This window comes from Brevibacterium paucivorans (assembly GCF_016907735.1).
In the GTDB taxonomy this organism is placed as follows: domain Bacteria; phylum Actinomycetota; class Actinomycetes; order Actinomycetales; family Brevibacteriaceae; genus Brevibacterium; species Brevibacterium paucivorans.
Window position 1 is genome coordinate 172,449 of record NZ_JAFBCP010000001.1, and the last position, 57,671, is coordinate 230,119.

53 protein-coding genes, 3 tRNA genes and 3 pseudogenes (2 of these 59 cut by a window edge) are annotated in these 57,671 nt (G+C 58.4%); 14 read left to right on the top strand and 45 right to left on the bottom strand.

The window, feature by feature from the left end; genetic code table 11:
- A protein-coding gene (locus JOE56_RS00810) for a cytochrome c biogenesis CcdA family protein (protein WP_204514409.1) crosses the window boundary here: on the bottom strand, nt 1-732 show its 5' portion. It extends 81 nt beyond the left edge of the window; the window shows 732 of its 813 coding nt (coding positions 1-732); its start codon is at nt 730-732; the stop codon falls past the left edge of the window.
- Nucleotides 729-1,508: a DsbA family protein gene (locus JOE56_RS00815; protein WP_204514410.1), complete on the bottom strand. Its 780-nt coding sequence runs from the start codon at nt 1,506-1,508 to the stop codon at nt 729-731. The genes JOE56_RS00810 and JOE56_RS00815 overlap by 4 nt, the downstream gene beginning before the upstream one ends.
- 303 nt (nt 1,509-1,811) lie before the next feature.
- Between JOE56_RS00815 and JOE56_RS00820 the strand changes: the two genes are divergently transcribed.
- On the top strand, nt 1,812-2,204 hold the full coding sequence (locus JOE56_RS00820; RefSeq protein ID WP_204514411.1) for a DUF3224 domain-containing protein: 393 nt from the start codon (nt 1,812-1,814) through the stop codon (nt 2,202-2,204).
- Entirely contained in the window at nt 2,201-2,731 is a 531-nt protein-coding gene (locus tag JOE56_RS00825) for a DUF1697 domain-containing protein (RefSeq protein ID WP_074296847.1), read from the top strand. The genes JOE56_RS00820 and JOE56_RS00825 overlap by 4 nt, the downstream gene beginning before the upstream one ends.
- Nucleotides 2,732-2,886: 155 nt before the next feature.
- Here JOE56_RS00825 and JOE56_RS00830 read toward each other — a convergent pair whose 3' ends face one another.
- Complete coding sequence (locus JOE56_RS00830; RefSeq protein WP_204514412.1) at nt 2,887-3,324, bottom strand: anthrone oxygenase family protein; 438 nt, start codon at nt 3,322-3,324, stop codon at nt 2,887-2,889.
- A 166-nt stretch (nt 3,325-3,490) separates the two neighbouring features.
- Here JOE56_RS00830 and JOE56_RS00835 point away from each other — a divergent pair, with 166 nt between their 5' ends.
- A complete protein-coding gene (locus tag JOE56_RS00835) occupies nt 3,491-4,117 on the top strand; it encodes a MerR family transcriptional regulator (RefSeq protein ID WP_204514413.1) in 627 nt (208 codons plus the stop codon).
- 111 nt (nt 4,118-4,228) lie between these two features.
- Here JOE56_RS00835 and JOE56_RS00840 read toward each other — a convergent pair whose 3' ends face one another.
- The 7 genes and pseudogenes from JOE56_RS00840 to JOE56_RS00870 form a co-directional block, all read right to left on the bottom strand.
- Entirely contained in the window at nt 4,229-4,972 is a 744-nt protein-coding gene (locus tag JOE56_RS00840; RefSeq protein ID WP_204514414.1) for a hypothetical protein, read from the bottom strand.
- A gap of 463 nt (nt 4,973-5,435) precedes the next feature.
- Nucleotides 5,436-6,269, bottom strand: coding sequence for a hypothetical protein (locus tag JOE56_RS00845; RefSeq protein ID WP_204514415.1), 834 nt, complete (start codon nt 6,267-6,269; stop codon nt 5,436-5,438).
- A 335-nt stretch (nt 6,270-6,604) separates the two neighbouring features.
- Entirely contained in the window at nt 6,605-8,305 is a 1,701-nt protein-coding gene (locus tag JOE56_RS00850; RefSeq protein ID WP_204514416.1) for an ABC-three component system protein, read from the bottom strand.
- The gene (locus tag JOE56_RS00855; RefSeq protein WP_204514417.1) at nt 8,292-8,546 is read right to left on the bottom strand and encodes an ABC-three component system middle component 6; all 255 of its coding nucleotides are present in this window, start codon (nt 8,544-8,546) and stop codon (nt 8,292-8,294) included. Before JOE56_RS00855 ends, JOE56_RS00850 begins: the two co-directional genes overlap by 14 nt.
- Entirely contained in the window at nt 8,530-9,483 is a 954-nt protein-coding gene (locus tag JOE56_RS00860; protein WP_204514418.1) for an ABC-three component system protein, read from the bottom strand. The genes JOE56_RS00855 and JOE56_RS00860 overlap by 17 nt, the downstream gene beginning before the upstream one ends.
- 194 nt (nt 9,484-9,677) lie before the next feature.
- Nucleotides 9,678-13,143, bottom strand: a pseudogene (gene mobF, locus JOE56_RS00865) (MobF family relaxase).
- A 277-nt stretch (nt 13,144-13,420) separates the two neighbouring features.
- Nucleotides 13,421-13,732, bottom strand: coding sequence for a hypothetical protein (locus JOE56_RS00870; protein WP_204514419.1), 312 nt, complete (start codon nt 13,730-13,732; stop codon nt 13,421-13,423).
- Between the two features lie 145 nt (nt 13,733-13,877).
- Between JOE56_RS00870 and erm the strand changes: the two are divergent.
- Both erm and JOE56_RS11710 read left to right on the top strand, forming a co-directional pair.
- Nucleotides 13,878-14,705 (top strand): annotated as a pseudogene (erm, locus tag JOE56_RS00875) (23S ribosomal RNA methyltransferase Erm).
- Nucleotides 14,702-15,070 (top strand): annotated as a pseudogene (locus JOE56_RS11710) (helix-turn-helix transcriptional regulator); the annotation flags it as partial. The pseudogenes erm and JOE56_RS11710, both read left to right, overlap by 4 nt.
- A gap of 90 nt (nt 15,071-15,160) precedes the next feature.
- Here JOE56_RS11710 and JOE56_RS00880 read toward each other — a convergent pair.
- A complete protein-coding gene (locus tag JOE56_RS00880) occupies nt 15,161-15,757 on the bottom strand; it encodes a TetR/AcrR family transcriptional regulator (RefSeq protein ID WP_338028589.1) in 597 nt (198 codons plus the stop codon).
- Between the two features lie 59 nt (nt 15,758-15,816).
- Between JOE56_RS00880 and JOE56_RS00885 the strand changes: the two genes are divergently transcribed.
- Entirely contained in the window at nt 15,817-16,917 is a 1,101-nt protein-coding gene (locus JOE56_RS00885; protein WP_204514421.1) for a GNAT family N-acetyltransferase, read from the top strand.
- Between the two features lie 16 nt (nt 16,918-16,933).
- On the opposite strand, the gene JOE56_RS00890 is transcribed toward JOE56_RS00885, so the two are convergent.
- Nucleotides 16,934-17,464 (bottom strand): GNAT family N-acetyltransferase, encoded by a 531-nt coding sequence (locus JOE56_RS00890; protein WP_204514422.1) that lies wholly within the window; start codon nt 17,462-17,464, stop codon nt 16,934-16,936.
- A gap of 573 nt (nt 17,465-18,037) precedes the next feature.
- Nucleotides 18,038-18,110 (bottom strand) — tRNA-Ala (locus tag JOE56_RS00895).
- Nucleotides 18,111-18,202: 92 nt separating this feature from the next.
- On the opposite strand from JOE56_RS00895, the gene JOE56_RS00900 reads away from it, so the two are divergent.
- Both JOE56_RS00900 and JOE56_RS00905 read left to right on the top strand, forming a co-directional pair.
- Nucleotides 18,203-19,150: an alpha/beta fold hydrolase gene (locus tag JOE56_RS00900; protein WP_204514423.1), complete on the top strand. Its 948-nt coding sequence runs from the start codon at nt 18,203-18,205 to the stop codon at nt 19,148-19,150.
- Nucleotides 19,137-19,418, top strand: coding sequence for an antibiotic biosynthesis monooxygenase family protein (locus JOE56_RS00905; protein WP_204514424.1), 282 nt, complete (start codon nt 19,137-19,139; stop codon nt 19,416-19,418). Before JOE56_RS00900 ends, JOE56_RS00905 begins: the two co-directional genes overlap by 14 nt.
- Nucleotides 19,419-19,433: 15 nt before the next feature.
- Here JOE56_RS00905 and JOE56_RS00910 read toward each other — a convergent pair whose 3' ends face one another.
- From JOE56_RS00910 to JOE56_RS01005, 20 genes are all read right to left on the bottom strand, one after another.
- Entirely contained in the window at nt 19,434-19,889 is a 456-nt protein-coding gene (locus JOE56_RS00910) for a cation:proton antiporter (RefSeq protein ID WP_204514425.1), read from the bottom strand.
- Between the two features lie 5 nt (nt 19,890-19,894).
- The gene (locus tag JOE56_RS00915; RefSeq protein WP_204514426.1) at nt 19,895-20,155 is read right to left on the bottom strand and encodes a monovalent cation/H+ antiporter complex subunit F; all 261 of its coding nucleotides are present in this window, start codon (nt 20,153-20,155) and stop codon (nt 19,895-19,897) included.
- Nucleotides 20,152-20,574, bottom strand: a complete 423-nt coding sequence (locus JOE56_RS00920) for a Na+/H+ antiporter subunit E (protein ID WP_338028591.1) — start codon at nt 20,572-20,574, stop codon at nt 20,152-20,154. The genes JOE56_RS00915 and JOE56_RS00920 overlap by 4 nt, the downstream gene beginning before the upstream one ends.
- Complete coding sequence (locus tag JOE56_RS00925) at nt 20,574-22,100, bottom strand: proton-conducting transporter transmembrane domain-containing protein (RefSeq protein ID WP_204514428.1); 1,527 nt, start codon at nt 22,098-22,100, stop codon at nt 20,574-20,576. The genes JOE56_RS00920 and JOE56_RS00925 overlap by 1 nt, the downstream gene beginning before the upstream one ends.
- The gene (locus tag JOE56_RS00930; RefSeq protein ID WP_102237834.1) at nt 22,097-22,429 is read right to left on the bottom strand and encodes a sodium:proton antiporter; all 333 of its coding nucleotides are present in this window, start codon (nt 22,427-22,429) and stop codon (nt 22,097-22,099) included. Before JOE56_RS00930 ends, JOE56_RS00925 begins: the two co-directional genes overlap by 4 nt.
- Nucleotides 22,426-25,503 (bottom strand): DUF4040 family protein, encoded by a 3,078-nt coding sequence (locus JOE56_RS00935; protein WP_204514429.1) that lies wholly within the window; start codon nt 25,501-25,503, stop codon nt 22,426-22,428. Before JOE56_RS00935 ends, JOE56_RS00930 begins: the two co-directional genes overlap by 4 nt.
- 89 nt (nt 25,504-25,592) lie before the next feature.
- Nucleotides 25,593-26,738 (bottom strand): glycosyltransferase, encoded by a 1,146-nt coding sequence (locus tag JOE56_RS00940; protein ID WP_204514430.1) that lies wholly within the window; start codon nt 26,736-26,738, stop codon nt 25,593-25,595.
- Complete coding sequence (locus JOE56_RS00945; protein WP_204514431.1) at nt 26,735-27,346, bottom strand: histidine phosphatase family protein; 612 nt, start codon at nt 27,344-27,346, stop codon at nt 26,735-26,737. Before JOE56_RS00945 ends, JOE56_RS00940 begins: the two co-directional genes overlap by 4 nt.
- 7 nt (nt 27,347-27,353) lie before the next feature.
- A complete protein-coding gene (gene rsfS / locus JOE56_RS00950; protein ID WP_204514432.1) occupies nt 27,354-27,761 on the bottom strand; it encodes a ribosome silencing factor in 408 nt (135 codons plus the stop codon).
- Nucleotides 27,762-27,773: 12 nt separating this feature from the next.
- Nucleotides 27,774-29,030: a hypothetical protein gene (locus JOE56_RS00955; protein WP_204514433.1), complete on the bottom strand. Its 1,257-nt coding sequence runs from the start codon at nt 29,028-29,030 to the stop codon at nt 27,774-27,776.
- Nucleotides 29,023-29,628, bottom strand: a complete 606-nt coding sequence (gene nadD, locus JOE56_RS00960) for a nicotinate-nucleotide adenylyltransferase (protein ID WP_102237828.1) — start codon at nt 29,626-29,628, stop codon at nt 29,023-29,025. Before nadD ends, JOE56_RS00955 begins: the two co-directional genes overlap by 8 nt.
- Before the next feature lies 1 nt (nt 29,629).
- Nucleotides 29,630-29,785, bottom strand: a complete 156-nt coding sequence (locus tag JOE56_RS00965) for a hypothetical protein (protein WP_204514434.1) — start codon at nt 29,783-29,785, stop codon at nt 29,630-29,632.
- Between the two features lie 59 nt (nt 29,786-29,844).
- Entirely contained in the window at nt 29,845-31,128 is a 1,284-nt protein-coding gene (locus JOE56_RS00970; protein WP_204514435.1) for a glutamate-5-semialdehyde dehydrogenase, read from the bottom strand.
- On the bottom strand, nt 31,125-32,270 hold the full coding sequence (gene proB, locus JOE56_RS00975) for a glutamate 5-kinase (protein ID WP_204514436.1): 1,146 nt from the start codon (nt 32,268-32,270) through the stop codon (nt 31,125-31,127). The genes JOE56_RS00970 and proB overlap by 4 nt, the downstream gene beginning before the upstream one ends.
- Nucleotides 32,270-33,799 carry a GTPase ObgE gene (gene obgE, locus JOE56_RS00980; RefSeq protein WP_204514437.1) on the bottom strand — a complete coding sequence of 510 codons (1,530 nt, stop codon included), beginning with the start codon at nt 33,797-33,799 and terminating at the stop codon, nt 32,270-32,272. The genes proB and obgE overlap by 1 nt, the downstream gene beginning before the upstream one ends.
- Before the next feature lie 78 nt (nt 33,800-33,877).
- A complete protein-coding gene (rpmA, locus tag JOE56_RS00985; RefSeq protein ID WP_102237824.1) occupies nt 33,878-34,129 on the bottom strand; it encodes a 50S ribosomal protein L27 in 252 nt (83 codons plus the stop codon).
- An 18-nt stretch (nt 34,130-34,147) separates the two neighbouring features.
- A complete protein-coding gene (gene rplU / locus JOE56_RS00990) occupies nt 34,148-34,456 on the bottom strand; it encodes a 50S ribosomal protein L21 (protein ID WP_102237823.1) in 309 nt (102 codons plus the stop codon).
- Nucleotides 34,457-34,618: 162 nt separating this feature from the next.
- Entirely contained in the window at nt 34,619-34,918 is a 300-nt protein-coding gene (locus JOE56_RS00995) for a chorismate mutase (RefSeq protein ID WP_204514438.1), read from the bottom strand.
- Between the two features lie 74 nt (nt 34,919-34,992).
- Complete coding sequence (locus tag JOE56_RS01000) at nt 34,993-36,543, bottom strand: amino acid carrier protein (protein ID WP_204514439.1); 1,551 nt, start codon at nt 36,541-36,543, stop codon at nt 34,993-34,995.
- A gap of 195 nt (nt 36,544-36,738) precedes the next feature.
- Complete coding sequence (locus tag JOE56_RS01005; RefSeq protein WP_204516035.1) at nt 36,739-39,492, bottom strand: Rne/Rng family ribonuclease; 2,754 nt, start codon at nt 39,490-39,492, stop codon at nt 36,739-36,741.
- A 170-nt stretch (nt 39,493-39,662) separates the two neighbouring features.
- On the opposite strand from JOE56_RS01005, the gene JOE56_RS01010 reads away from it, so the two are divergent.
- Nucleotides 39,663-40,316, top strand: coding sequence for a vitamin K epoxide reductase family protein (locus tag JOE56_RS01010; protein WP_338028594.1), 654 nt, complete (start codon nt 39,663-39,665; stop codon nt 40,314-40,316).
- A 69-nt stretch (nt 40,317-40,385) separates the two neighbouring features.
- Here the strand turns inward: JOE56_RS01010 and ndk are convergent, their stop codons facing one another.
- Genes ndk through ileS form a run of 4 tightly spaced genes read right to left on the bottom strand, consistent with a single transcriptional unit; the run spans nt 40,386 to nt 45,920 of the window.
- Nucleotides 40,386-40,802: a nucleoside-diphosphate kinase gene (gene ndk / locus JOE56_RS01015; protein WP_204514440.1), complete on the bottom strand. Its 417-nt coding sequence runs from the start codon at nt 40,800-40,802 to the stop codon at nt 40,386-40,388.
- A 41-nt stretch (nt 40,803-40,843) separates the two neighbouring features.
- Nucleotides 40,844-41,257 (bottom strand): DUF4233 domain-containing protein, encoded by a 414-nt coding sequence (locus tag JOE56_RS01020; RefSeq protein ID WP_204514441.1) that lies wholly within the window; start codon nt 41,255-41,257, stop codon nt 40,844-40,846.
- Nucleotides 41,254-42,621, bottom strand: a complete 1,368-nt coding sequence (locus JOE56_RS01025) for a bifunctional folylpolyglutamate synthase/dihydrofolate synthase (protein ID WP_204514442.1) — start codon at nt 42,619-42,621, stop codon at nt 41,254-41,256. The genes JOE56_RS01020 and JOE56_RS01025 overlap by 4 nt, the downstream gene beginning before the upstream one ends.
- The gene (gene ileS / locus JOE56_RS01030; RefSeq protein WP_204514443.1) at nt 42,621-45,920 is read right to left on the bottom strand and encodes an isoleucine--tRNA ligase; all 3,300 of its coding nucleotides are present in this window, start codon (nt 45,918-45,920) and stop codon (nt 42,621-42,623) included. The genes JOE56_RS01025 and ileS overlap by 1 nt, the downstream gene beginning before the upstream one ends.
- Before the next feature lie 333 nt (nt 45,921-46,253).
- Between ileS and JOE56_RS01035 the strand changes: the two genes are divergently transcribed.
- From JOE56_RS01035 to JOE56_RS01045, 3 genes are read left to right on the top strand one after another with little or no spacing between them, the layout of a single operon-like run.
- Entirely contained in the window at nt 46,254-47,012 is a 759-nt protein-coding gene (locus tag JOE56_RS01035) for an SDR family oxidoreductase (RefSeq protein WP_204514444.1), read from the top strand.
- Between the two features lie 42 nt (nt 47,013-47,054).
- Nucleotides 47,055-49,700 carry a valine--tRNA ligase gene (gene valS / locus JOE56_RS01040; RefSeq protein ID WP_204514445.1) on the top strand — a complete coding sequence of 882 codons (2,646 nt, stop codon included), beginning with the start codon at nt 47,055-47,057 and terminating at the stop codon, nt 49,698-49,700.
- Nucleotides 49,701-49,714: 14 nt separating this feature from the next.
- Nucleotides 49,715-50,386, top strand: a complete 672-nt coding sequence (locus JOE56_RS01045) for an AIM24 family protein (RefSeq protein WP_204514446.1) — start codon at nt 49,715-49,717, stop codon at nt 50,384-50,386.
- Between the two features lie 18 nt (nt 50,387-50,404).
- Here JOE56_RS01045 and clpX read toward each other — a convergent pair whose 3' ends face one another.
- The 5 genes from clpX to JOE56_RS01070 all read right to left on the bottom strand — a co-directional run bounded on the left by clpX (nt 50,405) and on the right by JOE56_RS01070 (nt 54,982).
- Nucleotides 50,405-51,664, bottom strand: coding sequence for an ATP-dependent Clp protease ATP-binding subunit ClpX (clpX, locus tag JOE56_RS01050; protein WP_338028595.1), 1,260 nt, complete (start codon nt 51,662-51,664; stop codon nt 50,405-50,407).
- A 233-nt stretch (nt 51,665-51,897) separates the two neighbouring features.
- A complete protein-coding gene (locus JOE56_RS01055) occupies nt 51,898-52,545 on the bottom strand; it encodes an ATP-dependent Clp protease proteolytic subunit (protein WP_005882823.1) in 648 nt (215 codons plus the stop codon).
- A 12-nt stretch (nt 52,546-52,557) separates the two neighbouring features.
- Nucleotides 52,558-53,148: an ATP-dependent Clp protease proteolytic subunit gene (locus JOE56_RS01060; protein ID WP_102238335.1), complete on the bottom strand. Its 591-nt coding sequence runs from the start codon at nt 53,146-53,148 to the stop codon at nt 52,558-52,560.
- Between the two features lie 190 nt (nt 53,149-53,338).
- A complete protein-coding gene (gene tig, locus JOE56_RS01065; RefSeq protein ID WP_204514448.1) occupies nt 53,339-54,727 on the bottom strand; it encodes a trigger factor in 1,389 nt (462 codons plus the stop codon).
- A 184-nt stretch (nt 54,728-54,911) separates the two neighbouring features.
- Nucleotides 54,912-54,982, bottom strand: a tRNA-Gly gene (locus tag JOE56_RS01070).
- 188 nt (nt 54,983-55,170) lie between these two features.
- On the opposite strand from JOE56_RS01070, the gene JOE56_RS01075 reads away from it, so the two are divergent.
- Nucleotides 55,171-55,244 (top strand) — tRNA-Pro (locus JOE56_RS01075).
- Between the two features lie 76 nt (nt 55,245-55,320).
- Here JOE56_RS01075 and JOE56_RS01080 read toward each other — a convergent pair.
- Nucleotides 55,321-56,196, bottom strand: a complete 876-nt coding sequence (locus tag JOE56_RS01080) for an SCO6745 family protein (RefSeq protein WP_204514449.1) — start codon at nt 56,194-56,196, stop codon at nt 55,321-55,323.
- Between the two features lie 22 nt (nt 56,197-56,218).
- Here JOE56_RS01080 and JOE56_RS01085 point away from each other — a divergent pair, with 22 nt between their 5' ends.
- Nucleotides 56,219-57,106, top strand: coding sequence for a type II CAAX endopeptidase family protein (locus JOE56_RS01085; RefSeq protein WP_239530314.1), 888 nt, complete (start codon nt 56,219-56,221; stop codon nt 57,104-57,106).
- 68 nt (nt 57,107-57,174) lie between these two features.
- Here the strand turns inward: JOE56_RS01085 and JOE56_RS01090 are convergent, their stop codons facing one another.
- Nucleotides 57,175-57,642: a ribose-5-phosphate isomerase gene (locus tag JOE56_RS01090; RefSeq protein WP_204514450.1), complete on the bottom strand. Its 468-nt coding sequence runs from the start codon at nt 57,640-57,642 to the stop codon at nt 57,175-57,177.
- 19 nt (nt 57,643-57,661) lie between these two features.
- Nucleotides 57,662-57,671, bottom strand: partial view of a mycothiol-dependent nitroreductase Rv2466c family protein gene (locus JOE56_RS01095; RefSeq protein ID WP_204514451.1) — the 3' portion only. Its footprint extends 596 nt past the window's final position; the window shows 10 of its 606 coding nt (coding positions 597-606); the start codon falls outside the window, past its right edge — the gene reads right to left on this strand; its stop codon occupies nt 57,662-57,664.

Here is a 57,671-nt window from a genome sequence, read left to right on the forward strand (position 1 = left end):
CAGCTCAACACCAGCTGAAGATTTTTGAAGCACCCAGCCTTCAATGCGTGCCTGGGTTCCTGCGCCGAGGAAACCAGAAAGTTCAGCCGTACCGCTCGTGAAGAACAAAAGCGCGGCCATCCCGATCATGAGCAGACCGCCCACCAAATTCATCCACGTGGTTGTCACCGGACCAAAAGATACAGCGCGAGGGCGGACAACCTTCTGCACCACGGGCAAACGCTTCCACAGCACCGAGAGCAACACCAGGGGAAAAGCCATACCGGCGGCAAAAAACACCAAGATCAGGCCGCCCCACAAAGCAGATGCGCTTGCCGCGGCGACAGTAAGCACGGCCCCCAAGATGGGCCCGGCGCATACACCCGCAAGCCCGTAGACCGCACCCAGCAGGTAGACCGAGGTGGCTGACCGCCCCGCGCTCTGAACACCGGAAGCCATGAAGGGAAGATTGACATTGAGGGCGGTGAGAACCCCCATAACGCAGATGATGACTGCAGCAACTGCGACCACAACCTCCCGGTTCCCGGCAACGAAGGCACCAACCGATCCTGCCAGAATTCCTAGAGGAACGAGTGTCGTTACCAGCCCCAGATAGAAGATGAAGGTCCGGCCCAAGAGTTCTTTTGGCGATGTGAAGGCATATGAGAAGAACGCAGGTAGGAGCATGGCAGAACAGGGGCTTAAAAGCGTAAGCACTCCCCCGGCGAATGCCCCCAGAAGCCCTAAGCTCATCTAGCGTCAGCCTTAGTCAGCTGTTCGTCTATAAACTTCGAGAAGTTTTCAACCGGCTGAGCACCCCGCATAGCGCTTTCGCCGTCAGACGCCGCGAAGAACGGAACAGCCTGGATTCCGTAGTACTGTTGCGCTTTTGCCGTTGAGCCATTGACTGCGTCAATGAGTGTTTGATCGTTCATGTCTTTGCGGAACTGATCAATGTCACCCACACCCGCTTCTTCGGCGAACTTCACAAGGGTCTTCTCAGGAAGGTCGGGGTGCCCCTTTTCTGGTGCTGCCGCGTACAGAGCATCGGCGTACTCGTGATACTTGCCCTGTTTCCCCGCAGCCTCCATTGCCGCACCGGCGGCAGCGGACTGTTCGCCAAAGAACGCCACGGTGACGAATTCGAAGCGTACTTTGCCGGTGTCAACATATTTCTTCTTTAACTCCGGAAGGATGTCGTTATGGAAGTGAGCACAGAACGGGCAGCGAGGATCAGTCCACTCTGTGATGACAACCGGAGCGTTTACATCACCAATGGCCGCGGAGTCCTTTGTATCTCGGCGAACCCATTCGCCTTCGTGACCGGACGATGACCCGTCGTTTGCGTTCTCATTCGAGGATGATGAACTCCCCTGAGCTGCCCCGTCACTGGAAGGGTTGGTATTTCCCGAGGTGAACTGGGCAACTCCCACCATCGCAAGAAATGCAACAACAGCGACAATTGCGACAACAATATACGCGGTGCGCTTACGCCCCTGTTTGGCTGTGCGCGATGAACCGTCGACCATAATTCACACCCTAACGCTCCAGAACACAAAAATCTCGGGACATCGAGTGAACGTTGACTCGAGGCTACTTTGACCCATCATTCAAGAGTCGACTTCACCTCGGTTGAATTGGTTGATGCTGATGGTCCATACCTTCTAGGGGCGGTCGTCGTAGCAGGGCCACATCAGCATGATCGCACCCATGAGGTGTGCTACCCTGAACGAGAGGCGCGCAATTGATGAGACCTCGGTCCCACTCCGGGACCACAGGCAGATGCCAACTTATCGCCGGCGATCCGCCACCCAAATGGACGAGGAAAAAACATGACCACCCTTCGCGGACCATTTGAGGTCACCACTGACAGTGAGCCCCCTTTCTATGAGCAGCACGGGGTCATAATCAACCACAATGTGGTGCGTAAAACCTTCACCGGTGCGGTCACCGGTACCTCCGAAGCGCATATGATCGCAGCGCGTACCCCGGATCCCGGTTCGGCTGGTTATGTCGCGATCGAACACTTCACCGGCACCGTTGATGGCAAGGAAGGCACCTTCGTCCTGCAACACCATGGAATCGTCGCTCATGGGGAACCAGAGTTGTCCGTGGTTATCGTTCCTGGGACGGGTACTGGTGAGTTGACCGGGATCAGTGGCACCTTGACCATCGACAACGTAGACGGTGACCACACCTATACGTTTGACTACAAACTCGCATGACTCGCTGGCTTGTCATGCCGCGTGGCATCAACGTAGGCAACAACAACCGGGTACCGATGGCTGAACTGCGTTCCGCGCTCACTGACGCGGGGTTCGAGGCTGTCGTCACGATTGGTCAAAGTGGCAACATTATCGCCACTCGGTCAGGGAGTGAGGATCAAGTAATCATTGAGGTGCAGTCGGTAATGGCTGATGCCTTTGGAGTTACGGTCCCCATGGTGGTGCGGCAGGCCGATGAAGTTCGCGAGGTCTTGGCGAGCAATCCTTTAGCAGACGTTGCTACCGACTATTCCAAGTACTTGGCTATCTTCCTGTCTGCAACGCCCGCTATGGCGGAAGTTGCGGCCCTAGAGTCAGAAGATGTCAGTCCTGAAGTAGTACGGCTCATCGGGCGCACCGCGTTCGTGTGGACCCCTGGTGGCGTCAAGGCGATGAAGGTCTCACACACTGCCTTGGAGAAGCGCTTCGGGGGGACGGCGACCGCTCGAAATTGGAACACGCTCATGAAAATCGCTACCAAGCTCTAACCGCAACCCAAGGGGAATCAGCGGATTGCCCCGGGCACGATGGCACCGCCTGACAAGTTTCTCGCTTCCCACTGTCTAACGCGAGACCGACGCGCTTCTCAGGCGAGCGAGTTGTGCATCATCTTCTGCGACTATCTACGACATGCACCGCAGTGTCATGCACCAGCGGTGCCGATGGTAACGAGGATGAAGCCGAGCAATTGAAGTGATCCGCGGGTCAGCTGGAAGACATCCCAGCGACGTCGCATAGCAATAAACCCTTCGGGGGCGACCTCCTGATCGATACGGCCAGTGCGCAGATTGATTGGAACATTGCCGACAATCGTGACCACGAGAGCAAGAGCCAGACTGATAGCGGCAGCGAACAGCCATACCGAGGGAGTCGCAAAGGCGAGGATGATTGCGATGATTGGGGCGAGCGTCATGCCGATCGGCATGATCCTTCCATACGTTCTCAACAGACCCTTTTCGAAAACGAGCTGATCGTCTGGACCAAGTTTGCGAACGACCGGATGCACTAGTGCGACTGAGCCGAACTCGGCAGATCCGACAAATCCGATGACAAGTATGGCAACGATCTCTATCCAGTTCATTATGGTGTCCTCTCGATCGTGGCGCCAGTGACATGCCATAGCACTCGATACTCATCACGATGACCTGCGCCTTGATCATTACCTAGAAATAGGTACCTCCACTATCCACTAATGGATAGTAGTAGTATCTGCTGAGTAGTGCAATCACGATCACAGGAGGACCCTCATGACCGACATGCGGATGGCGGATCTGGCTCGACGCTCACGACTTACTGTGGCCACGATCAAGTACTACATCCGCGAGGGGCTACTTCAGCCCGGGCGACGCACGGGAGTGAATCAAGCCGTTTACGATGAATCGCACCTCGAACGGCTCCACCTCATTCGTGCACTAGCAAAAGTCGCTGGTCTTCCTTTGAATAAGATTCGTGAGGTCGTGCAGGCCGTCAGCAACGAGTCGTCCATGCTCGAAGCAATGGCCGTCACACAGGACGCTCTCGTCGGTGATGTAGAGACCAGGGACACCGATACTGAAGCAGCGGAGCTACTGGCGCAAGTTGTCGAAACGCGCGGATGGCGGTGTCAACCCAACTCACCCGCACACGTGGTAGCCGTGCGAGCAATAGCCGAACTTAATGCTGAAGAACTCACCATGTTCACAGACCGCATCGATGACTACGCGCTAGCAGCAGATAACATTGGTCATACCGACGTCCAAACAGTCAGCACCGCGGAGAGCCTGGATGCCACTATCCGCGGTGTCGTCCTCGGAAGCGCACTCCGACGCCCTCTTCTCGACGCTCTCGTTCTTCTAGCTCAGCAACACTACGCAAACGTTCTTGCTGACGAGTGATAGGCCCAGACAGGTGCTCCTCGGCCCAAAAATAAAGAGCCTCGGGACCCAAAACGTAAGTCGCTACAGTCGCATCCGCCGACTGGTCGTGACTAAATCACCCGGAGTGCCTCACCAGCGGTACGTCGACTTCGGTTCATACCGGCCGTGCCGTGCTCGCTCCTCGTGCATCCACGTAGGCACGTCGCCCGACGGCAGCGCTCGTCGCGGGTCGACCGCCTCCAGGTGCCCGCGGGCCCACGCGACGAATGGGTGCCCCTCCTCGCCGATGGCGCGCTCCACCTCGTCGACGAACGCACTCATCTCTTGGTACCTGGCCCACGCCTCGGCACCTGCGTGGAGCGCCTGCTCCCAAACCTCGTAGCCGCGGCGCAGCTGATCGACCCGGTGTGCTTCCTCGCGGCGAAGCCTCTCCTCTTCTTCGCGGCGGCGGCGCTCCTGTTCCATCCGCACGGCGCGGTCGCTGGCGGCCTCGACAGCGGCGATCACGTCAACCAGCCGCTCCTCGACCTTCACGCGAGCGCCGTCGGTCCACGAGGCCCCGGTCTTCCGCCCGTCACGGTCCGTCAGATGAAGACGCAGCCTCCCGTCTCCGACGTAGTCGTACCTCGGCGCCCCGACGTACTGCCCCTTCGCCCGGCGCGCCGCCTCCTCCTTCGTGTCCTCGTGTGGACGCCGCTTCGTCACCTCGCTGAAGACGATCCCCACCGTCGCGTGCCCTGCATCAAGCAGGAGCAGCGCTTGGTTCGGATAGCGCAGGTAGGTGCCGCGGTAACCATCGGGCTCCCGACGCGCTTCCACGGTCGTGACCGTCCACCCGCGAGCCAACGCCTCGGTGACTAGAAAGTGGGCCACGAGGACGCAGCGCCTGCGCAGGGGCATCGGAAGCCGGCCCGGCCGACCCCTGAGCTCCTTGACGGCCGGGTGGGGACGCCGGACGACCTGGCGCAGCGGAACCTGCTCCTGGGGCTCCTGCGGCACTACGACAGGCTCTCGCGTCTCGGCCGGCGCCGGGGGAGGCTCCGGAGTCCCTGGTCTTGCAGGACTCCCTGCACGGCGTGGTCGTGGAGCCGGTGGCCTCTCGGCTTTCTCGGCCTCACCCGGGTACCTGCCGTGCTCGACGTAGTACCTGCCCGTCTCCGTGAGGTCGGCCGTCCACTTCCCGCCCGGGCGGCGGACCTTGACGAGGCCGCGCGCCGCCAGCGCGGCGGCGCTCAGCTTCATCTCCGGCCGCGGCGGGTCCTGGGAGCCTCCGGCGGCGAGCCAGTCGAGGACCTCACGCTGGGCGTCGTTGACGGGACGGGGAGTCATCCGAGAGTCAGTCGGCCTGCCAGGACAGCGGCGCCGTGGTGTCTAGCGTCTCCCGGGCTCCCGTGGCGAGGTTGACCGCGAACCGCAGCCTGTCCTGCGGCGCCCTGGTCCTATCGGGATGATCCAGGAGAGCGAGGCTCCGCGAAACGTCGAGCTGCACTCCCAAATGCGTCACACCTGCAGTGAGGAGTTCTGCAACGAGCGCAGGAGCGTCCTTGGATGGGAAGCTCTTGTACTGCTTGTTGCGGGTCTCTGGGAAAGACCGAATAAGCATGGCCTCGGCCACGGTCACAAGCTTCGCCTGATCGACCAACGGGCCGTCTGGCTCCGTCATCGCTTGCACTGCTATCCGTGCGATCTCTTCCCAGTTGTCGGGGCCGATGTTTCCGGAGAGTTCTCGGCCCTGCACCGCCGCATCCAAGACGATGAGCGCCACTGCGGAGTTGGGATACAGGTCTCCGACCTGAGCCAGCACACGCTGCACCGTCTCGTGGCCCTCACCGATTCTCTCAGCAGCCGTGCGCTCACCCTGCTTCCCGAACGACTGACCGATGTACTCGACGCGGTACGTGAAGAACTTGCGGAGCGTCCACTCATGCCAGTGGTCCATGTGCTGGCCCGGCCTCCACGCGCGAGCCAGGACGCGGCGGGTCAGGTCCACAGCGTTTGAACGCTGATTCTCTCCCTGCTCGTCCACCCAATTAACCGCGCCGTCGACCAAGCGCGTGCCCTCGCGAGGAAGAAGGTCGAAAGGCACGGGGATGGTGCGCGGCTTGAACTGCGAGCCGTCGTGGAAGCGTGTCTCCATCTTCCAGCCGTCGGGCCGCTGGATAAGGTCCACGATTTCAGTCTTCGGCCCGACGAGCACGAGGTACAAGTAGGCACCGTGGTCGTGAGCCCACTGCACGAACCGGTCGTCGTATACCTCAGACGGCAGAAGGGCTCGTGACCAGTAGTTGGTGACAGCCAGCAGGGATTACGGCTCGGCCAGATCGTCTGCCATGACGTACCTCCCTCGACGGGCGCAACCTCACGCTACGAGCATGCTGTCAAACGGATTTGCCTAGATTCCCGTTCTATGCGGTGCACCAATCGGGACTCATCACCCGCGGCATAAACTCCAGCGCGGCGAAGGGCTTGCTATGCCTCTAGAGGTATCGTGCCACCGGACAGCAGTTAGATGAAGCGGAACCCGAACAGCCCACCTTCTTCCCCCGAGTCGGTGAGCACCGGATCGATAACGTAACTCCGCCGGTCGAATCCTTCGGATTCAGCGGCTGTCAGACGATCCGAGTTAAGAGTCACGACGTACTGGAACCCAACCTCATCTGCCAGCCGAGCGCCAATGTTGAGACAAGAAGAAATTTGGCGATCGTCCATAGAGTCAAACAACTGACTGTCGTGTACCAGAATTCGTGGGGCGCGACCGAGTTGAATTGCCGTGACTGCGCACACCATGTCAAGCAGGAAGGTCTTGACACCTAGAATTCCCGCTGATGCATCACCATCAATCTTCGGCACAACTTTCAGCACGCCCTTGCGTGTAGCTTCAATCAGCAAAGAGACGTTGCGGTCGGCATAGATCTCTTCGCCGAGCTGCTGAAACAAAACGATGGCTGATTCCAGAGGAAGCTCGCGGTCTGCGATCTCAGTTCGAACGCTCGATTCGGCCTCGGACATCATTGTGCGCAGGCGGATCCCGGTGTCGCTGACAGACTGCACAAGTTCGAGTTTCCGCTCCAGATCAGCAACAAGAGCATCCAGATCCGTGAGTTCACGTTCAGCGCTTCGGAATGTTTCCAATGCCATTGAGTCGTTCAATAGATTCATGATGCTCGAGCGTCGCTGATCGAGGGCCTGACGTTCCGAGTTGACCTCCGCCAAGCGCTGAGTGACGGACAGAAGCTCTGCTTGAAGGTACATTTGCCGATTTCGCACTACCGAAGCATGAAACTCAGCACCCTCGGCGAACCGGTGGGTTGCAGCTCCTGGCAAGACGATGCCGACCTCCGCATACATACTCTCCAGTTGCCTGGCTAGGTCCGTCCCTGCAACTGCTGGACGCTCTTCTGTCATTGCAAGTTCAAGGTCACGCTTCCGCCGTTCAAGCGAGAGTCCCTCATCGTTGAGCTCTCTGATTGCGTGGGTCAGGCGGTCTGCATCCGCCTGGTGGTCGGCATACTGCTCGTCGACTCTGAACCCCGAGAGATTGGACTCCAAACGCGACCGCTTCTCACGCGCCTGAGCCAAACGGGCGCGCAGTTCCGGCTCACTGAGCGTGATAGCTCCGATTGCACCTTCGGAGATGGCCTTACTGAGTGCCTTTCGATTCTTCTCCAGCGCGGTTACTGCGCCTGCTTTCGCGAGAATCTCGGGGGAAAATCCGAGGAAGAAACCCATCCGGGTGCCGGACTCCCAATCGGACTCGACACGATGAGTCTTGAGCGGATCACCGAAGTAGTCGCGGGCGAGCTGTCCAAACAACTGGCCCACTGTCGGCCTTCTGACAGAATCGGGAATACCTAAAATTGCAGAGAGTTCACGTTTCCAGTCATCAACGCTAGTCGTGGCACCATCAATATAGACCTTCGTTTGCGGCGAAACAGGCCTTTCCACTCGGCTAATCCCTGCCGACTCTCCGAAGTCAATTTTTGCCCAGAAGGAGTGTTTGGACAATGCCTCAACCTTGAGACTGTCGGCAATACCACCGCCGAGCAGGTAGCGCATTATTTTGACGAAACTGGTCTTACCCGCCCCGTTCCGGCTATCCCCGGACGTGGATTCGTTCGTTTTGTCCGCGAGTAGGATGTTCATCCCCTCGTGAAACCGCAGCCGCTTGAAGCGCGAGTCGGACGAGCCTAGTTCATGCAGAAACATGCCGTCTCACCAACTGCCCAGATTCATTCCAGGAAACTGCATCAATCGCAAACAACATAGACAATGCCAAGGCGAACCAATCGAAGGTGACCTTGGAGTCTCCGCGAACCTCACTTGAGTACTTCAAGAACCGCTCCCAAAGCCCCGACACGGTTGCGGGCGATTCCAAGAGCGAGATCAGGCTTGCCCCAATGGTCAGCAAAGCACGCTGAGGCTCGATACCTTTAGTAGGTAGTAACATGCCGCACCTCGCCTCCAGCATTATCAGCAGGCGGCTCCTCAAAAATGTCGCATGAGTCGAAGAAGTAAGCCGTGACGGCGTATACGGCGTTAGCCCGCTTCGTGGACAGATCGAAGTCCTGCCCACCAAGCGCCCCATAGACTCGACGAACAATCTCGCGCACGTCCCTTGTAGCTTGTCGAGCCTCTTGGTAGATGACACGGAAGCGTTGAGCTTTCTCATCACGCAACGCAGGATCTGCCTGTTCGGAGAACCATTTGTCGATACGTGCCGAAAGCAGCCTTCCCGCATTGAACTCTGCCCTCGTAGTCTCCGGGAGGTTATTGAAGTCCATCTTGGTGGAGGGGACTGGGCGGATGGATTCGATGTGGTCAGGGCCATCTCCGTCTACATCCTCCAGAGAGAGAATGAGCTCCACAAGATCGGCAAGCTCCACGTTTTCGGCATGCGGGACGCCTGGGATTACTTCATCTAGCTGCGCTGGAGTTAGCTTGTCAGCGGCCTTCCACCACAGATCGTCAACCTGCCAGATCTCGATAGTGATGGGACGTTGCGTCCCCGACGCGTGTTGTTGTCGCAGAGCTAGGACACTCTTCGTCGGCAAGGGGCCAAAGAGAGCGTTCGTGACGAACCGCCAAGTTGAGAAGCCGTTCCAACAAGCGAGCCCTCTGGCGAAGTCAGACTCCAACTTGTCCTTGGTCTTCTGGTCAACGCCGGTAGTGGCTCGCTGCCCATAGCAGGCGTATAGGATCGATCCGTTGTCAGCGAGTCCGTCACAGCCCCCGTCGCCGTGCTTGCCCATCGGGGCTGGGTTCAGGTAGTCACTGTGAAGGCGGGCCAAGAGCGCCGTGGCGTAGTCCTCGAAAGCATCGCCGGAAGCGATGCACCGCTGGTCATGTCTTGCTCGATACCAGCTCTTCCATGCCGAGTCGATCATGGGCCGCACCCCCTTCCCGTAGGTGATTTGCGCGTTTGACAGAACGGTGTCGCCCTATGAAGGTTGCGCCACCTTGTCAACCAAGTCTAGCTGTCCACCCTCGGCCACCGTCTTCCCCGTCGGTTCGTGTTGACGCTCGTCAACGGCATCCCCAAGGCGAGCCGATAGAGATCTGAGGTCACAGAGAGTTGGGCTCAGAGTTGACGCGGACGCTCCATGCGCCGTTCAGGCCCCGTCTGGGGGTTCTCGACACGGGCGCGATGCAACGTCCTTAACGCTGTTTCGGCCCGAGCGCGGTCGATCTTCTGCGCCGTACCCTCGGGTTGGGCGCCGAGCGGTGCCGGGTCGGTGATCTGGTAGCGGACGCGGTAAACGGCGACGACCAGGGCGCGGCGGCGCCACTGCTGCCGCGCCCGCCCATTGGCGGGCATCGGACCAAGCGCCGTGGTCCACAGCTCGTGGAACTGGAGAGCGGTGTCGAGGACGGCTTCTGCTCGGGTTTCGATGAGGTGGCGGCGCTCGGTCAGGGCTTGCTGCATATCGGGGGTCATGGGGCCGGTGGCTTCGGGAATCAGCCCGGCGATGAGACGCGGTGCCTGTCGGGTGCGTCCGGCCCCGGGGGTCGGGTGGTGGCGTGGGCGAGGCGGTGGTGGATGGCGGAGGCGATGTCGTCGGCGTCGGCGAACCCGTGCGCTGCGATGAGTCGTGGCAGGAGGGCCTCAACGTTGTGGTGGTTGGCTTCGGCCCGGCGCAGTTCCGCGGTCAGAGCGCCGAAAGCGTCGGAGTCGATGACCGCTTCTGCCTGGTCCGTGGACAGGCCGCTGGATTTGATGAGAGCAGCCCAGCGGTGGTGTTGGGCTGCGGCGGCGATGGTTTCGTACTCGGCAGCAAGTTGGGAGATTGACCCCCACTGATCTTGCTCGGCGGTGATGGTCCCGTGTGCCGACAGCTCAGCACCGCTGTGTTGGAGCACGCCATAGAGGACCGCGCGGGCGGTGGCGTCGGGATTGTCGCCCGGATGCGCCGTGGCGTGGTCATCGGGCCGGTCAAGGATGACGTAGGCACGGTTCGATTCGCGTCCGCGGGTCATGGCGACATACAGGTTCTCGCGCGTGGTGGTCGGCTCTACGAGGACGTGGGCGGTGTCGGTGGTGATGCCTTGGGCGCGGTGGGCGGTGACGGCGTAGCCGAGGTCGACGTGCTCGGCCACGTAGTCTGCGGGCAGGACGATGCTGTTGCCGAGCCGGGTCCCGGGTGGGCGGATCGTGACTGACCCGTCGTCGCGCACGGCGGTGATGGTCCAGGTTTGGCCGTTGCGGACCCAGCCGTGCCGGTTCCGCAGCCGCCGGTCGTTACGGCGGGTGATGATCGTGTCCCCCACGCCCGCTGCCGATCCGTCGGACAGGGTGATTTCGGGGCCGGGCTTCAGCGTGCCGTCGAGGATGAGGTCGGCGCGGGCGCGGACGTTGAGGGCGGTGACGTTCTCGCGGGTTTCGGCGATCAGCACCGACGCCAAACCTGCCTTTCGGTCGTGGCGCCAGGCGGTATAGGCGACATCGGTCATGGCCTCGGCGTCGCCGTCGTGGATGCGATCGCGTGCCAGGTAGGTGTCGATGACTGGGGTGCGGCCGTGTCGTAGCTCCAAGGAGGCGGTCTTCTCCCAGGCGTGGGTGAAGCGGTGGACATCGACCAGCTCTGGGGCATCGTCGCGGTCGTGGATCAACAGACTGAACGCACCACCGGCATCGACGGACTGGAGCTGGGCATAGTCGCCGACCAGCAGCACCTTCGCCCCCGCCTCCTCAGCTGCCTGCGTGATCCGGTCAAAGGACAGGGTGCCGGCGAGGGAGGCTTCGTCAATGATGACCAGCTGCCCGGCCTGGAAGGTGACGCCGGTGTGTTGATGGGTGGTCCACCACTTCGCCGTGTTCTCCGTCTGAATGCCCAGATCGTCGGCCAGCACCTGCGCCGCCACCGCCGACGGGGCCAACCCCACCACCGACCCGGCACCATGCTCGGCTTCCCATGCCCGGCGCAGTGCATTCATCGCAGTCGTCTTCCCCGCTCCCGCCAGCCCCACCAACACATCCACCACCCGGCCCGAGACCGCGACCGACGCCAAGGCTGCGGCCTGGTCCAGGCCGAGCACCCGACCCTCGGCATCGGGCTTGCTCGAGATCGTTTCGACGGTGGCCAGGTCGATACTCGGCCCGGTGGTCGTGCGGGCCCGTTGCAGGAGGCGGTCCTCTGCCGCGAGGAGGGTGTCGGAGGAGAACACGGTCGAGTGCTTCGGCCGAAACACCGAGGGGCCGTCCAGGCGGCGAAACTCCACCGGACTGGTCGCTAGCTCGGGTGGAGTCAGCCGCAGGGACGCGTGTTCGGCGGCGTCGGCGACCATGGCGGTGATGGCTTCGCGGTCCTCGACGGTGGCGAACCGCCACCCCATCGTGTGGCGGGCAACTTCGGCCATCAGGTTCCAGCGCCGCCACGTCGAGCGCTTCTCACCGACCACCTCGACCACCGAGCGCCCCACCTGCTCGATCAGATCCAACGGCACATCATCAGCCCGCAACAGCAACTGCCGCTCCCCACCCGTGACGGCGCGCGCCCACACCGTCGCATCACTGCCGAGGATTCTGCTGGCGCGGGTGCGCCACTGTTCGGTCAGCTCCGCCAAGGATTGGACCTGTTTCTCTGGACGCGTCGCGAGCGTGGCCTGGGCGCGCAATCGGATCACGGTGGCATCGGATGGCTGCCGTCCGTGGGTGGCCACGTACTCGGCCGCCAGCCGGTCCTTCTCCACCTCGATCTGTCGCGCCCGCGTGGAGAACTCCGCCACCAGCTGTTCGGGGACGTCGGTGATTGCCCAGGACGGGTTGCGGTCGCGACCCATCTCCCGTGGCTCCCAGCTCACGCCGAAGGTTCGGGTCATGTGGTCGGCGAACACGGCCTCGTGCAGCTCGGGCAACTCCACGACCGCGGCATGCATCGGACGCCCATCCAGACTCCGCCACTTCCCATCCAACACCGTGCGGGCCTTGTTGCTGATCACCACATGCGTATGCAAGTGCGGGTCCCCGGCACGGGAATCGAATTGATCGAACGCGGTCGCGATGAGCCCGGTGACGTCGACCTGTGCAACCGCGCCATCCCCAGCGGTTGCACCCGTGCGGGTGGCTGCAACCTCGCGCTCCATGAACGCAACCACGGCCGCAACCGCCTCATGATGGGCTTGCGCAATCAATGCCTGCGTCCCCGCGTCCGCAACCGCCCACAACACCGACGCCGACTTCGGCACACTGAACGTGAAATGAAACCCCGCTACCCAGAGCCGAGCGACGGGTCCAGCTGCGCGACACGGTCCGCGACCCGCTCCACCGTCGAGCTGTACACCGGATACGCCCGCCCCAACGGCACACCAGCAATCGGATCCCGCCCCATCCCTACCAGCAACTGAAGCTGCGCCTCCGACACCTGCGCTCCAGGGGCGATTTCACCATTACGCAAAGCAGTGACACCGGAACCAAGCCAGCGTCCAGGTGGGGTGCCAGCCTCGGCGTAGTAGCGGGTCAACGGAGTCGACAGCGACCGGTCACCATCACCAGCCGCCACAGTGCTCAGCAGGTACGTGTAGCCGTCGCCAGCCGACATCACCCGCATCGACACCGTCAAGACGAACCACCTCTCTCACCGAAAGGTGCTCACGTCCTAGATGCGAGAGAGGGGGTGACCTATACGGCCACCCCCTCGGCGGCGTCGCCGCCAACCTCCTGGATCTTTTCGCACTCTGGAGGTTTTGCCGTTCACCGAAGTCTCGGGAACGCCACCCCGTTGCCAGGATGGAATGCGCCACGTGGCTACGCCGCGACGCGCTTCTCGCTTCTCAGGGTTCCAGCCGCGAGGTTATCCACGGACCTACGGCCCCTCCACGAGCGTTTTACGACTCCCACATGCCGCAGGCGTCGTCCAGCAGAGAAAGCGTCGGCATGCCGACCACCTCCTTTTGGGCGCGACGTTCACTACGTCGCACAGTCAGGGTACCAACCCCAAGCAAGCCTCGATCTGCAAGAGGCGTGGCAGATCGGTCGAGGTCTCTCACGGAACGAATCTCGATGATGCCAAGGCTCTGCGGCCGTGGGTTAGCTCGGGATTCGTACTGGCCAGCATTGATACGGATCTCCGCGTCTTTGAGCAGAGACGGGATATTGAGTCGCTGACCGGCAGCGGGGTCACCTACGCTGGTGGGCATGTTGTTCTACGGCACTGCTTCGCTGCGTCTGCGCAGCCGCTAACAGCGGCGGGCACCCTCCACAGGTTGTTGCTCCCGCACCCGGTGATCACGGCCGGGCGGCTCTTTCAGCGTGCCCGGCTCCGCAACAACCACGGAGCAAACAGTGCCTACCTATCGAGGTGGCCGTCATGAGCACGGCCAAAACTTCCTGACTGACCCATCCACCATTGCCACGATGACACGGCTCGTGGCTGCCACCGAAGGCCCGACCATCGAGATCGGCCCCGGTGACGGAGCACTCACCACCCCGCTGGCCCAGCTCGGGCGACTTGTGACAGCCGTCGAGATCGACACCCGGCTCGCCCGACGCTTGACCCAACGACTCCCGTCGCACGTGGAGGTCGTCGCCGACGACTTCCTGACCTACCGGCTTCCAACATCTGCGCATGTGCTCGTCGGCAACCTGCCGTTTCACCAGACCACGGCCATGCTGCGCCGCATCCTGCGCTCCCCGGCATGGACCGATGCAATCGTGCTCGTGCAATGGGAAGTCGCGCGGCGCAGAGCGGGCGTCGGCGGTGCCACGATGATGACGGCGCAATGGGCGCCTTGGTTCGAGTTCACGCTTCACACTCGTGTTCCCACTCGCGCCTTCACCCCGCGTCCGGGAGTCGACGGCGGAATCCTCACCATCCACCGTCGCGAACATCCGCTGCTGTCCCCGATGCGGCGACGCCAGTTCCATGCCCTGGTCCACCGCGTCTACACCGGCCCCGGTCGCGGGCTGGCCCAGATCCTCGCGCGCACCACCTCGCTCGGGTCACCGCAGACCGCACAGGCGTGGCTGAGAGGCCCCGGCGTGACGGCTGCCGGGTTGCCGAAAGACCTGCCCGTCGAGGCATAGGTGGACTTGTTCAAGACCACCGGTTCTTCACCGCCTGCACACCGTGCGCAGACGCAGCAGGTGAAGTCGAGGAGGCGCCGTCGATGACCATCGCAGCGCGGCACCAGGCCTGCCGCTACACGTCAACAGCTAGGAGTGCCACGGAGCACCGTTCCGGTGAAACCTCCACAGAACTGGCAACGCGGCTGCTCGCAGAAGCACCGCAACGGGATTGGCGACTCCGTGACCTTGCCGCGCTAGTTCACCTTTCGGTGTCACAGCTGGGCAGAGCGTTCACACAACGATTCGGGATGCCACCCATGCGGTACCTGGCTCACATTCGGGCCCATCGGCTGGCTCACCTTCTGGTCGAGACTGATCTTCCCATCGGCGTCGCCATGACAAAAGTCGGGTGGCGCAGCCGTGGACATGCCGCACGGCAGTTCACCGACGTCATCGGGATCAGCCCGTCCGAATATCGGCGCACTGCGATTGGGCGCACTCTCACGGAGACCAGCCCGTGGCCATCAGCCACGCAGGGCAGCCCCGAATCAAAGGGCCCCTCACGACAGGAGTGCCGTGATGCCGTCGGAGAGAATCTCTTGCGGACTGATCTGGTGCGTCGCATGGAGTCGCGCGTAGGTGGGGGCTTGGTCAGGGTCGATGGCGACGCGCTTCTCGTCAGACGCCATGGGAGCAGTCAGAGAGGCACCAATCACCATATTGGACAATCGGTAGGCCGTTCCAAGCGGATCCGGGGCATCCGCTTGTTCGAGCAGGACGCACATCCGCTCAGATAGGGCTAGGTACGCGGGGCCTCTAGGAGGGCGCATGCCGATGACTTGTCCAGCCCACCGGTGGGTCGTGAGGTGCGCGAAGAATGCTTGCATCAGTGAGGGAAGGTCAGCAGTGCGGATAGATTCGGACATCACGGGATCATCCGCAAGCGCCGTGTCTAGGGCAAGATCGAATAGATCGTCAACTGATTCCACGCGGGAGTACAGGCTAGTTGGCGCGACGCCCACCTGCTCCGCTACGGCTCGCAAGGTGAGTGCCTTCAACCCACCGCCGTCCAGCAGTCTCACCGCCACCCTCGCAACCTCGACGATATCTACAGCACGGAGGCGTTGCACAGGTTTGCGATGTTCCCAGTAACTCACCCGACTAGCCTAACCAAACACGCTTCAGTTAGCTATCCGCACTATGTTAGGTTTAGTACATGCTTGATGCCACCGCCCTTCCGATGGTCTTGGGGAACACTCGTTTACGCACCTTGTCCGATCGGGACGCAGAAGCATTTGCGACAGGCACCAGACATGTATCTGTTCGGCGCTTCGGCCACCTTCCCGAGCCGAGCTACACCCCCGACTCCGTGCGGCGGATGATCCGCGAAGAGGTCGCCGCAGGCCTATCGTCCGGCACGTTGGCAGTCCTCGCGCTTGCGGATACCGAGACAAACCGGTTTGTGGGCTCATTGGTGCTCTTCGACGTCAGTTCCGAGACTGCCGAGGTCGGGTTCTGGATTCATTCCAATGCTCGCGGAGAAGGGCACGCCCGTCGGGGGTTGGATCTGGCGTCGCGTTTCGCACGGAGCAGTGGGCTTCGAACCTTGACGGCGCGCACACTCCCGGAGAACAAGGCCTCCCAGCAATGCTTGACGACCGCAGGGTTCCGTGAGGTCGAGCGATCCGCAGGGACCACGCCCGCAGGACAGCAAGAGGAACTGTTTCATTACCGGCGCGATCTCATACCAAGCACCCAGTGGCCGTTGGTGACGGAACGGCTCCAACTTCGTCTGCATAATGCTGACGATGCCGAATGGCTTCACGAGCTGTATTCGCAACCCGACGTTGCTCGCTACCTGTTGGACGAGCCATGGACCGCAGAAGTCACCCGCGAAAAACTCGCCGAGCGGCTAGCGAAGACCAGCATCGATGGCGAGACTGGTGCACTTGCGCTGGTCATCGAACATGCCGACGCCCCGATCGGGGACGTCGCATTGTGGCTCACAGATCACGAACACCGCCAGGGCGAGATCGGGTGGGTCCTTGACCCGGCACACGGTGGGCAAGGTTTCGCCAGCGAAGCCGTCCGAGCGGTACTCGCCCTCGGGTTTGACCACTACAAGCTCCACCGCATCACCGCGCAGATAGATGCCCGCAACAATGCCTCCGCAGCCCTCGCTCGCCGCGTCGGGCTCCGGCTAGAAGCACATCACATCCAGGACTGGTTCAGCAAGGGCGAATGGACCGACACCCTCGTTTACGCGCCACTTGCCTCCGAAGAATGGGCGAGGCGTGAACTACGCGGAAGATTCTAATCAGCATTCATGAGCGTCACGCCCTCGATGAATCGCGGTCAGCACCAAGACTAAGGCGCAGGACGACCTCATTGTGATCGCCTTCTCGACGCACCTCGGCATCAACGAAACCCAAACGACGGGCAAGGTTCAGCGACCTCACATTATGTTCGTGAATCTCGACTTGAGCCTCAGTGACCCCGTAATCATCATGCAAACAGCCTAAAAGCCACTCTGTCGACCTCGAGGCGATCCCTTTGCCCCACATCTTGGGCAACAACACGTAGGCGATGGAAGCACGATGAGCCTCCTCGTCGATCGTTGCCTGAAGTGTGCCCAGTGGTTCATCGTCTCTGTCGTTCAAGATGATCCAGTTGAGCCATCTCACACCAAGACCCTGCGGTGCTCCCCCACAGAGGACCCTATAACGCTCTTGCAACTGTTCGAGGTTCTCAGGCGGTCGCTCATCAATAAAGGTATAGATGCGCATGTCTTGGAGCTCTTCAAACATCGACCGAGCATCAGATACCGCGAGGGGCCTGATCTTAATCTCGAACTCGTCAGTCATCAGACCATCCTAAAGCCAAATCAAGCGACTTCTATCGGAGCCCAGGCAACACCCAAGCCAACCGGGCGACAACCCTTATGAGCATCGATATACCTGCCCATGTCACCGAAACCCACTTGGACCCACCGAAACCACACACACCACCGCAGCCCGGAGAGGGAACACCTTGTCCGCAATAGGTCCTTAAAAGGTTCTATAGATCGGCGCAAAGCGAGCGAAACTACGCAATATAAAGCGCCGTATTGTTCGCTTTGCGCTGTCTGTCCTTGGGCCATCGCCTCCGCGCCGCTCAGCTTTGCGCCACCTAAGGTCGGCTACATCACCACACGCTCCGACCTCATTTACCCACCACAGCTCGATCCAATGTGTTGAGTAAACACCACTTTTGATCGTTTTGTTCACGTTTTTGGGTGAAAAATGGGCCTTTACCCAACACAGCAAGTCCAAAACTACTCACGTGTGGTGGGTAACTAGGTTACGGACCAAAAAGGGGGAACGATGACCCGACCCAGCAACGCACCAAGCAAAAAGTCTCGGGACATCGAGTGAACGATGTCCCGAGACTTCACACTGTGGAGGTAAGGGGATTCGAACCCCTGACCTTCTCCATGCCATGGAGACGCGCTACCAACTGCGCCATACCCCCGAGCACTCGACCTATCTTAAAGTTTCAGCTCCCGGAATGCAAAACCGCTCTCAAACCAAACGCCCAGCTTGACCAAATAAGCTGATCTCATCATGGACTTTATTGACTCAGTCGCCACGACTTTCGACATCCCCGTGGAAGCGGGAACGCTTACCACCTCGGCGTGGCTGTACCCTCCCACCCACGTAGAAACCGCCTCGGCGACTTCTTCACACCGCCCCATCCTTTTCATTCACGGATTCCGCGGCGACCACCACGGCATGGCCCTCATCGCACACAACCTGCGCACGCACGAAGCGCTGGTCCCTGACCTTCCCGGCTTCGGCCAGACTCCCCCACTGCCAACCACGACCCTCGATTCTTACACCAAGTTCATCGACGAACTGTACGCACAAGCCACGACCCACTTCGGCACAGAACCGGTGCTGGCCGGTCACTCGTTCGGCTCGATCCTCGCGGCACACTGGGCAGCCAACAATCCCACCATTCCCGGGCTCGTGCTCATGAACCCCATCACCATCTCCCCTCGCGACAGCGCCGGCAAGATCGCAACCAAAATCACAGAGCTGTACTACCACCTCGGCCGGGACCTGCCCACACACCTGGGCCGTAGCCTGCTCTCCAACTGGCTAATCGTCCGTGCCATGAGCATGACCATGGCCACTACCGACGACCCTGGCCTGCGCAAATACATCCACGAGCAGCACCACCGCTACTTCTCCACCTTCTCTGACCCCCACACGCTCAGTGACGCTTTCGACGTGTCCATGACCGCTAGCGTCGCCGAGGTGTCAGGCCGGCTGACAATGCCCGTGTTAGTGATTGCCGGGCAGCGCGACTTGATTGTGCCCATCCAGTCAACAAACAAGTTCATCGAAACACTTCCCAACGCCCGTGCCCGCGTCTTCGACGGAGTCGGCCATCTGGTCCACTACGAAGCAGCCGAAGCCACCGCTCGGGCAATTGAAGACTTCGCTGATGAACTCAGCGACTCTGCACACTGCACGCAACCAGAAAGGATCACCCATGGCACTCGTTAAGATCAACCAGCTCTCAGTCGAACCTGGCCAGGCCCAAGAGCTTGAGGCTCGTTTCGCCGCACGCAAGAAATCAGTTGACCAGGAGCCGGGCTTTCTAGGTTTCGAGCTTCTGCGTCCCACCGGTGACAACACCGACTACTTCGTTGTGACCCGGTGGGAATCTGAAGAGTCGTTTCAGAACTGGGTTGCTAAGCGCCACCCACGCAACCCAAACGAGACCGTCTCTGCGGCGAAAGGGATGCTCGAGTTCGAGGTTGTAGAACTCTAAGCTACCGGGCTGGGCCTACCGCCACTCACCGTAGAAGTCACGCTGAGGCTTAGAATTGCCGTCCCGTTCAGCTTGCTTGGCTTCGCGGTAGGCCTGAGCCGCCAGCTTCGAATCCTCGTCAGGGTCTTTTGCGTACGCCAGGCGGTTAGGCACAGTCGCCCTAGACACGGGAGACCCTGACACAAACGTGGCACGAGACAGTACGTTCGACGCCACCGACGACACCGCGATCAACGCCAAGAATGCCACCACCGTGGCAAACGTGCGCCACACGCTGAAGCCTTCGGCCCACAGCGAATGCACGTAGGCAGCGACCAGAATCATGGGCATACCCAGGCCGGTGACCGGCGAAAACACGTTGATACGCGACAGTGCGTCCCGTGCCCGGAACATGGCGATGGACGACCCCAACACAATGAGGCATCCGCCAATACCGAACACGCCTACCAAGACTGTGAAAAGAATATCCATGCCACTCACCTGTGCCCTCGAGTGAGAATGCGAGACAGAGCCACGGTCGCCAAGATCCCCAGCAACGACGACAAGAAGAGCACGTCAATAACAATGGAGATGTTCACCAACATCCCAATAAATGCGAGGATTCCCACCGCCCCGAAGTACACAAGGTCTCCCACCACGGCACGCGAACCGGACTCAGGTGCGGTGAGCGCGCGCACCAAACCCAAGACAATCGAGACGACAAGAATCGCGATGCACGTCCACAGAATGATCGTCATGATTCCTCTTCCGTCGCCTGGCGTTTGTTTACATCCCCGTCGCCTGCGGTCAGGCCCACCGATTCAGGGATCTCCCCCGGGGCTCGCCCGCGAAGTGTCCTCAAAAGACGCGACTCCATATCGAATAGCCCTTCGAGTACTTCCTCTTCGGAATCCGCGAACATACTATGCACGAACAGCGTGGGTGGCGCGGTCGCCGTTCCCGGTCCCGTCGCAACCACCAGGGTTCCCGGCGTGATCGTAATCGACGAAGCAAACAGCGTAATTTCAACATCTGTCACGCACCGCATGGGCACTTCCACAATCATCGGTTTGCCATAGTCGCCTGTTTTGAACAGGTTGAGAACCACGTCGAGCGTTCCGCTGATGATCTCCTTGCCCAGCCACGCCAGGTACACAATCGATCTCAGTGCCAACATCATTGTCCAAGCACCGCCTCTACATACGGGTCAACGTGCAGAAGCGCATTCGCAGCTTCCTGGATGATAGGCATGATCGCTTGCCCACCCACAAACATCGCCACGGATATGGCGATCATGAACGCACCCGGAACCAACAGCGTCCACCGCACACGAACATCGTCGGTTAGGTCCGTCGCCGGCGCACGACCGGTTGCTGGTGAGTCGGGGTGGTACTGCGTCATGTCATCGCCCCAGAACGTGTTCTTCCACAAGCGTTGCAAGGCTAGCAACGAACCGATCGACGCCAAGACTACGGTGATCACCATGACGATGGTTGCCGGTGTCACGTTTTCCATGAGGGCGCGCACCAGCCCCATCTTGCCCCACAGTCCCGAGGTGGGGGGCAGTCCGATGAGAGAGAAAAGTCCGATGATCATGAGGACAGATGCGACACGTTCTCGTCTAATCAATCCAGAGAGCTTCTTGAACGCCCCAGTTCCGTAAGTCTGCTCAATCGCGCCAATCGTTAACAAGAGTCCAGACATGGTGACAATGTGGTGGACCATGTAGAAGATACCTGCCGAAACCGCAGCTGTCGTGAGCACTGCAACACCAATGAGGATGTGCCCCACACCCGCGGTCATCTGAAACGCAAAGATGTTACGCACGCGAATTTCGCCGAACCCTGAAAACGCTCCCACCGCAATCGTGAGCACCACGATGATAAGCAACACGTCTTCCCACCGGGGGTGTCCGCCAAACACGGAAACGTACACACGGTAGATTCCGTAGATGGCCACCTTTGAGTGGGTCGCTGCGAACAGCGACATCATTCCGCCCGAGGTGTTGGGATAGGAACGTACTAACCACCCGTGGACCGGTGCGGCACCGGCTTTAATGAGAAGCGCCAGAACGACGATTCCAACCGCTAGTGCCGCTTGTGGTGAGACGTCGCCGAATCGGGTTTGGTCAGCCAATACGGCAATGTTGACCGTACCGGTTGAGGCGTAGATAAAACCGACACCAATGACCAAAAGCGTAGAGGTCAAGAGGTTCACGATCACGAACATGCGCCCCACACCCAAACGACGCCACGTTCCGGTAACGGCAATGAGCGCATAGGACGGAAGGACCATCACTTCGATAAACACGAAGAAGTTAAACAGGTCTCCCGTGAGCATTGCACCGTTGACACCGGTGAGCATCAAGAGAATCAACGTGGGTACGAACCGGTACTGATCTTCACCTGTGGTTCGCAAGAACGCGCATGACGCGACCACCGCAAGCGATGTAATCACCAGCATGACAGCGGTGAAGGTATCGGCGACAAACGGGATTGCCAACCCGTGTACGTATCCACCAACGGAGTGCGCAATTGTGTGCCCGTTCGCAGTTGCACCAATCAAGTAGAGTCCGGCCACCACAGTAGCCAGTGGCACTCCCAGCAGGAAGCACAGGTTGATCCAGCGGGTCCTCACAAACGTCGTGATTGCCGAGGCCGCAAGAGGGACAACGATAAACAGGAGAAGAAGCGAACCGTTCACTGTGTGCGCCTTTCTCCCGTTTCGGGAATACGGTCCTGGTCATCGTCGTGCCCCAGAACCGCTAGCGCCAGCATGAAGATGGTGACAGCAAGCGTAATGACGATCGCCGTCAGCACAAACGCCTGTGGAAGAGGGTCAGCCGCTTCTGAAACGGGCGTGCGACCTGCGATCGGTTCACCACGCCAAGCCGGAACACCTGACAACAGGAGAGCGAAGTTCGCGGCGTGAGAAATGAGCGCAAGCCCAAAAATCGTGCGCACCATTGACCGTTGCATCATGAGGTACACGCCGCCGGAAACCAAGACCCCGACCGTGATTGCGATAATCATTCGCCACGCTCCTTAGGTTGATCTCCGTATGCGATGTGCCTGGTTCGCAGTCCTACCCTCTTCTTATCGTCCGGTTTTTCGGGCTCCGTGAACTCACTTGCTTTTGGCCTGTCACCACGCATGGTTTCCAGCGGACCGCGAAGTTCACCGTAGAGCATTTCGTCGGTACGCTCGCGCGTTCGCTCAATGACGTCGATATCGCGCACCATCATTCCGTCGACCAAAACGTCGTCTCCGGCCGGCGTGAACGCCGAGTCTGAGGTTCCCAAAAGGTTGAACGACACCAGCAACATACCCACAACTGCCATGTACACACCAACATCGAACGCCATCGACGTCGTTAAGTGTTGACCAAGAACATATCCGTGGATCGGTTCGAGGAACGAGCCCTTAACTATGAGCCCCACGATACCTGTCAGAACGGCAACCAAAATACCGCCACCGATGAGCAGGATGGGCAGTCGCGGCGGACCAATTGCGCGGTCCTTCGACGTGGCCATATACAACAATCCGGCGATCGCGGAACCCACCAGAGCGGCGATAAAGCCACCGCCTGGCTCATTGTGTCCGCGCAAAAAGATCAGCAACGAACCGAGTCCTAGCAACGGACCAACGACTTTCACCATGAGCTGCATGGCAATGACATTTGGCCAGGCTTCCGTGACAGCCGCAAACGCAGTACTTCCCCGTGGGCGAATCGCCAACCACGGGCGTCGTGGCATTTCCGGAACGTCAGATGCTGGCGGGTCAATATAGCGGTCTCGAACAGAGGACATCACAGCCACGATCGCGATTCCGGCCATACCCAATACAGCGAGCTCACCCTGCGTGTCCAATGCACGGAACTCGACCAGAATAGTGTTGACAATGTTGTCTCCACCCGAAATTTCGGGCGCCTTACTCAGGTAGTACATCGCAATGTCTGACCGGGCCCTTCGCCCGGACAACATCCACACGGCCAACGCAACCGAGCTACCCACGGCAATAGCAAACACACCGCGCATGACCTGCACTTTGACCGAGTACTTCCAAAATGTGCGCGGAAGCTTCTGCATGATCAGCATGAACACGATGATGGTCATGGTCTCGACCAGCAACTGCGTCAGTGTGACGTCGGGTGCTCCCAGAGCCATGATCTGCACCGTGGCCATAATTCCCACGGCAGACAAACCAATGACCGCTGTCAGACGTGAACGTGACAGGCAAACCACGAGCGTCGCAAAGGTAATGACAACCAGCAACGCGTAGTCGATGGGCCTGTTCAGGTTAGGCACGAACTTGGGCAGACCAGGACCCGTGTAGATCGCAATCGCCGAACCGAAAATCACCACCGCCAAGAACCCGAGGTTCATCATGACGTGTCGGGATGCACGTTCGCTTGCAACAGCGGAGACGAGGACGCCACCCATCCGTTCAAGACCAGCGACAATCCGGTCAATCACATCGGCGCCGGTGAACGGAATAGCAGCGCGCTCAAAGAACGCCCACACCCGGTCGCGGTTGAACGCGACCAGCACACCGCACGCAATGATGATGAGTGAGGCAATCAGTTCAGGAGTAACTCCGTGGAACATCGCCAGGTGAACGTGGTGGGCGGCTTCTCCCTGTGCCGCCGAGGTGCCCGCAGCTACCCCTGGCTCGATGACTCCCAGCGCAAAGGCAAGCGGAACCGACAACACGATCGGCAGGGCTGCGAACGTGACCATCACGAAGTCGCTGTGACCCAATTTCTCAGCATCCACCTCGGGACCGTCAATGAACGCCCCGAACAGAATCTTGGTGCAGTAGCTGATTGTCAGGACGGAGGCACCCGCTACCAAAACCAGCGCGAGCCAGCCCAAAGCGTGGCCTTCTCCCCCGGCGGAGCTCACCGCCGTCAGGAGCATTTCCTTGGACACGAATCCCATCAGGGGCGGAACGCCAGCCATCGACGCGGCACCAATTGCCGTAATCGCAAAACTCACCGGCGCGACCTTGATCAAACGAGGGATCTTGCCAAACGTGCGCGTGTGGCCCAGGTGGTCAACCACACCCACCATCATGAACAGGCCGGACTTGAACATGGCGTGGGAAATGACGTGGACGAGCCCCGCGGTGAGAGCAAATTCGGTTCCGACTCCCACGGCAGCGACAATGAGCCCCAGCTGACTTACGGTGGAGTACGCCATGAGCTTCTTCAAGTCGTTTTGCGTCAGAGCACACCAGCCACCGATCCACGCGGTCACAATCCCGGCACTGACCAACAGAACGTTCCACGCCAAGACATCGCTGAACGCGGGGCTAAAGCGGAACAACAGGAAGATACCGGCCTTCACCACCGCGGCGGCGTGCAGATACGCGCTGACTGGGGTGATGGCTGCCATTGCGTCGGGAAGCCACGACTGGAACGGGAACTGCGCCGATTTCGTCATGGCTGCGACTGCCACGAGCAACGCCATTGCAACAGTGAACCCGGGCTTTTCTTGCCACACTCTAGAGCCAAGCACCTCACGGATGCTGGCGCTTCCCACCACACCGTACATGGCCGAAACCGCAACCAGCAGGAGCACTCCACCCATGAACGTCATGAACATGGTGCGCAGGCTGGCACCTTCAGCGGCACGGCCGGAGCGCGCAATCAGCATGAACGACGCAATCGAAGTGATCTCCCAGCATACGAAGAGCACAAAGAGGTTGTCGGTCAGCACCAGCCCCACCATGGCGAACGTAAAGGTGGCCATGAGCAGGTAGAACGAATAGTTGGGGCCGCGTGACAAATACCGTGTGGAGTAGAACAACACGAACGCACCAATGACCAGCGCGATCATTGTGAAGATTGCGCCCACACCGTCAACGGCGAAAGCAAGATTCACATCGAAACTGGGCATCCACGCAAGGGACCACATTGTTTCTTGCGCTGTTGGAAACGCAGTGCCATCCGTGACCGCGGCGGTAGCGGCGGGCATGAACAGTGCTGCCGCACCCAGGTACCCCAGACCCAAGAACCACCCGGTGGAACGGCCAACGAGCCGGCAGAGGATCGGGGTGAGAAGAATGATCAGAGCTAAGAGTCCCAGAGTTGCGGAAATTGCCACGGAACTCCTTCTGTTACGACCATCACACGACGCTTGCGCGTCCAGACAATGCTACCTATATGTGGACTTAACGACCAAAACCGTCCACATCAAGACATATTGATGCGAGAAATCACGTTTTGCAGGTTCTTCACGTGTGCACGTGGCGACGACTCTTGGGCCAGCAGCTTGGCCTCACGCCCCGCCTGCATGATCGTTTCCGGTGCTTGAGCGCACGCCACAATCGTGTCTGCCAGATCCGTGGCCGTGTTCCCGGCACTTCCCACGACAGCGCCGCCGAACTCCGTTGCCAACACCGGGTCACACACCAGGGTGGGACGACCTCGGGCCGCGGATTCCAAAATCACCATGGGCTGATTATCAAACCCACACGACGTCAGCAGCGTCGCATGAGCGTCGTCAATCAGGTCCACCACGCGCTCGTGTGGGACAACGCCGCAAAAATGGATGAAAGGGTCATTCACACCCCGAGGTGGTTCCCCACCTGCCACCGTCAGCTCCACATGTGCTCCCCGACGGCGTGCCAACCGCACCGCGTCGATGGCCACGTCCAACCGTTTTTCGGGAGCGAACCGGCCTACCCACAGAAGCTTCAACGGCGTCGCCGGGACCAATGAGCGTTCGCCGGGGACGACCTCGGCGACATTTGACACGACACTCACGTTGTTAAGCCCTGCGCTACGCAAGCGCTCACCTTGATGCGCGGACGGCGAAATGACCGCATCTGCCTGCCGAGCTACCGCCAAGGTCATACCCCGCAACGCGGAATCCAGCGGCCGATCAGCCAATCGCACACGCGGTTGCTCAAGTCCTGTCACCAGCCGGTGAAAACCGCGTGCAACAGGTGCAAAAGGCTGCGCAATGAGCGGAGCACGCCAAAAGAAGGTGTGAACGGTGTGCAATGACGGAAGGCCCAGCTGTTTTGCCTGTGCAACAGCGCTAGCTGCCAGCCCGAACTCCGAATGCACCATAACCGCTTGCGCCTGGTGCTGTTTGAGAGTCCGGCGCATCCATGCGTGCACGACTGGGTTGGCTCTGACAACGGGAAGTTCAAGGCTTCGGACCCCCCGAGGCGGTCGCACCGCGGTCACGCCGGGAAGGTGAGTGCGTGGGACGTCAGGGGCGATCAGTACGACTGGAAACTGCTGTGACCACGCGCGCACCTGCGCCATGAGTGCTGTCTGCGCACCACCTGTATAGCGAAGGGAGTAGTCACATACGACAGCGAGTTTCACGCACAGGCTCCCCCGGCAAAACGCCGGAGCATCCATGCGTCGTTTCGCTTGACAAAGTGAACGTATTCGCAGTTGTCGAGCACGCCTAAACGCGCGAGGTTTGTTTCAGGCGACAGGCCCATCATCAATTCAGTGGCCCCGCGGATCACTGCTCCGTGAGCAACCATTGCGACTACGTCAGTGTCGTCGCAAGTGTCTAAAAGCCTGTGGACGGAGTCGTACACACGTTGCGAGGACTCCAGGCGACTTTCGCCGCCAGGTGGACGCACCTCGGCGCCACTCTTCCACTTAGCCAGAAGGTCTGGCCACTTCTGCTCAATCTCGTCGCGAGTGAAACCTTCCCACTCGCCTACGCTGATCTCTCGCAAGCCTTCGTCCAGGGCCACCTGCAATCCCGTGGCAGTTGCTAATGCATGAGCGGTTGAACGAGCACGCGTCAGATCCGAAGCGAAGATGCGCGTGATGCCACAGTTTTGCAGGGTAATGGCAATAGCGTGAGCCTGTTGTTCACCGGTTTCGTCGAGCGGAATGTCGATCTGGCCCTGGAACCGGCCCTCTTTATTAAAGGCTGTACGACCATGCCGGATGAGATAAAGCTCGCGTGCCATACTGTCCCTATTCGTTGTAGGCGCTGTCGGTGTCGTTCACAGTGTCTGGGTTTTGAACCTCAGGAATCGAAATGACCGGGCTGTCCTTCCACAGTCTTTCAAGTCCGTAGAATTCGCGATCGTCGTGGTTGAATACGTGAACCACGATATCGGAGTAGTCCAAGAGGACCCACGTGCCTTCGCCACGACCTTCACGATTCTTCGGTTTCAGGCCGTGCTCTTTCAAAAGCGTTTCTTCGACACCGTCAACAATGGCATCAACTTGTCGAGAGTTTGAAGCCGATGCGATCACAAAAGCATCCGTGATCACGAGCTGTTCTGACACGTCGAGAACAACGACGTCAGTAGCGAGTTTCTGAATAGCACCCTTCGCGGCGCTGCGGGCATACTCGATGGTTTCATCGGTTGCGGGCAAAAGAAAACCTTTCTAGAACAGCATGATCAGGGCAACGACAACAAGCACGATTGCGCACAAGCCGCCGACACCTAAAACGATATACGGCAAAACCGAGGAGCGTTCTCCCACGAGGATTTCCCCGTCCTGATGGGTCACCGAGCGTGCAGACATGGGCTGGGCCACTCCGATTTCGTCGTTGAGAGGCCACTCTTCGCGCGTCACCTCGGGGTCTTCTTCAACCGACTCCAAAGGGCGAGTCGCACAAGATGCAGCACGAGAACGCTCATCGTCAGCAGAAACCGAATCCTGCTTAGTGTCCCCTTGGTCCTTGCCCTCTGCGCTGACAACAGGAACTGCGCCACTGACTACACGGATACCCTCAGTGTTTGGTGGTTTTACGACTGGTGACTTACGCGAACGCGGAGCTGCTTTTTGTGCGTCATCTGACTTCTTGTCAGGGCTCTTTTTGTCAGCACTGTCAGCGCTCTTTTCTTCTGCGCTCGTTTTCTTAGCCTGCGGTGCTTGAGCCGGCTTTGCAGCAGCTGGCTTGTTTCCGCCCTGTTTTTCCGAAGTTGTTTTCTTCTCTGCGGCCTTTTTCTGCTCAGCTGGTTTTTCTGCAGGCTTCTTGTCAGTTGGCTTTTCTACAGGTTTCTTATCAGCTGGCTTCTTCTCAGCCGGTGCTTTCGCCGCCGACTGAGCGACTCCGGGTTGCGTGGTTGGCTTCGCCGGAACTGGTTTCTTGGCTTCTGGCTTTTTCGCTTCAGGCTTTTTGGCTTCCGGCTTTTTCGCTTCTGGCTTTTTGGCTTCCGCAGCCTTAGAAGCCGTCTTCGGGGATTCAGGTTTCTTAGGCTCCGGATTCTTCGCCTCCGGCTTCTTCGCCTCAGGCTTCTTGGTCGCAGTCTTCTGCGCTTCAGGCTTCTTGACCTCAGCCTTTTCAGCTTCGGTCTCCTTGGGAGCGGGAGTAGGTTCCTGTTTTGACTGGCGACGTAGTGTGAGGTCGGGCTCATCGGCTACCTCAGGAGCCTGCCCATGTTTCCGCATCCACGCCTTACGCTCAGCTCGAGACGCAAACTGCGGAGGCTCAGCAGGAGTTGGTTCCTTGTCCGCTGGAGGCTGATCCGCTTTCGGCTGGGCCTGTGGAGGAGTCTGTGGTTTAGCCGGGGTCGAGACTGCCGGAGAGGTTTCCTCAGCGACAGGAGTTTCAGCAGCTTCCTTGAGCTTCTGGGCTTCGGCGGCGCGCTTCTCAGCTTCTTTCCGCTCTCGCCTCGACATGTACTGCTCAGCCATTTTCACTCCTGTAAAGATTGTGCTTGTTGATGTATTGCACTACTCCGTCAGGTACTAAGTACCACACTGGCATTTCATTCGCGACGCGGTCACGGCAATCTGTTGACGAGATCGCGAGAGCCGGAATGTGCATGAGGCTCAACCGATGTTCAGGCAGTCCCTCTCTGGTGAGGTCGTGGCCCGGCCGACTCACTCCCACAAAGTGCGCGAGAGAGAACAGTTCATCAACGTCCTTCCACGACAGAATCTGCGCAAGAGCATCGGCACCCGTGATGAAGAAAAGCTCGGTTTCACGCCCATAGACTTGCGATAGGTCACGCAATGTATCGATCGTGTAGGTTGCCCCCGGCCTGTCGACGTCCACTCGCGAAACTGTGAACTGCGGATTCGACGCCGTTGCGACAACAGTCATGAGGTATCTGTGCTCGGCAGGCGACACATCACGATCGGACTTCTGCCACGGACGACCCGTGGGCACGAAAACGACTTCATCTAGATCAAACTTGGCTGCAACTTCACTGGCTGCAACCAAGTGTCCGTGGTGGATGGGGTCGAATGTTCCACCCATCACACCGACTCTGCGCACAGAATTTGCCATATCAGTGCCGGTAGGAAATGCCCTTCCACGACAGCGTAATAATGCCCAGCAGCATCAAAATGCTGAACGCAATGACTCCGTACCAGATTGGGTGCATTGGCAACTCAACGACGGTTTCGTGCGCTTCCTGTGCCAGCACTACCAAAGCAGACGCCACGTCTTCTCCTTTTATAGATGTTTGTAAGATTTTACGGCAGTTCTTAGTCTCTCACGAAACTACGAACGAACCTGACCCGACCCACGCATGATCCACTTAGTTGTGGTGAGCTGAGTGAGTCCCATAGGTCCACGCGCGTGAAGCTTCTGTGTTGAGATCCCTACTTCGGCACCCAATCCGAAAGCGCCCCCGTCTGTAAAACGTGTTGAAACGTTCACACCTACTGACGCAGAGTCGATTGTGGACACAAACAGTTCGGCATTTGACAAGTCATTCGTCACAATGACGTCCGTGTGGCCCGACGAGTACTCCCGGATGTGTTCGATCGCGGCCTCGATATCCTCGACAACCTTGATGGCAATCTCAAGGTCAAGGTACTCCGTGTTCCAGTCTTTGCGGGTGGCACGTTGAACCTTCACGCCCTCTGGCGCGTATTCTGCAACCGTTGGGTCACCGTGGATGACCACGTTGGCATCGCTGAGCCCTTCAAGGATGCGTGGAAGAACTCGACGTGCGGCCTTCTCGTGAACCAGCAGAGTCTCAAGCGCGTTGCACACACTGGGCCGTTGCGTCTTTGAGTTAACCACGAGCTTCGTAGCTGAGCGCACCGTAGCCGACGAGTCAATGAACATGTGAACGTTACCCACGCCAGTCTCAATGACTGGCACAGTCGAGTTCATGACAACAGTTTGAATGAGTTCAGCTCCACCACGTGGAATCAACAGGTCTACGTGTTCGCGTGCGTTCATGAGAACTCGCGCACCTTCGCGGCCCCATTGGTCGATTCCATTGATCGAGTTTTCCGGCAACCCTGCAGTCACCAGAGCCTCTCGAAGAAGACTGATGAGCACCGTGTTTGACGACTGCGCGAGCGACCCGCCACGCAAGACACTCGCGTTTCCCGATTTGAGGGCAAGCACGGCAATATCGACAGTCACATTCGGGCGTGCTTCATAAATAGCGCCAATCACGCCCATGGGCACGCGCACCTGTGCGAGGTGAATGCCGTTGGGGAGCCTACGCCCTTCAACGATTTCACCCACTGGGTCGGGAAGTGAAACAACGTCACGCACAGCCTGAGCGATCGAATGCACCCGCTCTTCTGTCAAGCGCAAACGGTCGATCAGCCCTTCCGCTGTTCCTTTTTCGCGTGCTTTTTCAATGTCCTCGTTGTTCGCTTCGAGAATCTGTTCCACATTGTTTTCGAGCGTAAGCGCAATCTGTTCAAGCGCCGCGTGCCGTTCCGCGGTAGAAGAAACGCTGAGAACAGCTGATGCGTCCTTTGCGCCCGCTACAACTTTCGTAACTGCGCGAGAGATCTTGGGGTTAACATCCTCGGTCATAGACGTCCTTCATAAGCACTTTCGGTGAGCACCAAGTCGTTCCGGTGCACTACTTCCTTACGATAGTCACTACCATAGCGCTCTCCCAAGGCATCAGTCGTTAAACCGTACATACGTGGAAGCTCTTCTGAGGAAAAGTTCGTCATGCCTCGCGCGATGACTTTCCCCTGTGGGTCCACAATGTCGATCGGGTCGCCTGACTCGAATTCTCCAGTCACCTGCGTTACCCCGGCGGCAAGGAGGCTAGTCCCTCGTTTGAGAACTGCCTTAGCGGCTCCCGCGTCAATCCGGATAGTTCCGTTGGTTGACGCCAAGTGCGCCAACCACAGCATTCGTGTTTGGCGGCGTTTGTGGGTGACAGCGAAGTAGGTTCCTATGTCCTCGCCCCTGAGTGCGGCTGCGCAGTTGTCCGCCGAGGTGACAAGAGTTGGGATGCCCGAGTCAGTCACCATAGTGGCGGCTTGGACCTTGGTACGCATTCCGCCAGTACCCACACTCGATCCTGCTCCCCCAATGTTCAGCTCCTCGATTTCACTGGGGTGAGATACGAATTCGACTCGCTTGGAGTCCGGGTCAGCGGGGTGCGCAGTGTAAAGTGCGTCAACATCGGTGAGGAGGACCAGCGCATCGGCGTGGGAGAGCTGAGCGACAAGCGCGGACAGTCGGTCGTTGTCCCCCAGACGAATCTCCGAGGTGGCAACGGCGTCATTCTCGTTCACAATGGGCATGAACCCCAGCGCCAACATGCGGTCGATTGCACGTTGAGCATTGCGATACTGCGTCCTACGGATAAGTTCATCTGCTGTGAGAAGAACCTGCGCCGGCACGAGCCCGTATTCGGCAAGCACAGTGAAGTACGCAGACATGAGAATTCCTTGGCCAATACCGGCGGCAGCTTGTTGCGTAGCAAGATCCTTCGGACGAGTAATGGCCTTCATGGGCCCCATACCAGCTGCCACCGCACCCGATGACACGAGGATGACTTCTTTTCCGTCGAGTCGAAACTTTGCAAGAGTGCGTGCGATTTTCTCTAACGCCTCGGTGTTAAGGCCAGTGGGGGTCGTTAAGGAACTGGACCCCACTTTGACGACTACGCGGGAAGCACCCGCAATTGCATTGCGTGTTTCTTCATATGTGCTCACTACTCACTTCCTTCTTGCCGCGCGCGCTTCTCAGCGATGCGTTCGGCTTCGAGTTCAGCGCGCGCTTCGGCCTTTGCGTCCATTCGTTCGTGGAAGGCAGCTTTACGTTCCTTGCGTGTCGCGCGCTGGTCTTCTTCAAGACGCATGTCTGTTCCACGGGCTCCAAGTAGTTCGGCACCACCGACCATCGTTGGGTCCCAGTCAAAGACAACCGAATTGTCATCTGGGCCGATCACGATCGTGTCGCCAGGGTGAGCGCCCATGGAGAAGAGCTGCTCTTCGACGCCCAGTCTTTCAAGTCTGTCAGCCAGATAGCCAACCGCTTCGTCATTTGAGAAGTCTGTTTGCAGGACCCACCGTTGAGGCTTGGAGCCCAGAACGCGATACATCGGCCCTTCAGCTGTTTCTTCACGCACGATGTCGAACCCAGCATCGTCGACTGCAATTGGCCTGATCACCTGGCGAACCGGAGCCTCTTCTATCCGGCTGCGCCGCTCACGCTCCTCTTTCACTAGCTCAGCCATCGCGAACGACAACTCCCGTAGGCCCTTACGGCTGACAGCGGACACTTCAAACGTCCGGTAACCAGCCGCTTCAAGCTCTGATCGCACCATGTCCGACATGTCTTGCCCATCTGGCAAATCAGTTTTGTTCAACGCAACCAGCACTGGTCGTTTCGTCAAGGGAAGAAGGTCACCTGACGGCATAACATCGACCTCGTACTCCGCAAGCTCGGACTCAATCGCGTGCAAGTCAGTGACCGGATCCCTGTCCGACTCCCACGTAGCCATATCAATCACGTGAACCAAGGCGGCACAGCGTTCGATGTGACGCAAGAACTCCAAACCAAGACCTCGGCCCTGGGCGGCACCTGGAATCAAACCGGGGACGTCTGCGACCGTGAAGCGTACGTCACCAGCCTCAACCACACCCAAGTTTGGTTTCAAGGTAGTGAACGGGTAGTCAGCGATTCTAGGGCGCGCGGCGGAAAGCGCCGCAATGAGCGAAGATTTTCCAGCCGAGGGGAAGCCGACCAGCGCAATGTCAGCTACCGACTTAATCTCAAGGACAAGCTCGCGTTCTTCACCAGGTTCACCCAGCAGCGCGAAGCCCGGCGCCTTTCGTTTGGTCGAGGCAAGTGCAGCATTACCTAGGCCACCTCGCCCGCCGCGTGCAGCGATAAACTCCGTGCCGATGCCCATGAGATCGGCGAGCACCTGGCCATCCTTGGTCTTTACTACTGTCCCTTCAGGAACGAGAAGTACCAAGTTCTCACCGTTGACACCATGGCGGAGGTCACCCTTGCCTACTCCCCCATTTTCGGCCCTCCGGTGAGGTGAGCGGTGATACGGGAGTAACGTTGTGGTTTGATCGTCGACACGCAAAACCACGTCGCCGCCGTCGCCGCCGTTAGCGCCGTCCGGTCCGCCAAGTGGCTTGAACTTTTCGCGCCGCACAGACACACAACCGTGCCCACCATTTCCTGCTGTCACATGAAGTGTTACGCGATCAACAAACTCAATAGCCACAGTTCTCCCTTAAACTTTCCCAATAAACGCAAGTGGGGTGAGCCATAACGACTCACCCCACCAGTGTAAATAACTCAGTTAGCCTGCAACGATGTTAACGACCTTGCGTCCACCCTTTGCACCGAACTCAACAGTCCCAGCTGCCAGTGCGAACAGAGTGTCGTCGCCACCACGGCCTACGTTGACACCAGGGTGGAACTTGGTTCCACGCTGACGAACAAGAATTTCGCCTGCGCCCACAACCTGACCACCGTAGCGCTTAACGCCCAGTCGCTTAGCGTTTGAGTCGCGACCATTTCGAGTCGAGGAGACTCCCTTTTTACTTGCCATTGTTAAACTCTCCTAGCGCTACTTAATGCCGGTGATCTTGAGGCGCGTCAGGTCCTGACGGTGACCAATGCGCTTCTTGTACCCAGTCTTGTTCTTGTACTTCTGAATGACGATCTTGGGTCCGCGGTGCTCGCCCACAACTTCAGCAGTCACTGCCATTTTTGCCAGAGCAGAAGGCTCGTGGGTAACGGTCTCACCGTCTACGTGCAGGACTACGTCAAGATCAACGGAGTCACCAATCTCAGCTTTGATCCGATTTACGGTAATAGTGTCGCCAACGCTCACTTTTTCCTGGTGACCGCCGGCACGGACGATGGCATAAACCATGTACGATACCTTCCTTCTCGATGCGCTCTGGCGAGCGTTCCTGTATCAGCAGACGTTCCTTGGACCACATGTCCCATTACGAGGAAAATCCAGCCGAGGCGCTAAATGCACCGACGAATTATTATACTGACAAAGCACTCGCTGAGCAAGTCAGAAAGCCGGTTAACTCTGCGAAGCTTTTTCTCCGGCAATTCTTTCGTGATGTCTGATCACTTCGGCAACGATGAACGCCAGGAATTTCTCCGCAAACTCTGGGTCGAGCTGAGCATCGGCAGCAAGTGCTCGTAGACGCTTCACCTGCCGTTTCTCGCGTTCCGGGTCTGCTGCAGGTAACTGCGTCTGGGCTTTTAACTGCCCTACTTGTTCAGTGAGCTTAAAGCGCTCAGCAAGCACGTGAATAAGAACCGAGTCCAGATTGTCGATACTTTGTCGCAGGCGTTCGAGTTCAGGGTGAGACGTCATTTCTTTAGTGTAAATCACACGAAAGGGCCCGGAGCATCAAATGTGCTCCGGGCCCTGAAGGAGAAGGTTGTCGCTTACGCGTTACCCTGCTCTTCGCGAATCTCCTGGAGTTCCGTTTCAGACTCAGCACCCAATTCGTAGAGGGTGCCAGCCTTGCGGTCAGCCAGGTACTGCTTCATTTCGCGCAACACTTCAGGTACCAGCAGGTACAGACCGAAGATGTTGACGAAGCAACAGATGAACAGAACCGCGTCAGCAAACGCCACGATCGATCCGAACGACGCCAAGCAACCAATCAAGATGAACGCCATGAGGATCAGGCGGAAGAGCGTGTCCGACCAGTTGCGACGGCCGAACAGGTAGTGCCACGCCTTTTCACCATAGTAGGCCCATGTAATCAGGGTCGAGATCGCGAATAGAACGACCGCGATCGCCAGAAGAATTGGCCACCAACCGGTGATTGTGGAGAACGCACTCGAAACAAGTTCAACACCTGCAACCGATTCACCAGCGGCCGCATCTTCGCGTGCCTTGGCAAAGGTTTCACCACCGGCAATAATCACGGTCAGCGCGGTCATGAGGCAGACAACCACGGTGTCAATAAAGGGTTCCAGCAGAGCTACGAAACCTTCCGAAACTGGGCGTCGTGTCTTTACAGCCGAGTGAGCGATTGGCGAAGATCCAATTCCAGCTTCGTTCGAGAATGCCGCACGCTGGAAGCCCACGATCATCACACCGATCATTCCACCCAGACCACCTTCAGGAGTGAAGGCTCCCGCGAAAATCTCTGCGAAAGCGGCTGGAACGTGACCGAAGTTTCCAAAGATCACAATGAGGCACGAACCGATGTACAGAACTGCCATGGCAGGCACCAACTTGTCGGTCACAGAACCGATGACCTTGATACCTCCGATAACAACCAGACCAACGAGACCTGCGAGCAAAATACCAGTGAACAGACCACCAAGAGGTCCACCCAGAGGACCTTCAGCACCACCGGTTGCTTCGCGCATCTGAACGAACGCCTGGTTCGACTGGAACATACCTCCACCGACAACACCGAACAGCAGAATCGCGATAGCGAAGATTCCCGTGAGGACCTTGGCGACTGGGCCACCGAAGCGCTTAAACGCAATAGGCAAGTACTTGAATGGGCCACCGTGAACCACGCCATTCTCATCGATTTCGCGGTATTTCACACCCAACGTACATTCAACGAACTTAGTGGCCATACCCAAGATACCTGCGACCATCATCCAGAAGGCCGCACCTGGACCACCGACAGACATAGCAACACCGACACCGGCGATGTTACCCAGACCCACCGTTCCGGAAACCGCAGACGCGAGAGCCTGGAAGTGCGTCACTTCACCTGGGTCATCTTTAGACGAGAACTTGCCTCTCACGACTTCAAGTGCGACACCGAATCCGCGGAACTGGATGAACCCGGTGATGATCGTAAAGATTGTCGCTCCGACAATCAGCCAAACCAACACGAGCGGAAGGCTTCCCCCCGCTACTGGGACCGCAAAGAAAACGATCTTTTCAAGTCCTGTGGCGATCGGTTCAAAACCAGTGTTAATCGCCTCTTCAATTTGATTCGCATTGCTCAATGCGTCCACCACCTTAGTGTGAGTTACATCTCACAATAGACTCACGGGTACCTTCGACTTTCGCAACATGAAATGTGGCGTAGGACACACTGTGTTATCGAACCGTTATCTGGGGTGTAACTCTGAACTTGCAAAACAGAAACCCGTCAGCGCGAAATGCCTTCGCACTGACGGGCTGAGCTACAACTTCAAACAGCAAACGTCGAGCTACTCGTCATCTCCGATGATGAGTACTGGAAGAGCCGGGGTCTCGTCCTTTGGCTTGTGCATTTCCCCACCTTGAGTTTTCTCAGGTTTTGGTCTCACAGCAGGACGTTTCTTGGGTTCGGCTTTCTGAATCTTCGTTTCAGTGTCGTCCCCAATCATCACCGTGCCAGGTGCGTGCACAATCGGCTCGGGTTCACGCACTTCAGGCTCAACCACTTTAGGCTCTTCGGCTTCCGGCTTCTGTGGCTTCTGCTCGGTGACCTCTTGCTTTCGTGGCTCCGACTCCTGCGTTTCATCTTGCGAATCCGCAACTTCATCTTGCCGCGAACGCATTGTGGCAGCGGCGATAGCAGTAAGCTCGTTGCTCGAAGGCTTAGACGACTTCTCGTTTGACCGGGAACGCTTCTTCCGTGACTTGTACTGCTTCGAGTTGTCGACTTCGGTTCCCGGCAAGACAAGCCCGCGACCAGACAGGTCTTCGCCAGCGGCAACCAAGCTTTCAGCCAAACCAGTTCCGATTCGTTTACGCGTCATCTGGACGAGCCCAAGCGACGTCACTTCTGCCACCTGGTGCTTCGTGCGGTCACGCCCCAAGCACTCGACCAAACGTCGTACAACAAGGTCGCGGTTGGATTCCAGCACCATGTCGATGAAGTCAACGACGATAATTCCGCCGATGTCACGCAGGCGAAGCTGGCGAATCACTTCCTCGGCCGCTTCAAGGTTATTCTTGGTCACCGTTTCTTCGAGGTTGCCTCCGGAACCGGTGAACTTACCCGTGTTGACGTCAATAACCGTCATCGCTTCGGTACGGTCAATGACGAGCGAACCACCAGAAGGAAGATTCACTTTGCGCGACAGCGCCTTCTCAATCTGTTCGGATACGCGGAAGTGATCGAAAACGTCGTCCTCGCCCGTGTAGCGTTCAACGCGTTCCACCAGATCCGGCGCAACCGACTCCACATACTCATGGATCGTGTCATAGACACCGTCACCATCGATGACCAGCTTGGAGAAGTCTTCATTGAACACGTCACGAATAATGCGCACGATCATGTCTGGCTCTGAGTACAGAAGTTGCGGAGCCAGCACCTTTGTCGAAGTTGATTTCTTCTCGATCGTCTGCCAACGCTTGGCCAGACGCTCGATGTCCCGTGTGAGCTCTTCCTCGCTCGCACCTTCAGCGGCCGTGCGAACAATGACACCGTTACCTTCTGGAACGGCGTCTCCCAGCAACTTACGCAAACGCTGACGTTCCTTGTCGGGCAATTTGCGTGAAATTCCCGTCATGGAATTGTTGGGGACGTACACCAGGAAGCGACCAGGCAAAGAAATCTGGCTAGTGAGTCGGGCACCCTTGTGTCCGATGGGGTCTTTGGTCACCTGCACCAGAACTGAGTCACCTGGGTTGAGCGCCACTTCAATACGGTGAGGCTTTCCGTCCATTCCCAGAACGTCCCAGTTCACTTCACCGGCATAGAGGACCGCGTTACGCCCCTTGCCAATGTCAACGAACGCCGCTTCCATGCTGGGCAGCACATTCTGCACCTTACCCAAGTACACGTTGCCAATCAGCGACGCCTGCGCTTTGGCTTCCGAGAGGTAGTGTTCTACCGCAATTCCATCTTCGGTCACGACCAACTGCGTGCGCCCATCGTGTTCACGCACGATCATGGTGCGTTCGACCGATTCGCGACGCGCAAGGAACTCCGCTTCCGTGATGAGCGGACGACGTCGACCAGCTTCACGCCCTTCGCGACGGCGCTGACGTTTCGCTTCGAGGCGGGTAGAGCCCTTCACACCGGTAACGGAATCTTCCGCGTTGCGGACTCGGCGGCGACGGCGACGGCGTGACGATTCGTGGTTGTCGTCATCATCGGACTCCTTTGAGTCAGCCTGCTTGCCACTGTCGGAGTCCCTGTCGCCTTTAGCCGAGGAGTCTTTACCTTCCGAGTTCCCGGAGTCATCACGCGACCGGGAGCGACGACCTCGGCCACCACGGCGACGACGTCGCCGATCATTGTCGCCGGACTCTTCTGTGTTGTCAGAGTCGTCCGAGCTGTCGTTGTCCTCGTCCTCGTCATCGCTGTCGTTGTCATCGTCGTCATCGCCGGTCCACGTGGGGTCAACGACTTCGCCGAGTTCCGCCTGGGGCTGTTGGAACGTCAGGAAATTTGAGCTAGGCGCCTTGATGGGCTCCACCTGTTCGTCTTCGTCCTGTTGGGCAGCAGAAAATACCGCTTTGGGGTCATAAGGATCCCCCGCCGAGGTGGTTACCAGGTTTTCGGGTTGCGCTACCTGTCCGGGCAGGTTGGAGAAAATCGCCGAAAGCGGGTCGAGCGGACGGCGATCTTGCTGAGGTTCGGGTTTCTGATCGTCCTCAGTGGTCGTTACCGGCTCCGTTGACGACGTCGCTTCTTTACGTTTGTCTTCAGCTACTCGAGCGATGTCCTCCAGGGCATCGCGGTTCTCTTGATTGACTTCAGTAGCTTCCTGGTGGTCATCTTCGACACCAGTTTTACCGCGGGATTTCCGTAAATTTTCGAGGTCGGCAAGAATGCCGGCCTTAGGATCGAGGTCCTGTGTATTCATTTTGTTAAACTCCTGACCCTTCCAGAACGCGATGCACCTTTCGCACACTGTCCGGGAACTGACACTGTCTACGCGTTTGTACGCAAAAACTCTTGAGCAGTGAGGCTCGCGCAATGGCGCGGTGGCCTGCTTCTCTTTAACCACGCGGATCAAGACCCACAAGGTGGAAGCTCGAGGTCTGGTGCTCAACCTCGCTCGTCCATCATTATGTCACACGGTTCATGTACAAACCCTGGATACGCGCCGTCACTGCTGTCCATTCAGTGAACGGTACAGTGCCACACGTTGCGATCGCGTGCATGGTGGCGCCTCCCCGTGGCATGCTTAACTGCGTGAGTGCAAAAGTAGCTGAAACAGATGAGCACCCCCGGGCCATGGAAACACAGTCGTCATCGTGGCTTCTCAATCCTGTGGTCCATGGGATCTACATGGTCGCGTTCTCAGTGATTGGTCTCCTTGCTTCATTTGACCTTTCGATTGAAAAGGTGAAGAAGCTTGAGAATCCGGAGTACATCCTGTCGTGCGATATGAACCCGTTCTTTTCGTGCAGTGGCGTCATGCAGTACCCGCAATCACAGCTGTTTGGCTTTCCTAACCAGTTCTTAGGAATCGCCGCGTTTGTCTTTCCTCTTCTGCTGGGAGTCTTGCTGATCAGTCGTGCACAGATTCCCGGCTGGGTGATGGTTGGCCTGAACATTGGGCTCTTGGGTGGTGTGGCCCTGGTGACATTCCTGTACATCAGTTCAATCTGGGTGATTGGAATCGGGTGTCCCTGGTGCATCGTGGTGTGGACGGTCACCATTCCGCTGTTCTGCACTACAACTGGCTATAACGCGCTAGTGGGTAACTTTGGAACACGCATTCGCGACAACGTCACTGTCCGCGTATTTGCGTCGAGTTCACTTCTCATCAGCGTGGTGCTGGTCTTTGTTATCTACGTGTCGATTGTGATTCGCTTCTGGGATTACTTCAGCACGCTCTTCTAAAAGCGAACCACACGCAATCACCCCGGCACGTGGGCGCCGGGGTGATTCGTATTCACAGATGTGGGTGGCTCAGTCTTGGAACCACAGGCCGATTTCACGTTCAGCCGACAGCGACGAGTCTGAACCGTGCACCACGTTCTGCTGTGCCACGGTCCCCCAGTCACGTCCGAGGTCGCCACGAATGCTTCCTGGAGCAGCTGTCGTTGGGTCGGTGGCCCCGGCGAGCGTGCGGAAACCGAGGATTGCACCGTCGCCCTCAACAACCATGGCCACAATTGGGCCGGAGGCCATGAAGTCGACCAGCGGCTCAAAAAACGGCTTACCTTCGTGCTCTTCGTAGTGTTCCGTGAGAAGTTGACGTGAGGCTTCCATCATCTTCAAACGTTCGATGGTGTAGCCCTTGGTTTCGATGCGTGAAATGACTTCACCAATCAAACCGCGCCTCACGCCGTCGGGTTTGACGAGGACAAGAGTCCGTTCGCTCACGAAGATTCTCCTAACGTTGAAATTGAGCAACCACTACTAGGTTAGCCTTTCTTTTGGGCGTCCGCGGCAATCTCTTCCTTGGCCCATTCTGTGGCTTCACGGTCGATGCGTTTGCCCCAATACACCGCCACAACCCACATGGCTGTATAGATCACACCCACAATGAGCATCATGGGCATGACGAAGGCTGTGAGAAGGACACATGCTTGAGCTATGTGACCCAGCGTGAGTCCAACACCCGAACCCATAGCTTTTCGTGGCAAGGTGGCGGTTGCAACCACACACAAAACGGTGATCACCGAAGCTCCTACGATGAGCCACGTTAACGACACTGGTCTCAGTCCGTAGCCAACGAGGAACGCCAGGTAGACCACCAGGATTTCCGAAATCAGAATCGTGCCACACAACACCGGGAGCTTCGACTTCAGAGGCAGTGTAGGAAGCGATTGGCTCACGACTGCTCCTTCCGCCCTAAGAGCGTGCGGGCTTCGCCCACCGTTGACAGCGACCCGGTCACAACAACACCCGTCCCCGACTCATCGAGCGCCAAATCGAGTGCCTTCATGAGCGCGGAATTCATGTCGTTTTCGACTAACACGTCGTCGGCCCCCCACCATTCGCTGGCTGCGTGAGCGAGCTCGTCGGCCCCCATGGCACGAGGAGACTGGACCTGCGTCACGATCACGCGTCGCGCGAATCGGCTCAAGTGCTCAAAGACGCCGTGCGGGTCTTTATCCGCGTACATCGCGACGACTGCCACGACCTCGGCGAAGTCAAAAGCGTCACCCACCGTTTCAGCGAGAACCTGGGCAGCGTGCGCGTTGTGCGCGCCATCGACAATCACCGTGGGTTCTGACCGCAGGATCTCAACACGCCCAGGTGAGGTCACAGCGCTCATGCCTTCACCAACCACGTCAACGTTCAACGGTTTGTCTTCTGTTCCCAAGAATGCTTCGACCGCGGCCAGAGCAACTGCCGCGTTGACCGCCTGGTGCTCACCGTGTAGCGGCAAGAACAGGTCGGGGTAATCCTCCAGCTGAGTGCGCACGTGAATCACTTGGCCGTCGACCGCGTTTACCCGGCTTTGCAAACCAAATTCGCGACCAAGCCACCTGGACTCAACACCACGATCAGCGAACTCCGAGGCGAACACATCTTCCACCTCGGGAACCTGGGGGCCCACCACCGCAACCGGGTGCGGGGCAGGCGACGGATCCACGGTGCGGTTGAGAATGCCCGCTTTTGTGCGCGCGATCTCTGCGACCGTGTCTCCCAAGAACTGCTGGTGATCCAGGCTCACAGGGGTGAACACGCACACCTGAGCGTCAGCGACATTCGTTGAGTCCCATTCGCCGCCCATGCCCACTTCGAGGATCATGACGTCGACTGGAGCGTCGGCGAAAATGGCGAACGCAACCACGGTGAGCGCTTCAAAGAACGTCAGAGGCGGTCGGTCCGACTGGGCCAATTCCTGGTCAACGATGTGAAGAACCGGCTGAATGTCGTCGACAATCTCGACAAACTTCTGGGCGTTGACGGGTTCGCCGTCCACGCTGAAACGCTCGGTGAGGTCCTGCATGTGCGGGCTGGAAAACCGTCCCGTGCGCAGGTCGTGGGCCCGAATCAGTGTGTCGACCATGCGCACTGTGGACGTTTTACCGTTGGTGCCCGTCACCGTGATCACCGGCGCCGAGGTGTGTATGTCGCCCAAAAGCTCGCACGCTCGGCGTGTAGCGTCTAGGCGCAGTTCAACTTCAGTTTCACCGGCCCGCGTCTGCAGGAGAGCCTGGGCGCGGGCGAGTTCAGATGTGAGATCCATTAGGCCTTCACCACGCGAATGTTCGCGTTCAGTTCATTCGCACTGTGCAGATCGTCACCCGTTGCTTCATCTGTGCTGAGTTCGAACTGCAGAGCCAGCGTTTCACCGGCAATGAGCAGGCGGTGCGGAGTGAGTGCCTGCGCGGTTGCGTCGTCGGTGTAGAGGGTGACGCGGATGCGGTCAGAAACATCCAGGTCGAGCTCACGTCGGATGTTTTGGATTGCGCGGACGGCATCACGTGCCAATCCTTCCGCTTCCAGTTCCGGCGTCACAGTCTTATCCAGCGCCACGAAACCGGAGTCGGTAGGTGCCAGAACGACCGTGTCGCTTGCCGCCTCGGCGACTTCTTCTAAGGTGTACTCACCTTCCACAAGCTCGATCCCACCGGAGACCACCACGCCGTCGTTGACCGACCAGTCGCCGGTCTTTGAACCCTTGATTGCCGTCTGCACGTCCTTCCCGAGGCGCGGGCCGGCAGCGCGGGCGTTCACCGTGAGTTTGTGGTCGAGTGAGAATCCGGCTTCGGCGGCTTCGGCCATGCGAAGCACCTCGACGGATTTCACGTTGAGCTCGTCGGCGATGATGGATGTGAAGTCCTCACCCAGCTCGATGTCAGTTGCGACCGTCAGCGTGGACAGCGGCAGGCGCACGCGCAGGTGCTGTGCCTTGCGCAGGCTCGAGCCCACCGAGCACACGCCGCGGGTTGCGTCCATGCGTTCAACCAGATCGGGATCTGCAGGGAACAGCGTTGCGTCTGGGTAGTCAGCCAGGTGGACTGACTCTTCGCCCGTGAGGCCACGGAAAATTTCTTCTGCCACGAACGGCATGAGCGGGGATGCAGCACGGATGAACGCTTCAAAACACGTGTAGAACACGTCGAAGCTTTCGTGCATGGCCACGGTGCCGTCCCAGAAACGACGGCGCGACCTGCGCACATACCAGTTGGTCAGAAGATCCAAGTACTCACGGATCAGCTGGCACCCATTCCACAAGTCATACGCGTCCATGGCCGTCTGGAAGTCCACCAGGAAGTCGTGAGTCTTAGCAAGCAGGTAGCGGTCCAGAACCTGGCTCGACTCATACCGTTTCTTGGCGCTGTAGCCGCGGGTGTCTTCGCCTTCTGCTGATTCAGCCGTGTTGGAGTACGTGGCAAAGAAGTACCACGCGTTCCACGCTGGCAGAATCACCTGTCGAACCCCGTCGCGGATTCCCTGTTCCGTGACGATGAGGTTTCCTCCGCGCAGGATGGGGCTGGACATGAGGAACCAGCGCATCGCGTCAGAACCGTCCCGTTCAAACACTTCGTTGACGTCCGGATAGTTGCGCAGGCTCTTCGACATCTTCTGTCCGTCTGAGCCCAAAACGATTCCGTGGCAGATCACGTCCATGAACGCTGGCTTGTCAAACAGCGCGGACGCCAGAATGTGCAAGGTGTAGAACCATCCGCGTGTCTGCCCGATGTACTCAACGATGAAGTCGGCCGGGTAGTGGTGTTCGAACCAGTCTTTGTTGTCGAACGGGTAGTGGACCTGCCCGTATGGCATGGAACCGGAGTCGAACCACACGTCCAGGATGTCTTCGACGCGACGCATGGTGGACTTCCCAGTGGGGTCGTCCGGATTAGGGCGGGTCAGTTCATCGACGTACGGGCGGTGCAGGTTTGGTTTGCCGTCGGGCCCGGTGGGCAGTCGACCAAAGTCACGTTCGATCTCTTCAAACGAACCGTAGACGTCCAGACGTGGATATTCCGGGTTGTCTGACTTCCACACGGGAACGGGGCTTCCCCAGAAACGATTACGGGTAATCGACCAGTCGCGTGCGTTTTCGAGCCATTTTCCGAACTGGCCGTGCTTGACGTTGTCCGGCACCCACGTGATCTTTTCGTTGTTGGCCAGCATCTTGTCTTTGATCTTGGTGACCTCAACGAACCACGAACTCACACCCTTGTAGATGAGCGGGTTCTTGCAACGCCAGCAGTGTGGATAGGAGTGGTTGTAGGTTTCGTGGCGCACCAGCACGGTGCCGTCCCACACAGACCCTGTTTCGCCGTCCTGTTTGGTGGCGTTCTTGAGCTGTCGAATGAGTGGCGCGTTGGCTTCGAACACCTGCAGTCCTGCGAATTCCTTCACTGGCGCGGTGAACTGGCCGCTCGCGCTCACGGGCATGACGGCTTCGATTCCGGCGGCTTGGGTGACAACGTAGTCGTCCTCACCGAACGCTCCCGCGGTGTGAACCAGTCCGGTACCGTCCGAGGTGGTGACGAAGTCCCCTTCGAGGATCCGGAAGGCGTTTTCGTGGCCTTCGTAGTAGGTGAACGGCGGGTTGTAGGTGTGGCCCAAAAGGTCGGAGCCTTTCAGCGTTTCAACAACCGTGGGGTCCTCCCCCAGTTCCTTTGCATACGCTGCCAGCCGTGCCTGAGCGATCACGTACCTTTCAGCGGTACCGGTTGGCACCTCGGACTCTACAACCACGTAGTCGATATCCGAACCAACCACGATCGCAAGGTTAGAAGGCAGGGTCCACGGCGTGGTGGTCCAGATGAGGAACTTAGCGCCGTGCAGACATTCGAGTGGGCCACCCGAGCATGTCAGGCCAACGGTGACCGACGGGTCCTGACGGTCCTTGTAGACCTCTTCGTCCATGCGGAGTTCGTGGTTCGACAGCGGTGTCTCATCCGACCAGCAGTAGGGCAAAACTCGGAAGCCTTCGTAGATGAGGCCCTTGTCGTACAGGGTCTTAAACACCCACAGCACCGACTCCATGAATTCGGGGTTGAGGGTCTTGTAGTCGTTTTCGAAGTCGACCCAGCGACCCATGCGGTTGACGTACTCTTCCCACTCGTTGGTGTACTTGAGTACGGAAGCACGCGCGGCGTCGTTGAACTTTTCGACGCCCATGTCCAGGATTTCGTCTTTGGTTTTCAAGCCCAGCTGGCGCATGGCTTCGAGTTCGGCAGGGAGACCGTGCGTGTCCCATCCAAAGCGTCGCTCAACTTTCTTCCCGCGCATGGTCTGGTAGCGCGGAACGACGTCCTTGACGTAGCTGGTCAGCAAGTGGCCGTAGTGTGGCAAACCGTTCGCAAACGGAGGGCCGTCGTAGAAAACGAACTCATTCTCACCGTCGACGCCTGCATCCCGTTGTTCGACAGACTTGCGGAATGTGTTGTTTTCGTTCCAGTAAGCAAGAATGTCTTTTTCTAGTTCTGGAAATGTGGGGCTGGGTGTAAGTCCGCCAGTAAACGTCGTCGCCTGGGGGTACACCCGTTGGGTGTGAGCTTCTGAGCCGGTTGTTTCGGTCATGAGCGTCCTTTAACTTTCAGGGGCCGAGTGGTTCGCACTTGACCCGATTTACGGTGTCATCCGTGCGAGGACGAAGGCCAGTGGGCCACCGCGGTACCACCCCGCTTATCTGTTCTTCCCGAGGTGGAAAGGACAGATCGCTCATAAGGCTGTTACGGGCCTACCCGTCCGGTTCTACTGGGCGAATGCTCTGCTGCCGATGTACGCATGCTTTTGTGCAACCGCTTTTCTTCCGGATGCTCCCCGGTGATGGCCGGATCATAGCGGTATTAGCTTACCGCATAGAAGCCCGTGTATACGTGTGTAGTGTGGGACATATATAGAGGAGGACGAATGACGGATCAGAAACTACGTGCAGTTGTTACTGGCGCCAGCTCAGGTATTGGTGCAGCAACCGTTCGCCAGCTCCGGGCTCTCGACTGGGACGTTGTGGCAGTTGCCCGGCGTGAAGACAAGCTCAAAGCGCTCGCAGACGAAACCGGTGCCAGCTACATCGTGGCCGACATGACCAGTGACGAAGATGTCACCCGGATGGCTGAAAAAGTGCTCGCCCACGGACCTGTCCACTCGCTCGTGGCCAACGCTGGATTCGCCCTGGGCACCGATGAAGTCAAAGACGCCAACGTCGACGACTGGAAGAAGATGTTTGACATCAACGTGTTGGGTGTTGTGCGCGCCGTCAAGGCACTCCTGCCTGCCTTGGTCGACTCCGGCCGAGGTGACATTTGCATTATGAGTTCCACGGCCGGGCACATTGCCTATGAAGGTGGAGGAGGATATGTCGCTGCCAAGCACGGAACCACCTCGGTCGCGGAAACCTTGAGGCTGGAACTTGCAGGCCAGCCGGTCCGCGTCATGGAAATTGCCCCGGGTATGGTCGCGACCGACGAATTTTCTCTCAAGAGGTTGGGGTCCCAGGAGGCTGCCGACAAGGTGTACGAGGGCGTTGAGCGCCCGCTGACGGCCGAGGACGTTGCCGACGCTGTTGTCTACACGCTGACGCGTCCGCACCATTTCAATGTTGACCTCATGGTCATTCGCCCCATCGCGCAAGCGGCGCAACACAAGGTGGCGCGCAACTCCGGACTCTAAAGGTCTTTGGCCTTTGCCCAACCCAGGTGAAAAGATATTGCTATGAATAACGGCCCAAGCACACACGACTCGGTGCACCTTCCAGATAAACCAGCCCTCGAAGGGCTTTCCGAAAAATGGGACGCAAAGTGGGGTGAGGAACAGGTCTACGCGTTTGACCGCAACACCACACGTGAAGAGGTCTACGCGATCGACACTCCCCCACCAACCGCGTCTGGTTCGTTGCACGTGGGCCACGTCTTTAGTTACACACACACCGACGTCATGGCACGCTACATGCGCATGACCGGCAAGAACGTTTTCTACCCCATGGGATGGGACGACAACGGCCTGCCAACCGAACGTCGCGTACAGAACTACTACGGTGTCAAATGCGAACCTTCGCTGGCCTACGACCCGGACTTCACGCCACCGGAGAAGCCGGCGAAGAACCCGCGCGACTTTGTGGCGGTTTCTCGCCTCAACTTCATTGAGCTGTGCGAAAAGCTGTCTGCTGAAGACGAAAAGGTTTTCGAGCAGTTGTTCCGCTCAGTTGGGCTGTCCGTCGACTGGAACTATTCGTACCGCACGATCGACGACAAGTCCCGTGCTGTCTCCCAGCGTGCGTTCTTGCACGATTTGAAGGCGGGGCAGGCGTACTCACAGGACGCACCCACCATGTGGGATGTGACGTTTGGGACCGCGGTTGCACAAGCCGAACTCGAAGATCGGGAAAAGGAAGGCGCGTACCACAAGGTCAAGTTCTTCCCCACTGGATCCGAAGGCCTGGCCGACACAGCACGTGAGCCGGTTGTCATTCTGACTTCGCGCCCAGAGCTCATTCCTGCAGTTGTGGCGCTTGTGGCCCACCCTGACGATGAGCGTTACCAGGGTCTCTTTGGTTCGACGGTTGTGTCGCCACTGTTCGGTGTTGAGGTTGAGGTCAAGGCGCACGAACTCGCTAAGTCCGACAAGGGTACGGGTATCGCCATGGTGTGTACGTTTGGTGACCTCACCGACGTCACGTGGTGGCGTGAGTTGGACCTCCCAACGCGTGCCGTGGTGACCCGTGACGGGCGCCTGAGCCGCGAGGTTCCGGAATGGATTGCGAGTTCCGCAAAGGCTGACGCGGCCGAGGTGTACGGCAAGCTCGCCGGAAAGACCACCTTCACGGCTCGTAAGGAGATCGCTGAGCTGCTGGAAGAGTCCGGTGACCTCACCGGCCCCATTGAGCAGATCACCCACCCCGTGCCGTTTTATGAAAAGGGTGACAAGCCTCTTGAGGTGGTCACTTCGCGTCAATGGTACATCCGCAACGGTGGGCGAAGCGCGGAACTCCGTGACGCTCTGATTGCGCGGGGTCGCGAAATCGACTGGCACCCAGCGTTTATGCGTTCTCGTTATGAAAACTGGGTTGAGGGCTTGAGCGGTGACTGGCTGGTGTCACGTCAGCGCTACTTCGGTGTTCCGATTCCGCTGTGGTACCGCCTCGATGAGCAGGGCCAGCCGGATTACGACGACCCGATCGTTCCAAGCGATGACCAGTTGCCAGTGGACCCACAGGCCCACACACCTGAGGGCTTCACGGATGAGCAGCGCGACCAGCCAGGTGGCTTCACGGGCGATCCAGATGTGCTGGACACATGGGCAACGTCGAGCCTGACACCACAGCTGATTGGTGGATGGTCCACGGACGACGACCTGTTCAGCAAGGTCTTCCCGTTCGACCTGCGTCCGCAAGGTCACGACATTATTCGCACGTGGTTGTTCTCCACGGTGGTTCGCGCCAACTCGATTAACGGCTCGATCCCGTGGACGAACACTGCACTGTCCGGGTGGATCTTGGACCCGGACCGCAAGAAGATGTCAAAGTCCAAGGGCAACGTGGTTGTACCCAGCGACATCATCGCGGAAACCAAGCCTGGGTTTGGGCCCGACGCGGTTCGTTACTGGGCCGCAAGCGCGCGTTTGGGCGGTGACACCGCATATGACGTGTCGCAGATGCAGATCGGTCGCCGTTTGGCGATGAAGCTGTTGAACGCGTCGAAGTTTGCCTTGGCGCAGGGTGTTCACGCAGGTCACGTCCAGAACTTTGACCACGTGACTCACCCGCTTGACCAGGCGTTGCTGACCAAGTTGCGTGCCACGATCGAGCAGGCGGGTGCGCACTTCACCGAGTACGACTACGCTCACGCGCTACGTGTCACCGAGTCGTTCTTCTGGGAGTTCACCGACGACTACGTGGAGCTCGTTAAGGACCGGTCATATGGTGCGCAGGGCGAACAGGCTCAGCTGTCGGCTCACGTGACCCTGGCGACCGCACTTGACGCTCTGTTGCGCCTCTTTGCTCCGTTCATGCCGTTCGTCACTGAAGAAGTGTGGTCGTGGTGGCATGACGGATCTATCCACCGAACCACATGGCCAGGTGCCACCGAAATCACAGTCGGTGACACCACGGGCGTGGACCTGGAAACCATCGCAACGATCCTGGCAGAGGTTCGCCGTGCCAAGACCGAGGCAAAGGTTTCCCAAAAAACCGAGGTCGTCTCAGCGACTCTGCGCGCAACCGCCGCCGTGGTGGCGATGGCAGAGGCCACACGGGGCGACTTGGAAGCTGCGGGCCGTATTCGCGAGTGGGAACTCACCGTTGACGACGCGCAGACCGAACCCACTGTCACTGACATCGAGTTCGCTGTCGAAGAAAAATAATCAACGGAGGCACTATGCGTAGTGAACTGTTTGCCGACATCCACCAGGAAAAGAACAACACCGAACGTTGGACTCTGCAGTCCAAACGAATGTTGCGCACCTACATCACCCCAGACGCGCCTATGGTTGCGACGAAGGGAGCGATGGTTGCATACCAGGGCAATGTGACGTTCCGTCACAAGGGCTCGCGTTCGGTTGGCGAGTTCTTTAAGAAGCAGCTGACCAGCGAGGACACTCCTATGATGAGTGTTGAAGGTCACGGGGAGGTTTTCTACGCCCGGAACGCGGCGAACATCTTCCTGATGCAACTCGAGGGTGACCAGGATGCGTTGACGGTGAACTCGTCGCGGTTGCTGGCCTTCGATGCGCACCTCAACTGGGATATCAAACGTATCCGCGGTGGAATGGGCGCCTTGGCGTCTGGGTCAGGGCTGTTCAACATTGAGATGTCGGGGCAAGGTAGCGCCTCGGTGTGCTGTTACGGTGACCCCATGATTCTCGACTGTTCGCAGACTCCAACGTATGTGGACCCGCAGGCTGCGGTGTGCTGGTCGGCAAACCTTGCGCCTCAGATCAAGGTGGACGCTTCAGTTGGAACGTTTATTGGGCGTGAGTCTGGTGAGACTGTCCAGTTGATGTTCCACGGCCCCGGTTTCGTTGTGGTTCAGCCGGCAGAAACGTACTAGACCGAGGTTGTTTTCGCTTTAGGCCGTCTTTCGGGACGGCCTTTTGCGTGCCTTTTTAGGGACGAGCGTGGGTGCGACGTTGCTGTTGACGACGTCGTGTGTGATGACGACGCGTTCAATGTCGTCGCGGCTGGGCAGTTCAAACATGATGGGCTGGAGGACTTCTTCGAGGATTGAGCGAAGTCCGCGCGCACCGGTTTCGCGTAGGAGGGCGAGGTCGGCGATAGCTTCGAGTGCTTCGTGTTCAAATTCGAGTTCAACGCCGTCCATGTTGAACATGGCTTGGTACTGTTTGACCAGTGCGTTGCGTGGTTCGGTGAGGATCGCGATGAGTGCTTCGCGGTCCAGGTTGTCCAGCGTCGCGATCACGGGGACACGGCCGATGAACTCAGGAATGAGGCCGAACTTCAGGAGGTCTTCTGGGAGCAGGTCCTCGAAGTGGTTAACGTCGTCTTCCTTGGATTGGATGAGTGCGCCAAACCCGATTCCGTGCTTGCCCTTGCGTGCCGAGATGATCTCTTCGAGGCCAGCGAATGCGCCGGCCACGATGAAGAGCACGTTGGTGGTGTCGAGCTGGATGAACTCTTGGTGTGGGTGCTTGCGTCCGCCTTGGGGAGGAACGGAGGCCTGGGTTCCTTCCAGGATTTTCAGGAGTGCCTGCTGGACGCCTTCGCCTGATACGTCACGGGTGATGGACGGGTTTTCGGCTTTTCGGGAAATCTTGTCGATTTCGTCAATGTAGATGATGCCGGTTTGGGCGCGTTCGACGTCGAAGTCAGCGGCTTGGAGTAGTTTGAGCAGGATATTTTCGACGTCTTCACCTACGTATCCGGCTTCGGTGAGTGAAGTGGCGTCGGCGACTGCGAAAGGTACGTTGAGTTTCTTGGCGAGAGTCTGGGCCACGTAGGTTTTGCCGGAACCAGTTGGGCCCACCATGAGGATATTGGATTTAGCGATTTCGACCTCAGGCTTTTCGCCAGACCGCATCGCGTTGATGCGTTTGTAGTGGTTGTACACCGCAACTGAGAGAGCGCGTTTGGCGGATTCTTGGCCCACGACGAAGTCGTTGAGGTGGTCGAAAATGTCCTGTGGCTTGGGGAGTTCGATTGCCTGATCAGGTTCTTTACCGGCGTTGAGTTCTTCGTCGATGATTTCGTTGCACAGACCGATGCATTCGTCGCAAATGTATACGCCCGAACCCGCAATGAGCTTTCGGACCTGTTTTTGCGTTTTGTCGCAAAAACTACATTTAAGTAAATCTGCACCTGCGCGTGTCACTGTCACAACCTTTCACAGAACTCATACCCAGAGTAGTACGCCCGCTTGCTCCATGCTTGCACAAACGCGCTTAAGCTGGCGGTTTTCCTGTAACGGTGTGTCGCTGGATCCTACTCTCATGAGGTTGAAAGACGGAACACCGCACACAAACGGCGCGGGCCGAGGAACACCTCGGCCCGCGCTTGCCACCTCTCGGTCTAACCGGTCACTTTGAGCCAGTTACGCAAAAACTGCTATTTCACACCTTTACGGCTGCTGAGCACCTGGTCGACCAGTCCATAGTTCTTGGCTTCTTCGGCGGTGAGGAACAGGTCGCGTTCGATGTCGTTCGAGACCTCGTCGGCGCTCTTATTCGAGTGCTTAGCGAGCGTCTCCTCGAGCCAGCGACGCATTCGCAAGACCTCGTTCGCCTGAATCTCAAGGTCTGACGCCTGCCCCTGACCTTGCCCCTGCATTGCGGGCTGGTGAATGAGCACACGCGCATTCGGCAGAGCAAGACGCTTTCCAGGCGCACCCGCCGCCAGCAGAACCGCCGCAGCAGAGGCTGCCTGCCCCAAGCACACGGTCTGGATCTCTGGTTTGATGTACTGCATAGTGTCGTAGATCGCCGTCAGCGCCGTGAACGATCCACCCGGCGAGTTGATGTACAGCGTGATGTCTCGGTCAGGATCCTGACTCTCAAGCACAAGCAACTGAGCCATCACGTCATCGGCCGAGGTGTCGTCCACCTGCACGCCCAAGAAGATCACTCGGTCTTCAAACAGTTTGGTGTATGGGTCCTGGCGCTTAAAACCGTACGGCGTACGCTCTTCGAACTGAGGCATCACGTAGCGCGACGTCGGCATGTTTCCAGCGGTTGCCCATGGGTCAATGTGTGTCATGAAAGTCTCCGATCAGTTGGATGCAGCTGCTGGAACGTCGGCAGCGTGGGTCACCACTTTGTCGATGAAGCCGTAGTCCAGGGCTTCATCTGCAGTGAACCAGTGGTCACGGTCGTTGTCCTTGAGGATCTGCTCAACCGTCTTACCCGTCTGGTCTGCGGTGATCTGTGCCATCTGACGCTTCATGTGAAGAATCAGTTCGGCCTGGATCTTGATGTCGGTTGCAGTACCGCCGATTCCACCCAGTGGCTGGTGCATGAGAATACGAGCGTGCGGGGTCGCAAAGCGCTTGCCCTTAGCACCGGAGGACAGGAGGAACTGACCCATCGAAGCGGCCATTCCCATTGCGACGGTTCCCACGTCGGGCTTGATGTATTGCATGGTGTCGTAGATCGCCATGCCGGCGGTCACGGACCCACCTGGGGAGTTGATGTACAACCAAATGTCTTTTTCAGGGTCCTCAGCAGCCAGGAGCATCATCTGTGCACAGATGGCGTTCGCGTTGGAGTCACGCACTTCGGAACCCAGCCAGATGATCCGTTCTTTGAGCAGACGGTTGTAGATGTGGTCGTCCAGGCCCATGCCGGAGCCTGGGACATCCATTGTCCATTCGTGGTTCGTCACGTTTCACTCCTGTAATAGAGGTAATTTCTACGAACTTTAACCCGCTTGGGGCCAGTTTTAGTCCCAGTTGGCCCGTTGTTCGCCATCAGCGTGAAAGAGTCCGCCGAGGTGGGATACAGAAAAGCCCGCCTCGCACCGGTGTGCGTGGCGGGCTTTGTGGCAGTGGCGACTACTTGTCGGTGTCCTCTGCCGTTTCTTCTTCTGTGCTTTCAGCAGCTTCTGCTTCTTCGACGGCTTCTTCTGCTTCGGCTTCAGCTTCTGCGACTTCTTCTTCGTCAGCGGCTGGGGTGGTGAAGGCAGTCATGTCGACCTCGTTGCCTTCGGTGTCCACGACCTTGGCTTCCGACAGAACGCTTGCGAGACCTTTACGACGCGCAACGTCGGCCTGCAGGGCCATAACCTGTCCCTGCGATCCGAGCGCCTGCATGAAGTCCTGCGGGCTCATGCCGTACTGCTGAGATGCGGTCATGATGTACTCGATGAGTTCCTGCTGCGAAACTTCGATCGACTCAGCCTTCACAATGGCGTCGAGGATGAACTGCGTACGCATGGTGCGCTCAGTTTCTTCTGTGACTTCCTTGCGGTGCTCGTCGTCTTCTGTGCGGTCTTCGTTTTCCAGGTGACGGTTGACTTCAGCTTCAACGAGCTTGGCCGGCACAGGAACGTCGACTTTTTCGAGGAGAGCTTCCAGGACCTTGTCGCGTGCTTCAACGCCCTGTTCAAGTTCCTTGTTGCGCTTGGCAGTTTCTTTCAGGTCCTCGCGGAGCTCTTCCATGGTGTCGAACTCAGAAGCCATCTGTGCGAAGTCGTCGTCAGCCTCTGCAAGCTCACGTTCCTTAACGGACTTGAGGGTGATCTTGACGAGAGCGTCCTTACCTTCGTGTTCCCCACCTGCAAGCTGGGTTTCGAAGCTGGTTTCTTCACCTTCGGACAGGCCTTCGAGTGCTTCGTCCATGCCCTTGAGCATGGTGCCGGAGCCAACCTGGTAGGACACGTCGTTTGCGGAGTCCACTTCTTCTTCGTCAACGAGGGCAACCAGGTCCAGCGTCACGAAGTCGTCGTTTGTGGCTGGGCGGTCTACTGCGTTGAGGGTGCCGAAACGGCTACGCAGTGCATCGAGCTCTGCTTCGACATCTTCTTCAGTGACCTCGATGGGCTCAACTTCAACGCTGATGTCGGAGTATGTGGGCAGTTCAACCTCTGGCACGCAGTCCACTTCAACGGTGAACTTCAGTTCGCCTTCGTCTTTTCCGTCCAAGCCAGGGACTTCCGATACCTCTACTTCAGGCTGGCCCAGTGGCTCTACGTTGTTTTCTTCAACCGCACGACGGAAGAATCCATCGAGGCTGTTGTTGACTGCTTCCTGCATGACAACTGGGCGGCCAACACGGTGGTCGATCAGCTTCGCAGGCACGTTACCGCGACGGAATCCGGGCACGTTGATCTGACGAGCGATCTGCTTGTAGGCCTCGTCGATGCTCGGCTTGAGTTCGGCAAACGGTACTTCAACGCTGAGCTTGACCCGGGTCGGGTCGAGTTTCTCGACGGAGCTCTTCACTTTTTACCTCTCGTTAAAACTTACGCGGGCATTAGTCCCGCAGAACACAACTGACCATTCTAATGGTTCATCTGCGCTTTACGCACATCGGAAACGCCTGTAGCCCTGTGGGCTAAGCCAGATTCTGCGTAAAGCAAAAGTCCCGAGGCTCTGTTCGAAACAGTGCCTCGGGACTTCACATCCGAGGGGATGACGGGAATCGAACCCGCACTATCAGTTTGGAAGACTGAGGCTCTACCATTGAGCTACATCCCCGAGCGCTCAACCAACTGTAGTACACCGCTCGCCAAAAACCAAATCCTGGCCACAAACACACGTTTCTGCAGGTCAGGGCACTTACCCGGCACCCACCTCGGGACTTCCACCGAAGAGACCCACCCATCCGCCACGCCGGAATTTGCTTTCGCCGATTTATGGGATATGCTTTTCAAGTTGTCTAAACACGGGGTGTGGCGCAGCTTGGTAGCGCATTCGCTTTGGGAGCGAAGGGTCGCAGGTTCAAATCCTGTCACCCCGACAACACACAGAAAGTCCCGGAACACGTGTTCCGGGACTTTCTTGTTTCAGCAACCTCGGTAGCTACCGGTTACTAACTACCCAAACAACTTCGGCGGAATGATTTCCGACTTCGCGACAGCCGTGGCCCACAACGTCGCCAAACCTTGCAAGTCAGACACCTGTTCATCCGACAGCGCATCCCACGTACTTGCCACACCCATGTCGGTGAGAGCTTCAACATGCGCCCGCAGCTTGACACCCTCCTCCGTCAATGTCGCCTCATCATCCGCGCTGGTAAGGAAACCGGCCATCGCTAACTTTTCTGCCACCTCGGCCCATTCTTCTGACGTCCACCCACGCATCTTTCGCATGTAATACGGAGCAAAGGACTTACCCGTGGCAGAGTCCAAAACGATCGACTCCACACTCCCAACACCCGTGGCAACGAGGGCTGCCAGGTGAGCGTCACCTCGGAACTCACGCAACAAGGTGATGTCCCACCACAGTTGCACCAACTCACCAGCGTCATCACCAGCCGACTTTCGCGCATTCACATGCGCCGCATACAACGGCTTCCCGCACACGTCACTTGCCTCAAGAACAGGGGCGAGCGCCCGGCGAATGTGCGGAATGGACTCCAGTAGTTCGCTACCACCTGGCCCCGCTACCAACTTTTCGACAATCTTTTCCGCGGCACGCACTCGGGTCGCGTGGATCTCCTCCGGCGCCGCCTGTTCCCAGCACGCGGGAACGTGGGCAGACACATAAGCGGGAGCAAAACTGTAAAAGGTCGCGGTCACCAGTTCAGCGCTAGCTTGCCCCAATGGCGCCGCACGTTGCGCAAGGTACTGCGCGTCACGCTCCACACCAAGCGCATCAAGTTCAGCCACCATTTCTTGCGCGAAATATGAAGCAGAGTGCACAGTGTCGAGTCGCTTTGTCGTGGAACGAATCACCTTTGATCGTGTCATACAGATCACACTACACGCGTTCATGTGGACGCGCGGCCTGATTCACCTCGCAACCTTGGGTATTGTCCACAGTGTGACGAACCCACATGCGACGAACCCGCCCAGTTTCACGCGAACGGACCTGGCAAAGTACGCAGCTGTTGCCCTGCTGGCCGGTTCGGCTGTCATGCTTTTTGGCCTGTATGACCAGCCTCTGCGCGTCTGGGGATTCGCCGCCTTGGCAGCCTCAGTGGCGCTGTCATGGTGCGCAGACAAGCCGTTTGCCAAGGACATCTTGCTGATAGCCCTGGGTTTGGGCATTCTGCGCACGATCTCCCTCGAGGCCGACATCTCATGGCCCAACATGTTCCTTATGGGCGCTGTCCTAGGCGCCTCGGTATTCGTGCCGTACGCATTGAGCCGGTGGGTGTACCGCGATCACGCCATCCGCTTCCCTACCCGAAAGGGTCGAAAGTGGTCGCGTTTGGAATTCGGGTGGCTTGCTTTCGTGATAATTGTGGGCTGGCTGGTCCTCCCCCGCTACTTCTTTTATTCCGGCGCGTATCTCAACTGGCCGGCCGTGGTCACGCCCAGCGAAATCTCCCGCCTGTTCATTGGGGTGAACGCCGTTGGCATTTGGGACGAGCTGTTCTTCATCTGCACAGTCTTCACCCTTTTGCACCGACACTTTTCGTTTTGGCCGGCAAACATCATCACGTCCATTATTTTCGTGTCGTTCCTGTGGGAGTTGGGTTACCGGTCGTGGGCCCCGCTGATCACGATCCCGTTCGCCCTGGTCCAGGCCGTCATCTTCACGCGCACCAAGTCGCTACCGTACACGGTGACCGTACACCTGCTCTTTGATGCGGTTGTGTTCCTATCGATTGTGCATGCCCACCATCCGCAGGCGTTGCCTATTTTTTGGTATTAAAAAGCCGAGGTGGCCCCAACAGATCTGTGGGAACCACCTCGGCGGGGGTGCGGGTTGGGGTGCGAGTCTTAGACGCGCCCGGACGTTTCAAACTCACTCATGATGCCAATGCGGCGCACGTGGCGGTCGTCGTTGGAAAATGGGGTGCGGATGAACGCGTCAACAATGCTGATCGCTTCGTCTTCGCTGTGCTGACGGGCACCCACGGAGACCAGCCATGCGTCGTTGTGTTCGCGGGCAAGTCGGGAAATCTCGGGATTCCACGATAGCGCGCAGCGGGCCCCTTTCACTTTGTTGGCAGCCATCTGTTCGCCGTTTCCGGATCCACCGATGACGACTCCCAACGAGTCCAGTCCTTCTGCCCGGTCGGCCACGACACCTTGTGCGGCCGCGATGCAGAATGCTGGGTAGTCGTCGAGCGCGTCGTATTCGTGGGCACCGTGGTCCACAACTTCGTAACCGTTGTCTTCGAGGTGCTTCTTGAGTGTCTCTTTGAATTCGTATCCGGCATGGTCAGTTCCAAGGTGGATTTTCATGAGTGTCCCTTCGTGTGTGTTAGTCGAAC

Coding starts and splice junctions, on each gene's coding strand:
- JOE56_RS00900 (WP_204514423.1), top strand. CDS start 18,203: ATGGACTTTATTGACTCAGTCGCCACGACTTTCGACATCCCCGTGGAA.
- JOE56_RS00885 (WP_204514421.1), top strand. CDS start 15,817: ATGCTTGATGCCACCGCCCTTCCGATGGTCTTGGGGAACACTCGTTTA.
- JOE56_RS00860 (WP_204514418.1), bottom strand. CDS start 9,483: ATGATCGACTCGGCATGGAAGAGCTGGTATCGAGCAAGACATGACCAG.
- JOE56_RS00870 (WP_204514419.1), bottom strand. CDS start 13,732: ATGCCCACCAGCGTAGGTGACCCCGCTGCCGGTCAGCGACTCAATATC.
- JOE56_RS00910 (WP_204514425.1), bottom strand. CDS start 19,889: ATGGATATTCTTTTCACAGTCTTGGTAGGCGTGTTCGGTATTGGCGGA.
- JOE56_RS01085 (WP_239530314.1), top strand. CDS start 56,219: ATGTGGACGCGCGGCCTGATTCACCTCGCAACCTTGGGTATTGTCCAC.
- JOE56_RS01090 (WP_204514450.1), bottom strand. CDS start 57,642: ATGAAAATCCACCTTGGAACTGACCATGCCGGATACGAATTCAAAGAG.
- JOE56_RS00855 (WP_204514417.1), bottom strand. CDS start 8,546: ATGTTACTACCTACTAAAGGTATCGAGCCTCAGCGTGCTTTGCTGACC.
- JOE56_RS01035 (WP_204514444.1), top strand. CDS start 46,254: ATGACGGATCAGAAACTACGTGCAGTTGTTACTGGCGCCAGCTCAGGT.
- JOE56_RS00970 (WP_204514435.1), bottom strand. CDS start 31,128: ATGACCGAGGATGTTAACCCCAAGATCTCTCGCGCAGTTACGAAAGTT.
- JOE56_RS00850 (WP_204514416.1), bottom strand. CDS start 8,305: ATGTTTCTGCATGAACTAGGCTCGTCCGACTCGCGCTTCAAGCGGCTG.
- JOE56_RS01055 (WP_005882823.1), bottom strand. CDS start 52,545: ATGACACACATTGACCCATGGGCAACCGCTGGAAACATGCCGACGTCG.
- JOE56_RS00905 (WP_204514424.1), top strand. CDS start 19,137: ATGGCACTCGTTAAGATCAACCAGCTCTCAGTCGAACCTGGCCAGGCC.
- JOE56_RS01025 (WP_204514442.1), bottom strand. CDS start 42,621: ATGGATCTCACATCTGAACTCGCCCGCGCCCAGGCTCTCCTGCAGACG.
- JOE56_RS00930 (WP_102237834.1), bottom strand. CDS start 22,429: ATGATTATCGCAATCACGGTCGGGGTCTTGGTTTCCGGCGGCGTGTAC.
- JOE56_RS00915 (WP_204514426.1), bottom strand. CDS start 20,155: ATGACGATCATTCTGTGGACGTGCATCGCGATTCTTGTCGTCTCGATT.
- nadD (WP_102237828.1), bottom strand. CDS start 29,628: ATGGCAAATTCTGTGCGCAGAGTCGGTGTGATGGGTGGAACATTCGAC.
- JOE56_RS00830 (WP_204514412.1), bottom strand. CDS start 3,324: ATGAACTGGATAGAGATCGTTGCCATACTTGTCATCGGATTTGTCGGA.
- JOE56_RS00815 (WP_204514410.1), bottom strand. CDS start 1,508: ATGGTCGACGGTTCATCGCGCACAGCCAAACAGGGGCGTAAGCGCACC.
- JOE56_RS00820 (WP_204514411.1), top strand. CDS start 1,812: ATGACCACCCTTCGCGGACCATTTGAGGTCACCACTGACAGTGAGCCC.
- rplU (WP_102237823.1), bottom strand. CDS start 34,456: ATGGTTTATGCCATCGTCCGTGCCGGCGGTCACCAGGAAAAAGTGAGC.
- rpmA (WP_102237824.1), bottom strand. CDS start 34,129: ATGGCAAGTAAAAAGGGAGTCTCCTCGACTCGAAATGGTCGCGACTCA.
- JOE56_RS00890 (WP_204514422.1), bottom strand. CDS start 17,464: ATGACTGACGAGTTCGAGATTAAGATCAGGCCCCTCGCGGTATCTGAT.
- JOE56_RS00835 (WP_204514413.1), top strand. CDS start 3,491: ATGACCGACATGCGGATGGCGGATCTGGCTCGACGCTCACGACTTACT.
- JOE56_RS00825 (WP_074296847.1), top strand. CDS start 2,201: ATGACTCGCTGGCTTGTCATGCCGCGTGGCATCAACGTAGGCAACAAC.
- JOE56_RS00955 (WP_204514433.1), bottom strand. CDS start 29,030: ATGGCTGAGCAGTACATGTCGAGGCGAGAGCGGAAAGAAGCTGAGAAG.
- JOE56_RS00995 (WP_204514438.1), bottom strand. CDS start 34,918: ATGACGTCTCACCCTGAACTCGAACGCCTGCGACAAAGTATCGACAAT.
- JOE56_RS01060 (WP_102238335.1), bottom strand. CDS start 53,148: ATGGATGTCCCAGGCTCCGGCATGGGCCTGGACGACCACATCTACAAC.
- ileS (WP_204514443.1), bottom strand. CDS start 45,920: ATGACCGAAACAACCGGCTCAGAAGCTCACACCCAACGGGTGTACCCC.
- valS (WP_204514445.1), top strand. CDS start 47,055: ATGAATAACGGCCCAAGCACACACGACTCGGTGCACCTTCCAGATAAA.
- JOE56_RS00920 (WP_338028591.1), bottom strand. CDS start 20,574: ATGTTGGCACTGAGATCGATTGTGTACCTGGCGTGGCTGGGCAAGGAG.
- JOE56_RS00945 (WP_204514431.1), bottom strand. CDS start 27,346: ATGGCACGCGAGCTTTATCTCATCCGGCATGGTCGTACAGCCTTTAAT.
- JOE56_RS01080 (WP_204514449.1), bottom strand. CDS start 56,196: ATGACACGATCAAAGGTGATTCGTTCCACGACAAAGCGACTCGACACT.
- JOE56_RS01045 (WP_204514446.1), top strand. CDS start 49,715: ATGCGTAGTGAACTGTTTGCCGACATCCACCAGGAAAAGAACAACACC.